Raw genomic sequence first — 57,671 nt, 5'->3', positions numbered from 1 at the left:
GGAGCTGCTCGTAGCCAAGGTCGTCGTCACGAAGGAATTGACATCATGGCAGCACGAGGAACGAAAGTGTATAGTGCAACTGACGGGCTCGTCGCAGACTTACGCAACAACAATCTGGGTGGAAAAGTGGTTTGGATTATGGGGCCATCAGGATCATGGCATTACTATGCACATCTAGATCGTCATAAACGTGGACTCAATGTCGGTGATTATGTTCGCAAAGGCGAGCACATTGGATATGTGGGAAATACAGGCAATGCACGCCATACAGCTCCACATCTACACTATGGTATTTATTTAAATGGCAAAGGGCGTGGCGCAGTCAATCCATTCCCTTATTTACGTTAGGAACACACAATGTCAGAAGCATTGATTGAACAACTGGTTGAATTTGCAGAGTCAGGGAATCAACAAAAAATCATTCTCAATGGAACCAGTTATCAAGGCTGGATCATGGAGATTACCGAAGATGCACTGCTAATCAGTACAGGTTTTGCAGATAAATCAGGTAAAGACTTTTGGCTAAAGTTTGATGATTTGGATAGTGCCGCACTGTATTATTGGGATAATCATAGTGATGAGTGGGTTGAATTCAAACTCTAAAATTCACAGTATTCAGGAGCAACACATATGACGATTCAACGCTGTGGTTGGTGCTCTAACGACCCTTTGTATATAGCTTACCATGATGAAGAATGGGGCAAGGCTGAACATGATGAAGCACGTCTATTTGAAATGCTCTGTCTCGAAGGCCAACAAGCTGGCTTATCATGGATTACTGTTCTAAAAAAACGTGAATGTTATCGTACCCATTTTTTTCAATATCCAGTTGCACACATCGCAGCACTCACCGATGATCAACTGGAAAATAAACTCAATGATTCAGGGTTAATCCGTCATATCGGTAAACTCAAAGCCATTCGAGACAATGCGATCGCATGGCAAAAACTCAAAGATGAAGTTCAAGATGTCTCGGCTTGGTTTTGGAACTTCGTCAATCATCAAGCACCAAACAACGATGTGATGCATTATCGTGAAGCACCTGCTCAAACAGAAATCAGTCAAATACTTTCCAAAACATTAAAAAAACGTGGTTTCAAATTTGTTGGGCCAACCACCTGCTATGCCTTCATGCAAGCGGTAGGTATGGTCAATGACCATGAAAACCATTGTCATTTTAAATAAAACGATCCCCTCAAAGGAGTCCTTTCATGAGCAATAATCAAATTCGCGCTTATGCAGCGATGCAAGCAGGTGAACAGCTGGTTCCTTACCAATTTGATGCAGGTGAATTACAAGCCCATCAGGTGGAAGTCAAAGTTGAATACTGTGGTTTATGTCATTCTGATCTATCAGTCATCAACAATGATTGGCGTTCTTCAACCTACCCTGTCATTGCTGGTCACGAAATCATTGGCACAATCACGGCGCTCGGCACGGAAGCAAAGGGGCTCAAACTGGGTCAACGTGTTGGTATCGGTTGGACAGCTGAAAGTTGCCAAGCATGTGATCCGTGTATTGGAGGCAATCAGGTGCTCTGTACAGGTAAAAACGTGGCAACCATCGTGGGTCATGCGGGGGGCTTTGCAGAAAAAGTACGGGCTGGTTGGCAATGGGTTATTCCTCTACCCGATGATTTAGCGCCTGAAAGTGCGGGTCCACTCCTTTGTGGTGGGATTACCGTGTTTGATCCATTACTTAAACATAAAATCCAAGCCACACATCATGTCGGTGTGATCGGTATTGGTGGCTTAGGTCATATCGCAATTAAACTGCTCAAAGCTTGGGGTTGTGAAATCACCGCGTTTAGTTCTAATCCAGAAAAAACGGAAGAACTTAAAGCGATGGGCGCAGATCATGTCGTGAATAGTCGTGATGCTCAAGCGATTAAAGCACAACGTGGTAAGTTTGATTTATTATTAAGTACGGTGAATGTCACACTGAATTGGCAAGCCTATTTGAGTACCCTTGCACCCCATGGCAGTCTCCATTTCTTAGGTCTTACTTTAGAGCCGGTTCCTGTTTCAGTTGGTGCGCTCATTGATGGTGCCAAATCTGTCACAGGCTCTCCAACAGGTTCTCCTTTGGCATTACGTCAGCTTTTAAAGTTTGCTGCACGTAAAAATATTGCACCACAAATTGAACTATATCCTATGTCACAACTTAATGAAGCCATTGAGCGACTTCATTCTGGTCAAGCTCGTTATCGAATTGTTCTCAAAGCTGACTTTGATTAGGCTGAAGGCGAGTCTAAGCTTTGTTTTACCCAATCCGCCAATTGCTGAATCGCTTGGCGGATTTCTTGTGTAAAAGCATGCCCCGCATTTAAACGGATAAAATGCCGATAGCGCTGATCTTCACCAAATACTTCACCTGGTACAATATTGATACCTTTAGCTTGTGCGAGATAATATAGATCAAGCCCTGTAATCATGTCAGGCAGCTGCATCCATAAAGCATAGCCTCCTTGTGATTGACTTAATGCAATCGGAATCCCCTGAAAAGTTTCTAAAATACACGCACGATACTGTTCCACCTGCTGCATGAGCTTGGGTCTTAATTGATCTAAATGTTCTCTATAACCACGACTATAGATAAAATCAGCCAAACCAAGCTGTAAAGGCGTATTCACACCAACGTTATTTGCCAATAATTGGGGGCGTAAGAATTCAAGTTGTTGCCCCAAACAGAACCAACCGACTCGATAAGCACTGGATAATGACTTTGAAACTGATGCACACCAGACCACATAGCCCTGTTGATCCCAATAACGAATCGGTAATGGGCGTTCCTTCTGGAAACTACACTCCGCATAAATATCATCTTCAATAATGAAACATTGATACTGCTGCGCCAGTTCAGCAATCCGTTGTTTCTGCTGGTTACTGAGACAATATCCTAACGGATTTTGATAGTTTGCCGTCAATAAACACAGTTTGGCACTGCCTTGCTGCATAAAATGCTCTAAGCGTTCTAGATCTACTCCCTGATGGTCCGCAGGGATTTCAATAATTTTACGTTTTAAACTGGCCAGCATTTGTAGCTGACCATTAAAGGTCGGGGTCGGAATCAGAATACTATCGCCCTCTTTACTCATTTGCTGAATCAGTAAAGAAATCGCAGGCAAACAGCCATTAGTAATAAAAATATCCTCTGCCGCAATATAAATCCCATCCTCACGCCAATGATCCGCAAGCGCCTGTCTCAACACGTGATGCCCTTGTTTATTGCAATACAAAAAATCTTCAGGCTGGCAATGCTTTAACGCCCGTTGCAAAGAACGGCGCAACCCGTCAACAGGAATGAGATGAGGTGAAAGTTGTATTGCCCCGAGTGGTGTCAAATGGCTTTGAATGGAGGCTGTTTGAATCTGATTTTGTAGATCCAAATTGGAAACTTGTCGTGGCATCGATTCAAACTGAGGACTGTCAGGCGCAGGACTTTGATACTGTCTAGAGCTGACAAAATAACCTGACTTGGCTTTGACATAAATCAGCCCTTTTGCTTCCAACAACTCATAGCATTGTTGTGCCGTACTCAAACTGATCTCTTGCTGACGTGCAAACTCACGTAAAGAGCTGAGCTTCTGCTGTGGTTGCAGCTCATGGTGATAAATCTTATGTGCCAACTGTTCGGCGAGACGCTGATATTGAAAAGTCATTCTGTACTGCTTTTTTATAAATTTCTGTATCTGTATTGGTTTATACAACACTATTAAGCTATAAAAATCAACTACAGGAGGATAAGGCAATGAAAAATAAACTCTTATTTATAGTATGTAGCGTCCTATTTACTGGCTGCCAATTTACCGACCAGACCGTTTATCAACAGCAACAGGTCTGTAAAAGACTTGCTGAGGGATACTTAACCACTCAAAACCAACAGATGTATGAGTTTTGGAAACTTGAACAAATCTCAACACAGGAACAGCAACATACACTGAAGTTGATCTATAAAAAGCCCAATGAGAATGGACTGATTTTATCAGGCCTGCTTTTGCCAACTGTTGAACTTGAATGTACTTTAGAACAGCAACAGATTATGGTGTCGGTCATTCAGGCAGCAGGTAAACAAGTCCGTGTTTTAGAAGTTCAACTACCCGATGCAACTAACGACATACCGAGAAACCTTGTTCAAGTTGCTCAGTCAAAAATTCGATAAATAGGCGGACTCGTTTGGGTAAATGTTCTTGTTGATAATAAACCGCATGGATGCGTTGATAAGAATGTTCGATTTGATCTTCAAACAAAGCCACCAAACGACCCTCTTCTAAATCTTTCCAGATTTCAAACTCAGATAATCGGGCGATGCCTAAACCACGTAAACATAATTGTCGTACTGTTTCTCCACTCGACGCTTTAATACACGATTGCGCCACAAAGTATTCACCATCGATTTTTATCGGCCATTTATTGATATAAAGTGGACGAGTAAAACTAATCACATCATGCATCGCCAGTTGTTGCGGATGTTGTGGCGTACCACGCTGAGCAAGGTATGCAGGGCTAGCAACGATATATAAACGGCTTTGACACACCAATTTGGCATGCAAACTTGAATCATGCAACTCACCGAAACGAAACGCGACATCGGTTTTATGTTCAAGTAAATCAATCACCTGATCATTACTATTTAACTCAATCTCGATATTTGGGTAGCGTTGATGAAATAACTGCATTAACGGTGCAATCACATGCAAGATAAAGGGTACGGCTGAGTCTACTCGAATGATGCCAGACGTATCCTGATCAGATCGAAGTAAGGCTTCTTCGGCTGCGTTGAGATCATTGAGAATTTTACGCGCGTGATTTAAAAACTGTTGGCCTTCCTGCGTTAATTTTAATTTCCGCGTCGTACGCTCGAGTAAAGTAACATCTAATTTTGATTCTAAACGGCTGAGCGAACGACTGAGTCCGGATGCAGTTTGTCCTAACCGCTCTGCTGCAGCAACAAAAGAACCTGTATCGACAATGGTAATAAAAGCCAGTAGTTCTTCAATACTTGATTTCATAGCGGATCATTATTGATATTGAGTCAACTATATTTTGCAAATTCATCTATTTTTTAGCAACAATAATCGTCGCACAATCACATCATCAACAAAATAGGCTCTATCGAGCACAACAAGATGAGGTGAAGCATGCATATCCCACAGTTTGGTTTAGGTACTTTCCGTCTTAAAGATCAAGTGGTGATTGATTCTGTTAAAACGGCGTTGGAAGTCGGTTATCGTGCAATTGATACAGCACAAATTTATGAGAATGAAGCTGCAGTCGGACAAGCGATTGCCGAAAGTGGTGTTGCACGCCAAGATTTATTTTTAACCACAAAAATTTGGGTTGATCACTTTGCAGAAGATAAATTGATCCCAAGCTTAAAAGACAGCTTACAGAAACTTCGCACTGATGCGGTTGACCTTACCTTGATTCACTGGCCCGCACCACAATTGGGTGTATCCATTCCAGCAGTGATGCAGTTGCTATTAGAAGCAAAACAACAAGGTTTGACCCAGCAAATAGGGATCTCGAACTTTAATATTGCCTTAACCCAGCAAGCGATTGACACCATTGGTGCCGAACACATCGCGACCAATCAAATTGAATTAAGTCCTTATCTACAAAATCTGAAGCTTGCGAATTATCTAACTCAGCAAGATATTGATGTGACTTCTTACATGACGCTTGCCTATGGCAAAGTCCTGAATGATCCAACCTTGCTTGAAATCGCAACACAACATCAAGCAACCACCGCACAAATTGCGTTAGCTTGGGCTTTACAGCAGGGTTATGCCGTGATCCCTTCTTCAACCAAACGTGAAAATTTAATCAGTAACTTAAAAGCACAAGATCTAACGCTGAGTTCTGAAGAAATGCAATTGATTGCTCAGCTTGAACGTAATGGTCGTGAAGTCAATCCTGAACAATGGGCACCTGAATGGGATCAATAATATGAACCGTCACGTTCATTTTACTTTACTCGCGCTAGCGATTGGTGCATTTGCAATAGGTACAACCGAATTCTCCCCTATGGGACTATTGCCTAATATTGCCAACGATCTAGGGGTATCCATCCCCAGTGCAGGTCTACTCATCACAGGTTATGCATTAGGTGTCATGATAGGCGCTCCAATCATGACACTCTGGTTTGGTGGCTATGCGCGCCGCAATGCACTCATTCTGTTGATGGCGATTTTTACCATTGGAAATCTTATAGCAGCCTTTGCACCCAGCTATATGAGTTTAATGGGGGCGCGGTTGATTACCAGCTTGAACCACGGTGCATTTTTTGGAATTGGATCAGTGGTTGCCGCAAGTGTCGTTCCTGCAAATAAACAAGCCAGTGCGGTTGCAAGCATGTTTATGGGGCTGACCATTGCAAATATCGGCGGTGTACCACTTGCCACATGGGTAGGACAAAATATTGGTTGGCGCATGTCATTTCTTGCGATTTCAGCACTCGGTCTGATTACCATGCTGGCACTATGGAAAGCCTTACCTGTCGGTTCCGTGGGGCAAAAGCCCAATATAAAAATGGAACTGAAAGTCCTCACTCGCTTACCTGTGATTTTAGCATTACTCACCACTGTATTCGGGGCTTCAGCAATGTTCACCCTCTACACTTACATTGCCCCGAGCTTGGTCGAATTTACCCATGCGTCACCGAGCTTTATCACGATGATGTTGGTCTTGATTGGAATTGGCTTCTCTCTTGGCAATCATTTCGGAGGAAAGTTTGCAGATGTATCGATGAATAAAACGCTGATCGGATTCTTAGGATTGCTGATTGGCTTAATGGTAATTTTCCCAATCTTGGCTCAAACACAGTTAGGGGCAGCGATAGGTTTGGTACTTTGGGGGGCAGCAGCTTTTGCCATCGTACCACCACTGCAAATGCGTGTGATGTCTGTTGCACGAGAGGCTTCTGGACTCGCTTCTTCAGTCAATATCGGCGCATTTAACTTGGGCAACGCCATCGGTGCAGCAGCAGGAGGTGCAGTCTTAAGTTTGGGTTTAAATTATGCCGCAGTTTCAATGATTGGAGCATTACTGGCTGCGATTGGATTAGTTCTAGTTTTCATCCAAATAAAGTTAACCACTAAACCCAATACGCAATATCAACAGTGTTCTCAAACTTAAATAAACAAAAGCCTGATTCTTACATCAGGCTTTTGCGTATTTATTTTAGTGAATCAGGCAAAGCTGGTTGCTTATATAAAGGATTTTGTACTTCTCTTTTCATCTTCATCAACATCTGATAAGGCTGCTGTTGAACAAACATATTCACAAAACTTAATGGAATTGCGCCTGCTGGATCAGCATAGCCACGGGTTGAAACTCTCACTTTGTTGTCAGCCACTTTCTGAAAAGTCCAATCCCCTTCATAACGACTCAAACGAATAATATCGGGTTGCTCTGGATAGTCATGCTTAATTGCCTGATTTTTGATACTAATACTACCATCCGCATTCTTATTCATTTTTCCTTTAATCACCACATCACGATCTTTTAGCGGAAATGGAAAATCCAAAACCATATATAAGATGAACTCACCTTTTTGATCATCTCGTGATAACAATTGCGCTTTGCCTACATAAGGTACCCATTGCGGGGTGCGTTCGACATCTAGTACCACTGCCACGGCACGCTCTAAGGGCACATTAAAGGTCGTTTCTGCCTTATATTGAATAATCGGATTGTTTTCTGTTTGATAGGTCCAAACCTTAATATCATTACGGTGCAGGCTAAGTTTAGGTGCTGTTGCAGCACTGGCAACTAAACTCGCTGTACTGAGTAACGCAGCAAGAACGATATGTTTTTTTTTCATGTCATGCTCAATTCTTTTAATCATTATCAGAGCTTGTATATCCTCTAGATCGATAATACAAGCTCTTTTATCATGCAAAATTAGGGCTTATACCTCAATTTCGTTAAAACCCAAAACATCCTTCATATCATATTTCTGAGCTTTACGTCCTACTACCCATGCTGCGGCACGTACAGCACCAGAAGCAAAGTTCATACGATTCGTGGCTTTGTGTGTCACTTCAACACGCTCACCTTCACCAATAAACATCACCGTATGCTCGCCTACGATATCACCACCACGAATGGTTTCAAAGCCAATCGTTTGACGGTCACGTGGTCCTGTATAACCTTCACGTCCATAAACTGCAACTTCTTTTAAGTTACGGCCTAAAGTATCTGCGATTGCCTCACCCATCATAAAGGCTGTCCCTGATGGTGCATCTACTTTGTGACGATGGTGCGCTTCAATGATTTCGATATCAACCGTATCACCGAATACCTTTGCAGCCAACTCAAGTAATTTAATTGATACATTTACACCAACTGAATAATTTGCAGCATATACGACTGGGGTATGTGTTGCAGTTTCATCTAAAAATGCCTTTTGCTCATCCGACATGCCTGTGGTCCCAATCACCATCGCCACACCGGCTTCACGACAAAGCTTTAAATGCTGTTCAGTCGCAACAGGTGCGGTAAAGTCAATCACCACATCACAATCCTTCAGCACTTCACTCAAACTTCCCACAACTTTGACACCGATGTTGCCTATACCAGCAAGTTCGCCCGCATCAGCACCAACCAAGCTGCTTTCAGGACGCTCTACTGCTGCGGCAAGTTGATAGCCAGCCTGTTGTACTGCTTGAATCAGAATACGCCCCATGCGTCCGCCTGCACCCAAGATCCCAATGCGTGGAGAAGTTGACATAATATTTCCCAGTCTTTTATTTAAACAATCCTGCTACTATAGCAAAACTCTCACATTCCGCTAAAAAATTCCCATAAAAAAACCTGCCGAAGCAGGTTTTTTGTTGATGCCGATTAATCAAATAGGCGATCAAAGAATGATTTTTTCTTTGGCGACGATGCATGACCATCTCCATCCAAAGATGCTTGTAATTCTTTTAATAACTCACGCTGACGACTGGTTAAATTCACAGGCGTTTCAACGACGATACGACATAGTAAATCCCCAACCATGCTACTACGTACAGGACGAACACCTTTGCCACGTAAGCGGAACAGTTTACCGGTTTGCGTACCTTCAGGAATCTTCAAGCTGACACGCCCTTCAAGCGTTGGAATTTCAATTTCTTTACCTAAAGCAGCATCGGCAATACTAACAGGCACATCCATATAAAGATCTGCACCATCACGCTGGAAGATTTCGTGTTCACGCACGACCACTTCTACATATAAATCACCAGACTGACCATCACGAATCGCCTCACCTTTACCCGTTAAGCGTACGCGATCACCATTATCCACACCCGCTGGAATGGTGACTTCAAGTGTTTGTTGACGATCTGCTACCCCTGAACCATGACAGGTGTTACAAGGGTTCTTAATGATTTTGCCTTGTCCACGACAAGTACTACAGGTTTGCTGAACAGAGAAGAAACCCTGTTGCATGCGGATTTGACCCGTACCATGACAAGTACGACAGGTTTCAACGTCATTTGGATTTTTCGAACCTTTACCATCACAGGTTTCGCATGGTGCAGGTGCCGTAAAGGTAATGGTCTTTTTGACCCCTTTTACTGCTTCTTCTAGCGTCAATTCCATCACATAGCGGAGATCTGAACCACGACGCTGGCGTTGCTGTTGACGGCCACCACCACCGAAAGCACCACCGAAAATATCACCAAACTGGCTAAAAATATCCTCTGCACTAAAACCGCCGCCGAAGCCACCGCCTCCAAAACCACCTTCAAAAGCACTGTGTCCAGCACGGTCATACATACTGCGCTTTTCACTATCCGAAAGCACTTCATAGGCTTCCGATGCTTCCTTGAATTTTTCTTCTGCTTCAGCGTTGTCAGGATTACGGTCTGGATGATACTTCATCGCCAACTTACGATAGGCTTTCTTGATCTCATCATCACTTGCGGTTTTCGAAACGCCTAAAACCTCATAATAATCACGTTTAGCCATGGTTGGCGATGCTCCTCACGGAATTTATTTAAATCTAAAAAACAGAAAATAGGCTCTGCTGGCATTTTATTTATAAAAGCCAACAGAGCCTTAATAAGGACGATCTTATCTATTTACAAGGGTAATTCCGATAAAAAAACAATAAATTTAGAAAACAGCTTTGTTTTTAAAATATTTAGCGATGCCTTTTAGCCATGCATTAAGTAAAAATAACCATGCAATCGCACTAAACACGACCCCAGCAACCGTCAAGGCGGTTACCCAAAGCGCACTATCCCACGCAAAGAAGAACAATGGAATAAACCACAGAGCAGCAAAAAAAGCCATTATGATAAATAACAGCACATTACGCATAATCCAGAGTGCGTGCGCATGAATCCACACCTCAGCATCATCCACAATAGCAACTTTTCGCGCTAATACATAGGCGAAAGCCGCAAATACAATTGTAAATAATGCAAGAAACATGAACACGTAAGAAATCGCCACGTAACGGCGATGCTGCTCAACCTTATCTTGCCCCATGCTCGATATCACCTCATTCATCACATTGTGCTCATTCAGCTATATGATGAGATTCCATTATTTTTTGATATTAAAATATAGGTGCTACTATATTGAAATTTTCAATATTTCGCACCTCTATTCTCAAAAAAATTATGTGCTAGATGCTACTTTCTTAACCTTAAACCATGTTGCATACAGCGCAGGAAGGAAAAATAAGGTTAATAAGGTTGCAACGATCAATCCTCCCATAATTGCAACAGCCATCGGCCCGAAGAAAATACTACGGGAAAGCGGAATCATCGCTAACACTGCAGCAAGTGCGGTCAACACAATCGGACGAAAACGTCGCATGGTTGCATCAATTACTGCATCCCAAGCTGCTTGTCCTGCTCGGATATCTTGTTCAATCTGATCAATCAGAATCAAAGAATTACGCATAATCATACCGGACAGTGCAATTGTTCCTAGCATAGCCACAAAACCAAATGGTTTATTGAACAATAACAAGAATGCCACGACTCCAATTAAACCCAGAGGTGCTGTCAGCAATACAATCGTTGCACGAGACATACTACGAAGTTGGATCATTAACAACGTCATCACTACGACTAAGAATAGTGGCATGCCTGCATTGACGGAGCTCTGACCTCGTGCCGACTCTTCAACCGTTCCGCCCACATCAAGTAAATAACCACTTGGAAGATCCTCACGCAAAGTTTGCATCTGATCCGCCAATTGTTGAACTACGGTGGCTGGTTGAAGTTGTGTGCGGATGTCAGCTCTCACCGTAATGGTAGGTAAACGGTTACGATGCCAAATCAATCCCTCTTCAAAACGTGACTCAATTTGTGCAATTTGTGCCAATGGTACCGTTGTTCCCTTACTGGTCGGTACAGCTAAACTGGCTAAAGAGGCAACTTCAGCACGTTCCGTCTCATCACCACGTAACCGAATTTCAATCAATTCACGTTTCTCACGATACTGATTCATGACAGCCCCAGTCACCGAAGCATTGAGGAAGTTTGCCAAATCGACACTACTCACCCCCATCTGACGCGCACGATCCTGATCAATTTCGATTGCAATAATCTTACTCGGCTCTCCCCAATCCAGATGCACATTAGTGGTGTTTGGATCTTGGCTCATCACTTGTGCAACTTTCTGCGCCCACTGACGTACTGTTGCTAAATCCTCACCCGAAACTCGATATTGCAATGGATAACCCACAGGTGGGCCATTTTCTAACAGAGAAACACGCGTCCGCACTTGTGGCAGCAATTGCTTAATCTGCTGCTCTAAGGAACGACGAATTTCATCTCGATCATCCAAAGATGAAGCCAAAACGACAAATTGCGCAAAGCTCGCCTGCGGGAGTTGTTGATCTAAAGGCAAATAGAAACGAGGTGAGCCTGTTCCCACATAAGCCACATAATTATCAATTCCCTCTTGCTTGGCCAAGAACTGCTCTACTTTTTGTACAGCTTGCTCAGTCGCAGTCAGAGATGCACCTTCTTCAAGTTTTAAATCCACTAAAATTTCAGCGCGGTTAGAGGGTGGAAAAAATTGCTGTGGCACAAACTTAAACATCATCACTGAAAGTACGAATATGCCAACCGTCGTCGCAATGACCGTCTTGCGATAGGTAATACAGATTTCTACAGCCCTACGGAAAGACTGATAAAACTTGGTCTGATAAGGATCATGATGCGTACCATGTGCCTGAACGACTGGTGCTGGCTGCTTACGTAACCGAGCCCACAAACGTAGATACCATGCTGCCTTCTGCTGTTGCTTGCTAAAATCAGGTAATAGTTTTTCACCTAAGTACGGTACAAACAACACTGCTGCAATCCAAGATACTACCAAGGCTATCGTCACCACTTGGAAAATCGAACGGGTATATTCACCTGTTCCCGATTGTGCAGTTGCAATCGGTAAAAAGCCTGCTGCGGTAATCAAAGTCCCCGTTAGCATCGGAAAGGCTGTGGTTTGCCATGCAAAGCCCGCTGCTTTGAGTCTGCTGTAGCCCTGCTCCATCTTAATCGCCATCATTTCAACGGCGATAATGGCATCATCGACCAACAAGCCGAGTGCGAGAATCAGCGCGCCTAGCGAGATCTTATGCAACCCCACATCAAATAGGCTCATGCCGGCAAATGTCATTGCCAACACCAACGGAATTGACAATGCCACCACCAATCCAGTACGGAAACCCAAAGAGAAAAAGCTCACCAATAACACGATGATTACCGCTTCGGCCAATACTTTTAAAAACTCTTGAATACTGCGTTTTACGGCAATCGGTTGATCAGAAACTTTTTGCAGTTTCATCCCGAGGGGTAAACTTTTTTGCAGACGGGTAAACTCAGTTTCAAGGTTTTTCCCCAAAGCAATAATGTCTCCACCTTTACGCATGGAAACAGCAATACCAATCCCATTTTCACCCATAAATCGCATACGTGGCTGAGCAGGCTCACTAAAACCACGATACACCTCTGCGACATCACCGAGTTGGATGGTTTTGTCCCCGACCAACAACGGCATTTTTCTTAGTTCATCCACACTATGTAGATGTCCACTGACGCGAATCTGAATACGATCTGTACCTGTTTCAAAGAAACCCGCACTGGCCATGTCATTTTGCTTTTGTATCGCTTCTTGTATCGCAGTAACCGGCACACCGAGTTGCACTGCCTTGGTATTTGACAGCTCAATCCAAATCTTTTGGTCTTGCAAACCGACTAAGTTAACTTTGCTCACATCTTTGACGCGTTGCAGTTGTAACTGCAAACGATCAGCGTATTCTTTCATTACCGCATAATCAAAATCCTGACCTGTCAGAACGTAGATATTGCCGAAAGTATCACCAAACTCATCATTGAAAAATGGTCCTTGTACGCCATTTGGCAACTCAGCACGAATATCATTGATCTTTTTACGGACGTTGTACCAGACATCAGGAATCTGATTCGCAGGCAAAGAGTCTTTTGCCACAAAGGTAACCAATGACTCCCCAGGACGTGAATACGCCATAATGCGGTCATATTGCCCTGTCGTCATCAGTTCTTTTTCGATTCGATCTGTGACCAGCGTCGAAACTTCTTTTGCAGTTGCTCCAGGCCAGAAGGTTTGCACCACCATCACTTTAAATGTGAATGGAGGATCTTCACTTTGAGAGAGTTTCGAATAAGACATTATGCCAATAATGCCTAGTACCAACATAAAGTAGAGCACAATTCCTTTATTGTTGAGTGCCCATTCTGAAAGGTTAAATTTCATGTTTAACCTCCCGCTTTAAAACGAACTTCGCGATTTTCACGGTCAATTGGATGGATTTTTTGTTGATCTCGTAACAAATGTACCCCCCCAACAACAACCCAATCTGTTGCCTTTAAACCAGAAACAACGGGCACACTATCGCGTGCATAAGCACCTAAAGTCACAGGAACTTTACGTAATGTTTTATCCGTATTGACCACCCATACATAGGCCTGTTGATCCGTCGCAGTAACACTCGATAAAGGCACACTCAATACATCATTTTCATTCGATACAAAGAATACGCGAGCACTTTGACCCAACTGGATACTGGACTGACCTTCGAGTAAGGAAACTTTAACAGTGAAAGTACGGGATTGATCTGCTGCTGGTGATACTTCACGAACCTTTGCAGCAAAACGAGCATCGGGTTGTGACCATAAAGTTACCCATGCAGGTTGTCCAACTTTGATTGCACTTACTGCTTGTTCAGGTACACCAAAAACGACCTCACGCTCGCCATCAATCGCCAACTGATATGCTGCTTGTCCCGCAGCCACCACTTGTCCAACCTCAATTTGACGCTGAGTAATCACCCCTTTCTTATTGGAGATTAGCTGGTTATAACCGGTTTGATTTGCAGAAACTTGGTAGTTAGAGCGTGCTTGCTGCAGATTTGCTTGAGCGGATTCATATTGATTTTTCACGGCATCAAACTGTGAACGGCTCACCGCATTGACAGGTAACAATTGCTGATATCGTTGGTATTCTTCCGTAGCAATTTTGGCTGCCGCCTCAGCACTTTGTAATTGTGCCTTCGCTGCATTCATTTGCAATTGAGCATCTTTTACATCAAGTTTAGCCAAGACTTGCCCAACATTGACTCGATCACCCACCTCAACATACCGCTCCGTCACCTGTCCCCCGACACGAAACGCCAAAGCAGTTTGCTGTCTTGCTTGTACATCACCAGCATAACTTTTTTGATCTGTGTGATTACGACTCGGTTGCGTCACCATGACATAAGGAATTTCCTCGGTTTTAGGAAGCTCTTTTTGGCATGCTGATAAAGTGACACTGCTGAGTACGAGCAACCCCACAATGACATGATTTAGCAAATTCATCTTTTTTCGCTCTTATTCAAATAAATTTTTTAAGGCACAATAAGTCTGTTGACAGTTACCATCATAAATTGTTTAATTTTTAATTAATATACCCATAAGTACATTAATTAAAAATTAAATCTAGGTTTATGATTTTTGGTTAAATTTAAAGAGAAAGATAACGTGCAAAATCAAAGTGGTCGTCCCAAAGATTTAGAGAAAAGAGCCAAAATCTTACAGGCTGCAAAAGCTATTTTCTTAAAAATGGGTTATGACGCTGCCAATATGAATCAAATTGCCAAAGAAGCAGGTGTGACTAAACTGACGGTGTATAACCACTTCCAAGATAAAGCCAATTTGTTTATTTGTGCGATTGAGGAAACCTGTGAAGAATCAATTTGTGCAAAAGAATTTGTACTCACAGCAGAAACCAATTTTGAACAAGCGCTTTATCTAATGTGTCATCGTGCTCTCAGTATTATTTATTTACCTGAAGCGATTAAGTTAGACCGCGTCCTATTTGAATTAGCTGCCGAAAATAGTCCATTAACGAAACAATTTTTTGATGCATCACACACGCGTATGAGCCATGTGTGGTGTGATTTTTTTGAGCAAGCGATTAGGCTGCAATTTATTCAGGCAGATGATCCACTCAAGCAGACATCACTCATCATATCGTTGATGCTAGGGGTACGTCACCACAGCGTTTTACTCGGGCTAGATACGGTTCCTTCAGCCGATGAATTAGATCAGGTGATCCAACAAGCAATCGAGATATTTTTGCTTAAATATCAAACTAAAAGTTAGAGAATTTTCACATTTTTTTACGTTCTGCTCTTGGATTGTTGCTCAATCACGCTATAGTCAAATGAGAACATCAGGAGAAATAGAATGATTCAGCAAATCACTGCTCCATTACGTGAAGATGTCCGCTTATTGGGCAATCTACTCGGTGAGACCCTAAAACAACATGCAGGGCAAGATTTGTTTAATCAAATCGAACAAATTCGCGCATTAGCCAAAGGCGCTCGTGACGGTCAAATCGAAGCAGAAAAGCAATTAGAACAACTTTTCCTTGGTTTAAAAGATGAAGAAATCTTGCCACTGACGCGTGCATTCTCACATTTTTTAAACTTCGCGAATATTGCCGAGCAGTACCATGTGGTACGCAATCGTCGTCAGGCTGAGTTTGACGAGCAAGTCCCCAACCCTAACCCTCTCGCCCCACTATTCGAAAAGTTCAAAACACAACAAATCTCGGCACAACAACTATTCCAACAAATTTGTGACCTGAATATTGAATTGGTATTGACCGCTCATCCAACGGAGATTAGCCGTCGCACCTTGATTCAAAAATATGATGATATTACCGATTGTCTTTCTCGACTGGATCAACAAAAGTTAACACCAAGAGAGCGTCAGCAAGCCATCGCAGTACTCAAGCAGCTTATCAGTTCTGCTTGGCAAACGGATGAGATTCGACAACACCGTCCAACCCCAGTAGATGAGGCCAAATGGGGCTTTGCAACCATCGAGCAATCATTATGGAATGCAGTGCCTAAATTTATCCGCGAACTGAATGAACTCACCCAGCAACATTGTCAAAAGGTGCTACCACTCGACATCGCCCCAATCCGTTTTGCATCTTGGATGGGGGGAGATCGTGATGGTAATCCAAATGTCACGCATCAAGTGACTCAAGAGGTGCTGTGGTTATCACGCTGGCAAGCGGCTGATTTATATCTCCGTGATATCGAAAATTTACGCTGGGAACTCTCCATCCAAAGTTGCTCGCAAGAATTAACAGATGCGTTGGGTTATGCTCATCCTGAGCCTTATCGAGAATATTTGCGTGATACCCGTGAACGTTTAAAAGCCACCCGAACTTGGTTAGGGCAGCGTCTTCAGGGCATTGAAGCGGATGACAGCAATATTATTCGAACCAAGGATGAACTGTTAGCGCCCTTATTGCTTTGCTACCGCTCACTGATGGACCGTAATCTCGCCGAGATTGCCAATGGGCAATTGCTGGATTTTATTTACCGTGTGAACTGCTTTGGTATTGAGCTGCTAAAACTCGATATTCGCCAAGAATCAGGACGTCATCGCCAAGCTGTTTCAGCCATTACTGAATATTTAGGCTTAGGTAATTTTGAGTCATGGACAGAACAGGCACGACAAAACTTCTTGATTCAAGAACTTCAAAGTAAGCGTCCATTACTTCCAAAGTTTTTTAATGAGCCTGAAGGCAGCCTCATTCAGCATCCTGATGTACTGGAAGTGTTTGCCACCATGCGTACCTTAGCTGAACAACCAGCAGAGAGCTTAGGTGCCTATATTATCTCCATGGCAGAATATCCAAGCGATGTATTGGCGGTTTTATTACTACAAAAAGAAGCCGGCATTCAACATCCGCTTCGTGTAGTGCCTTTATTTGAAACTTTAAAAGATCTCGATGGCGCAGCCAAAACCATGGATACCTTGTTCAATATGCATTGGTACAAACAGCATATTCAAGCTAAACATGAAGTCATGATTGGCTATTCGGATTCTGCTAAAGATGCAGGTTTTATGTCTGCCAACTGGGCACAATATCGTGCACAAGAAGAATTGACTGCAATTGCTAAAAAACATGGCGTACAACTGACCTTATTCCATGGTCGAGGCGGCTCGATCAGTCGTGGTGGTGCTCCAACCCAACAAGCTTTATTCTCTCAGCCACCGGGGTCTATCTCAGGGGCGATTCGGGTGACTGAACAAGGTGAAATGATTCGCTTTAAGTTTGGGTTAGAAGGAATTGCCTTGCAAAACTTAGAGATTTATACCGCTGCGACACTTGAAGCGACCTTACTCCCTCCTCCTGTACCAAAGCAAGAGTGGCGCGCTTTAATGAATCAAATGACGGATTTATCGGTTCAAGTCTATCGTCAGACCGTACGTGAAAATCCAAACTTTGTGCGTTATCTGCGGACGGTCACACCAGAGTTAGAGTTGCAAATGTTACCTCTCGGTTCTCGTCCAGCGAAACGTAAAGTCAGTGGTGGAATCGAATCACTTCGTGCAATTCCATGGGTATTCGCATGGACACAGATTCGCTTGATGCTTCCCGCTTGGCTCGGTACAGGCACGGCGATTAATCAAGTTCACGAACAACACAAGAAAACCTTGGATGAGATGCTTGAGCAGTGGCCTTATTTCCAAACGTTGATTGATATGTTGGAAATGGTGTTGTCTAAATCCGATGCTGATATTGCCTTGTATTATGAATCCCATCTCACACAGGATCAGGATCTCAAAGTATTGGGCGTAGAACTGCGCCAACGCTTGCAAAATGCAGTGGATACCTTATTAAGACTCAAAGGTGAATCAAAACTACTGAGCAACAATGAAGTATTGGATCAATCAATGCAGGTACGCAAGCCTTATTTACTCCCCTTGCATTTGCTACAAGCAGAATTGATGAAACGTCGTCGTGTTTATCTGGCTGAACATCAGACCGAACACAGCCCTGTTGATCATGCCTTGATGGTGAGCATCGCTGGGATTGCAGCGGGCTTACGCAACACAGGCTAAGCCCTTATACACAAGGTTGCCATCAACAGAAATCATCGCTGTTGATGGCAGCATTGGCAAAATGTTCCATTTCTATGAAAATTTTTAGAAAAAATTTAAAAAATTATTTTGAAAATAAGATAGTTAACTTTTCAAGCAATCTAAGCAAAATAAAGAATAAATCCGATAAGTTATTTTGAAACACATTTTACCAAAAGGTAAAAATATCAAAATTCAAAGCCCAATCGTCCCCACCTCTCCCAGATCAATAGGTTAAAGCTGGTTTTAATAAAGAGTATGATACGCGCTGATATCACATCATGAGTCTAATTTATGTCCAGTTGGTTTCCAAAATGGCAACCGTATCAGGGAAAGATTGATCATCGCCCTGTTGCGACCAATGAATATTTACCGCCCTTACAAAGTGCGGTGCTAGGGGTTCAACACGCATTTGCAATGTTCGGAGCAACGGTATTGGCACCGTTACTTATGGGCTTTAGCCCAAATCTGGCCATTCTCATGTCAGGGATTTGTACCATCCTGTTTTTCTTCATGACGGGTGGACGTGTTCCCAGCTATTTAGGCTCAAGCTTTGCTTTTATTGGTGTAGTCGCAGCCGCAACAGGACACATTACGGGCTCAGGAGCGAATCCCAATTTATCGGTCGCTTTGGGAGGCATCATTGCATGTGGTGTACTGTATACACTGATTGGTTTTGCGGTGATGCTGACAGGAACACGTTGGATTGAAAAATTAATGCCACCTGTAGTAACAGGTGCTGTGGTGATGATTATCGGTTTAAATCTCGCACCAGTCACCATTAAAAGCGTTGCAGGACAACCCTTTGAAATGTGGATGGCATTGATCACAGTCTTGAGTATGGGGCTGATTGCTGTCTTTACTAAAGGCTTATTACAGCGTTTACTCCTACTCGTCGGTTTGTTGGTTGCTTATGCAATTTATGCGATTGCCACCAATGTTTTGGGACTCGGCAAAGCCATTGATTTCTCACAAATCGCAACAGCACCTTGGTTTGGTATTCCAAGTTTTTCACATCCGACCTTTGAGTTGAATGCAATGTTGATCATTGCCCCAGTTGCCTTAATTTTAGTCGCTGAAAATCTAGGTCATATCAAAGCTGTCGGTGCGATGACTGGAGAAAATCTTACGCCTCATCTAGGTAAAGCCTTCGTTGCTGATGGGGTTGCAACCACCTTATCAGGGAGTGTCGGTGCACCAGGTATGACCACCTACGGCGAAAATATTGGGGTCATGGCTGTAACGCGTGTTTATTCCACCATTATTTTTGTCATCGCTGGCGTATTCGCGATTTTCCTCGGGCTTTCGCCTAAGTTTGGTGCCGTAATCAGTACCATTCCAACTGCCGTATTGACGGGTGCTTCAATCGTGGTATTTGGTTTGATTACCATTGCTGGGGCCAAAATCTGGATCGAAAATAAGGTTGATTTCTCCAATAATAAAAATCTAATTGTTGCCTCTGTGACCGTGATTCTTGGTGCAGGAAACTTTGAATTACTGTTCGGTAGCTTTAATTTAGGCGGAATTGGTACAGCTACTTTCGCAGCCATTTTATTAAACTTATTGTTTAGCATAAAAGATAAAAACTAAACTTCAAGGCAGCGCTAAGCTGCCTTTTTTATTCATATCATTATCCCGCTATCTTGCATTAATCTAAGGTATGATGAGTTTTTAACTTTCAATACATTCGCTCATGCGTTTTGATTTTTTTGATTTGCAACTGGTTCTTCATATTGTCAGCACGGGGAGTTTAACCAAAGGTGCTGAACGTTCCTCAATTTCGCTACAAGCCGCCAGTGAACGGATAAAAAAACTGGAACAATATTTTGAAACCCCTTTATTTATTCGGCATACGACAGGGGTTGAGTTGACTACCGCAGGACACGCTTTCGTTGAGCATGCTCAATGTCTTATGTTACAAAAAAATCAATTAGAGCAAGACATGCAACGTTTTCGGGACATCACACCTCAATCCTTGACATTGTGGTGTAATTCTTCTGCACAGAGTGAATATTTACCTACACTTTTACCACAGTACCTTGTACATCATCCCGAAATCAATCTAGACCTGCATGAAGCGGAAAGCTCAGAAATTGTTGATGCGCTCACCCAAGGCATCGCTAAATTAGGTCTAGTGTCCAGTTTTTTTGACACCCGACACTTACAAACCAAAGACTTTGCCAGTGATCCTTTGGTGTTGATTTGTCCGATCTCACATGCTTTAGCACAACATGATCATATCAATCTACTGGATACATTGAACTATAGCTTTATTGGTTTGATGCCACACCACTCTTTGCAGCAATCGATTGACACCCAAGCTAAATTGTTAGGTTTTGACATCCAATATCGTCTACGACTCCCCAACTTTTCTGCGATTGCTGAGGTGGTTACCAAAGGCGTCGGGATTGCCATCATGCCTGCACGTGCTGCACAGCGCTTACATGCAAATTATCATTTTCATTCTGTACAGTTACTCGGTGCATGGGCAAATCGTAAACTGCTTTTGGCAACACAGGACTTCAAGCAACTTCCATTATGTTATCAACAATTTGCAGATTTTTTATTGCAACATCGCCCTTAGAGATCGCTCAATGTAAAAACATATAGCCGCCCAGTGCCACTAAACCCATAAAAAAATACGACGAAACTTCTGTTCATCTAACTGATAACGTATTTTTTTACCAAACCACATCCCAATCAATGCCGCCAATAACGCTAAAATAGACAATCGATAATCTAAGACTACGCCTGACATCGGGTTATGATGTAAAAAAACCGCCAAGCAAATCGTAGAAATGGTAAAAGTAAGCCCAAGTGCTTGTACCAACTCATCCCGTTTAAGCTGTAAGGACTGCAAATACGGCACCACAGGAATAATAATCACCCCTGTTGCCACTGTCACAGCCCCTCCCAGATACCCAATCACAGGAGATAACCAACGTTCATGCGCAGTCAATTGTGGAAGTTTATTCACACATAAACCATAAAGCCCATAAATCGCCAACATACTGCCTAGAAGTAACTCACTACTTTGACCATGACTTTGATTCAATGTGGGTAGAAAACTCCAAACCGAACCAATCACGATCCCGAGCAACAAAGACCAAAAACGGCGAATAAACGCCCACACTTGCCCTTCAGCAAAAAGTTGCCAGATATTAGTGACCATAGAAGGCACGATGAGCAATGCTGCTGCTTGAAATGGACTCATTGCAATGGTGAGCAACCCCATTGAAACCGCGGGTAGACCTAGACCAATCATGCCTTTAATCATGCCCGCAAAGGCAAAAACCAACACGATAATGGCTAAAAAAGTCACTGCTTAACTCCGATCTGTTATCGGAATCATGTTAAGCAAAAACAGAAACTTACCCTATTCTTTATTTTGGAAGGAGGCCTCAATGAGAGCTTGAGGCCATTTTGTATTTTTCTTCGAGTACATTACTTAAAATACTTTCAATCATCCAAACTCGATACAAACTATTAAACACATAGCTTTGCTCATCAATACGTAGCTCTAAAACAGGAAAATCAGGTTGATGTTTCTGCTGACAAAGCTCATCATTTTGCTTTAATAGCAACTCAACATCCTGTTCGGTCAGTTCAACAATCCCCAAATGCCGCTGCATGCGTTGGAAGTGTGCTTTGAAAGAAAGATCTTTACCTCGCGTCCAAACAGCCTCCAAAATTTGATGAATACAATCCACTTGCTCATCTTTCGGCACACTATAGAATAGCTTCGCCATATCATAGGTGGCTTCTTTGGTTGGACGACAAAATGGCGTAAACATCACCTCTGTTCGTTTTGACACACGCGTCGCCAAGCTCCAGTCAAACCAATCACGCCCTTGATAACTCAATGGATAAATCGTGAGCTGAATATTGTAATAATCCGCGAGCTCTTCTTTGATATACGCCAATAATAACCAACTCATTGGATCTTCAAGCGCGATATACAAATCTAATTCAGCATGCATGGCCTGAATTTCTGTTAAGGATTCGGTATCGTTAATTAAATGCTCACGCCATTCGATATGATTAATCAGAAAAATAGGTGTTCCCGTTAATAATTTTTGTTGTTTTAACCGTCGTGTTAAACGCAATAAATCATCAACCGCGTGGTACTTCCGCTCACTCAATTCGAAATAGCTGGCAGCGACAGGAACATCTTTAAAAATCCGCTCAGGATAATCCTGTGGCTTTTGATGTCGACTCGCCATTGCATATAAGGTACGTAGTTTTCCATATTGCTGTTGCCATAACATATGAAAAACATCTTCCAGCAAGTGCAAAAAATTCTGTTCTCTTAACGGTGTATTTCTTAGAATCGTTTCTGCTTGTTGTAATGCTTCTGGACGAGGAATTTCGGGTGTTTCATCAAAGCCAAAACGATGTTGTTTCGCCAAAATCTTAGCGTCATTTAAACAGTAACGCTGCCAGTCCTGTGGTGACATTCCATTTGGTGGTTCAGCATCTTGTTTGGAAATGATGACCTTTAATGGCTTCAGCTCATCACTCAAGATCTCATTCAGTTGAGCCAATTGCTGTACTGCTAGATAGCTATAGACATCGTCTAAACGTAGGTAAATGCTTAAACCCTGCTCCGTAGGTAGTACCGCCTGACGCGAAGGTTTTTGGTAAAACCAACTCGATCGGATAGGATCAAACCAACGACGTAACAAAGACATGTCGATCGCCTCTAATGGTCTCAAATAGATGATGGGTAGGTTGTACTCAGACTTGCAATCAAACAAGTGAGTAAATAAGGCTATTCAGTATCTTATAAAATGAAAAAAAAGTCCCCCTGAGATGCGATTATAGCATCGCAAGTAAGAGGGACTGAGTTGGCTTACAAAACTCGTACTGCACCTTTGGCTGCACTAGTTGAATGCAACGCGTAAATCTTCAATGACTTAGAAACTTTACGTTTACGTTCTTCGGCAGGATGCCAACCTTTTGCCTCTTGAACGGTACGACGATGCGCCATGGTTGCATCATCAACATCGAGGTGAATGGTACGGTTTGGAATATCGATTTGAATAGTATCGCCATCTTCAACCAAACCAATTGCACCACCTTCAGCCGCTTCTGGTGATACGTGACCAATTGACAAACCTGAAGAACCACCTGAGAAACGGCCATCGGTAATCAAGGCACAATCCTTACCTAAGCCTTTCGACTTCAAGTAACTGGTCGGATACAACATTTCTTGCATACCCGGTCCACCACGTGGGCCTTCGTAGCGAATCACAACAATATCACCTGCCACGATTTTATGATCCAAAATCGCTTCCACAGCGGAATCTTGGCTTTCAAAAACACGTGCTGTGCCTGTGAATTTGAGGATTGATTCATCCACACCTGCAGTTTTTACGATACACCCATCTAACGCAATGTTGCCGTAAAGCACTGCCAAGCCACCATCTTTAGAGAAGGCGTGTTCTGCATTACGAATCACACCTTTTTCACGGTCACCATCAAGTGTTGAATAATAACGGTTTTGCGAGAATGCTACTTGCGTTGGAATGCCACCCGGTGAAGAGCGGTAGAACTCATATACATCCGCATCTTCAGTGCGAATAATATCCCATTTGTCTAAAGCATCTTTGAGGGTTTTTTCATGTACAGTTGGGCATGAGGTATTCAATAAATTGGCACGATCAAGCTCACCTAAGATCGCCATGATGCCACCTGCACGGTGCACATCTTCCATATGCACATCTGATTTTGCAGGGGCAACTTTAGATAATACAGGTACCTGACGAGATAAACGGTCGATATCATCCATGGTGAAATCCACTTCTGCTTCGTGTGCAGCAGCAAGTAAATGTAATACCGTATTGGTTGATCCACCCATTGCAATATCAAGCGTCATCGCATTTTCAAACGCAGCTTTGGTTGCAATCGAACGTGGCAAAATGCTGTCATCATTCTGTTCATAATAACGTTTCGCCAGTTCAACCACTAGGCGACCTGCTTTCAAGAACAATTTTTCACGATTGGCGTGGGTTGCCACGATGGAACCATTACCTGGAAGCGATAAACCTAATGCTTCTGTTAAACAGTTCATTGAGTTCGCGGTAAACATACCTGAGCATGAACCACAGGTTGGACATGCAGAGCGTTCGAACGCTGCGACTTCTTCATCGGTATAGCTTTCGTCTGCCGCAACTACCATCGCATCGACAAGGTCAATCGCCTTCTCATCGCCACGGAATTTAACTTTACCCGCTTCCATTGGGCCGCCAGATACGAACACCACTGGAATGTTCAAACGCATCGCTGCCATCAACATGCCCGGTGTGATCTTGTCACAGTTCGAGATACATACCATTGCATCGGCACAGTGTGCATTGACCATGTATTCCACTGAGTCCGCGATCAAATCACGCGAAGGCAATGAATACAACATGCCGTCATGACCCATCGCAATGCCATCATCAACAGCAATGGTGTTAAATTCTTTTGCAACACCACCCGATGCTTCAATTTCTCGTGCAACCAGTTGCCCTAGATCTTTAAGATGCACGTGCCCTGGAACAAATTGGGTAAATGAGTTGACCACCGCAATAATTGGTTTGCCAAAATCTTCATCTTTCATACCTGTCGCACGCCATAAACCGCGCGCGCCAGCCATATTTCTTCCATGTGTTGATGTTTTCGAACGATAATCAGGCATTTTGTATTCCCAACAAGTTTGTGCTCGAGATGAATGGGACATTCTTCTCTGGCGAAATGATACTGAGCTAAACCCATCATACTACAAGTTATCGCTTAACTGATGACCACAGAACCTATCTTTTTTTGCTCAAAAGCAATTCATTCCACTCAATTAGGGGCTATGGGCTTTTTGGCTTATAATTTGCGGTAAGTTTTCTTTGGATTATCTTCGTGAAAATCATTTTTGCTGGTACGCCTGAATTTGCGGCAACCGCATTAGCGGCATTATTAAAAACATCACACCAGATTATTGCGGTTTATACTCAGCCTGATCGTAAATCAGGACGTGGGCAAAAACTAACACCCTCTCCTGTAAAGCAACTCGCACTTGAACATGGCTTACCTGTTTTTCAACCCCTGCATTTTAAAGCATCGACTGAAGAAGGTTTAGCGGCACAACAAGAGTTGGCAGCGTTAGGCGCGGATGTCATGGTGGTCGCTGCTTACGGTTTAATCTTGCCACAAACCGTATTAGATACACCCAAATACGGTTGCTTAAATATTCACGGCTCTCTGTTACCTCGTTGGCGTGGTGCTGCACCGATTCAACGTGCCATTGCCACTGGTGACGATGAAACAGGGATTACCATCATGCAAATGGCAGCAGGCTTGGACACTGGCGATATGATGTATAAAACCTATTGCCCAATCACTGCAGCAGATACATCTGCAACATTGCATGACAAACTGGCAACGCAAGGTGCTGAAGCGATTTGTACCGTGCTTGAATCAGAACAAAGCCTACAGGACTTCATTGCCAAACGTGAAGTGCAAGATGAAACACACACTGTTTACGCACACAAATTAGTCAAAACAGAAGCACGCATCGACTGGACACAAACCGCACTCCAAATCGACCGCAATATTCGTGCATTCAATCCTTGGCCTGTGGCTTTTATCCAACTGGATGAAAATAATGCCTTACGTGTTTGGGGATCAATGCTCTCTCAACATAGCAAAGCAGATGCACAAATCGGTGAAATCTTGGCGATTGATAAACAAGGTGTACATGTCGCTTGCGGTGAAAACAGTGTAGTGTGCTTAACCAGTTTACAATGGTCAGGGGGTAAAGCACTTAATCCTGTACAAATTGCCCAAACACAAAAATTGAATATTGGACAAATTCTCCCATGAACCCATCAAATCAATCATCTGCAAAAAATTTGAATCTGCGTGCGCAGGTGATCAAAACACTTTTGGCTGTTCAAAATGGGCAATCTTTGTCTTCCGTTTTGAATCAACATATCAATATGGTGTCTGAACGTGACCGAGGTTTATATCACGAGCTTACTTTAGGTTGTTTACGCCAATGGTATTCTTTAAAAGCCATTACCTTACCATTGCTCACAAAACCGTTAGACAATGAAGCCCTAGAAAGTTGTTTATATCTTGGTTTATATCAAATTTTATGTACACGTATTCCTGTACATGCTGCAATTTCAGAAACGGTAAATGCTGCTAAGCAACTCGGTTTCGAGCCAATGAGTGGTTTGGTCAATGCGATTCTGCGCCGTGTTTCACGTGAAACAGCTGAATTTGAAACAGCTTTGAATAATACGCATGGTTTACCAAGTTGGTTATTCAAACGACTCAAAAAAGATTGGCCTGAGCAAGTAGGGCCACTCTGCCAAGCTTTAAAACAAGTCGCGCCACTCACCCTGCGCGTCAATGAACGCCAAGTCAGTCGTGACGAATATCTAGATATTTTGGATGAAGAGCAAATCGATGCTCGTGAATGCGAATTTTCTGATGTCGGTATTGTTCTTAGGCAAACTGGCAATATAACGCTTTTACCAGGTTTCGAAGCAGGCGGATTTTCAGTTCAGGATGAACATGCACAGTTATGTGCCACCCTGTTACCCGATTTAGATGGCAAAGTTGTGGTCGATGCGTGTGCTGCGCCAGGGGGTAAAACCGCACATATTCTAGAACGGTTTAATCCTAAAAAGCTGATTGCGATCGACCAAGACCCTAAACGTATTGTTCGTATTGGTGAGAACCTAGAGCGCTTGGCTTTAAATCTAGATAATGTTGAGATTTTAGTTGCCGATGCCACCACGTGGCAGGCGCAAGAACCTGTCGATTGCATCGTGCTGGATGCGCCATGTTCTGCAACAGGTGTCATTCGTCGTCATCCAGACATTCGCCTACTCAGACAATCTACTGACATTGCACAAACGGTTGCGTTACAACAACAAATTTTGCAACAGATGTGGCAACAGCTTAAAGTCGGCGGCACACTGCTCTACATCACCTGCTCGATTTTAAAAGCCGAAAATGAACAGCAGATGATCAAATTCTTTGCTGAACATCCAAATGCCAAAGAGATTAAAATCGCTGCGGATTGGGGCATTGAGCAAATACATGGTCGTCAGCTTTTACCTTCTGATCAATCAGGTGATGGTTTTTATTATTGTCGTATCCAGAAGATTGCCTAACACAAACAAGAAAGCCATACATTGATGTATGGCTTTCTGAATTATGAACAACGCATGATTTATACGCTATCATCCTTTTGTTCAGGATGACGCATTAGATGTATAATCGAGAGCGCTAATCCGCCCCACAATAATGTGATTGCAACGATCATCATGATTAAAGCTGAACTATTCATCCTAATCTCCTAGCGATTCTTTAAGCTGCTCATAAACAGCGCACCGATTGCACAGAACAAGATACAACCCCACCCAAACCAAAGCTGTAAGCTCATTGCATAATCACCATAACCTTTTTGCAATAAAGCACTTAATGCAAGACCCAGTGTTGAAATCAAAACAACAGGAGTCACGATGGTTAACGTCAGTTCCCAAACTGGGCCCAGTTGCACCGTTGAAACACGATTAACATGCTGCTCCAATTGTTTCATCAATGAGCGCTTGAACCATGACACCATGATGATTGACACTAATGCACCAGAAACAATACCCAAGTTATTGATAAAGTGATCAATAATATCGACAAGCTTAATCGCATTGGCACTTGAGAATAAGAAGATCGAAACAGCACCTGTACCACCACCAATGATCGTAACGGCTTTTGCACGACTCCAACTCAACTTGTCCTGCATCGCAGAAATCGGCACCTGTAAGATACTCACCATCGAGGATACGCCCGCTACAAACAGCGAGGCAAAGAACAAGATACCAAACAACTCAGCCCCTGCACCCAAGCTTGAAATAATCTTTGGAAATGCAATAAATGCTAAGCCAATCCCACCACTCACAACATCCTGAACGCTAGTCCCTGCTGCGTGTGCCATAAAGCCTAAAGCCGCGAAGACACCAATACCCGCTAAGATTTCAAACGATGAGTTGGCAAAACCGATCACTAAGCCTGAGCCAGTTAAATTGGTTTTTGGCTTCAGATAAGAGGCATAGGTCACCATGATCCCAAATCCAATCGACAAGGAAAAGAAGATATGACCATAAGCAGCCAACCAAACTTTATAGTTCTTCATCGCTTCCCAGTTTGGGGTGAAGAAGGCATTCAAACCATCTACCGCACCAGGCAAACGTAAAGCCTGAATGACTAAAATACCAAACAGTACCAATAAGATCGGCATGAAAATACGGTTTGCAAGTTCAACCCCTTTTCGCACACCACCATACAAGATGAATAGTACTAAAGCCCACACCGCGATCAACGGCCAAAACAAATGACTGATAAAGGTCATATCAAAGCCAGAGGATTGTGAAGTGGCTAAAAAGTTACTAAAGAAAAAGCTTTCTGGGTCTGTGCCCCAACTTTGACCAAAAGAGAAATAAATATAACTGCCTGCCCACGTCAATACACTGGCGTAATACAAGGCAATCACGATACATACACAAGCTTGCCACCATCCTAAAGGTTCTGCTGGCTTGCTGAGTTGTTGATACGCTTTTGGTGGCGCACCGTTACTACGGTGTCCCACAGCATAGTCTAAAAATAATAACGGTAAACCTGCCGTTAACAACGCAACCAAATAAGGAATTAAGAACGCACCACCGCCGTTCTCATATGCAACATAAGGGAAGCGCCAAATGTTTCCTAATCCGATCGCCGAACCGATTGCGGCAATAATAAAACCTGATCGTGCCGACCAGTGCTCACGAGTATCTGTCATAAAATAACCTAATCCTAAGGCAACTTTTGATGCTGCTGTTATCTGTTTGTTGTACTGCTAGCAAAAAAAGTACCAATGCAAATCCTATTATTGTTTGAACTAGAAAAAACCTTTTGAGTTTTATTTTCTTATATCCAAACCAGCAAAAATTAGAAAATCTTTCCTTAAAAAATTTCGCTAATTTTTGCCCGTTGATGATTGAACAATACCCTTTTTTATTTATTTTTACTGTAAATTCTGCAAAAAAAATCTGCCGTTCATCGCTAATTCCAACACAATTGATTATTTTTCAACTCAATCGAGGAGGTGCCGTTTAAATTTATCAATTGCTCCAAAAATTAAGCCTGTTGATCCTGATATACAAGCATTTAGTTTTTGATTCGATAATGCCCTGTGATCTTATACTGAAATAAAATATCGGATTCTTCTGTACCACGACCGATGTTATGCAAAATTAACGGTGTTTTCTGCAGAAAGCTTTTTTTATCCGAAACAATACCGATGTGTACCAACCCTTTTCCTAAATCCCACGTGACAATATCTCCAGCACGATATTGTTGGTCAGTGACTCGATAACCTTTTCGCTGGAAATAGGTCGCAATGTTGGGCACTCGCCGATGATCGATATTTTTATCAGGTGCTTTGAGTCCCCATTTATTTGGATACAGGCTGAAATGCTTACGCATGTCCTCATGGATCCCTTGTTGTAAATCGATGCCTTGCTGGCGAAGTGCCCGTACGACCACATCTGTACATACGCCTTTAATCAACGGAACATCTCCCATCGGGTACGCTAAACGTGTGTAAGCAGGATCATAATATTTGGTCACACCGATTTGCTTTCTGGCATCGGTTACCAGCTGTTGTGAAGAAAATGCCGATACAGACATCGTCCATGCAAAACAAACTGCTAATAAAATTGATTTCCCCCATCTCATCATAATGTCTCTTTAATCACCAATAAGCGTTCTTCCTGCATATCACGAATTGCTGCATGAATCCCTTCACGCCCCAAACCAGAATCTTTCACACCACCATACGGCATATTGTCAACGCGAAAGGTTGGAACATCATTGATAATCACCCCACCCACATGCAAATGATCCCATGCATACAGCATATGATTTAGGCTTTGGGTATATACTCCTGCTTGTAACCCAAAACGACTCTGATTAATGGTTGCAATGCCCTGCTCAAAGTTTTTAAATTTTTCTAAAATTGCGACGGGACCAAACGCTTCATCTTTATAAATCTCAAGCTTGGCATCAACATTTTCCAGCAATGTAGGTTCCAGTAAAACACCATGCAGATTTCCACCGATCAGTAACTTTGCACCTTTCTTTTCTGCCTTATCAATCCACTTTTTGAGACGCGTTGCTTCCGCTGATTTGATCATTGGACCCACCAATGTAGTGGATAATGTTGGATCATCCGCTTTGATCTTTTTCAGCTTTGCCAAGAGTTTCTTTTTCACTTCAACATAAATATCAGCATGTATTAAGATACGCTGCACACTAATACAAATCTGCCCCGCATGCCCATATGCAGCACCAATCAAACGGTCAATCAAAGCATCATCGACCACCGTATCCGCATCGATGAGTACCGCAGCATTACCTCCTAACTCTAAAGTTACCTTCTTGCGACCTGCACGTGCTTTCATATCCCAACCGACTTGATCAGAACCTGTAAAGCTCAGCAATTTAAAACGGTCATCAGTCACGAGAATATCTGCTGCTTGTCGTTCACAAGGCAATATAGACCAAGCGCCTTTCGGTAAGTCCGTCTCTGCTAGTACTTCGGCAATTTTCAACGCACTAATCGGCGTTAAACTCGCAGGTTTCAGTACGAATGGACAACCCGCAGCAATAGCAGGGGCAATCTTATGTGCAACCAAATTCAGTGGAAAATTAAACGGACTAATGAGAGATACAGCACCAATCGGTACTTGCTTGACCATACCACGATAGCGTGCTGCTGCAGGCGTAACTGCCAAAGGTAACACACGTCCTTCATCGATTTGAGTGACTGCATCTGCCGCCAACTGAAAGGTATTAATCAAACGCTCGACTTCTGCACTCGCTGCATTGCGTGGTTTGCCGCCTTCAGCAATTAAAATTTCGGTCAATTCATCACGTAATTCATTAAATCGCTTCACACAATGCAGTAAGATTTTTTGCTTTTGATACGGTTTTAATGCGGCCATCTCTACTTCAGCTTTGACTGAGGCTACGATTGCTTTTTCTAGCACTTTGTCATCTGCCACAGCAACACGAGCAAAAACCGTCTGCTGATATTTATTCTGAACCTCTAGCCACTGCCCTGTACTTATCGCTTTACCCGCCACGTACAGTGGATAATCCTTCACATTTTCTAAATCTGTCATTGTTATTGTCTCTTTGCAAAAAATTAAAAATAGACTACTGTATCTTTGCCTTGTTCACTATATGATGCGCCCAATCACAGATGAATTCACAACAATTCATTACGCTTTAGATATGAATTAGGACAATACGATGAAAAAATTAAAAATATCAATCTTGGCTTTAGGGACAAGTCTTTGTGGGCTAGCACAAGCGGATGTGATTGGTGTAAAAGCTGATGCAAGCTATTGGTTTTATGATGGAAAAGCCAACATGGCAGCACAAACTGCCGCAAAAGATCAAGACTTGAAAAATAAAAGTTCAGCTCAACTCTCAATCGCAGTTGAACACCCTATCCCTTTACTACCAAATGCTAAAATTCGCTATGTAAATTTAAAATCACAGACTGAAAAAGAAGTTGCGGGCCAACCGATTTATGATCTTGATATCGATCATACCGATTTTATTTTATATTATGAGATCTTAGACAATATCATCGATGCAGATGTTGGTTTAGGTGCAACCACTTTAAATGGCCATGTCAAAACCTTATCTGCAAGCAAAACTGACATTGATAAAACGGTTCCTGTGATCTATGGATCTGCTGGGGTCAAGCTACCATTTACAGGTCTCAGTGCCAAAGGCGAACTGTTATATAGCAACTTCAATGATACCAAGATCACCGATGCGCTAGCCGAGCTACAATATAACTTTATTGATAATCTGCTGGTCGATGTCGGCTTAAAAGCAGGCTATCGAATCTTAGATATTAAATTGGATGACTACAAGAAAAATGATCTTAAATTTGATTTCAAGGGACCTTATATCGGAATCAACATTCACTTCTAACATCTGAATATCACATAAAAAGCCCTGAATCACTCAGGGCTTTTTTTATTTATAGTTGAATTGGAAATACCAACAGCAACAGTATCACCGTAATACACCCGATAAAGATATTCATCGGTAAGCCCACCTTGATAAAATCACTAAAACGATAATTTCCCGGTCCCAATACCATCAAATTGGTTTGATAACCTAGTGGTGTCGCAAAACTTGCCGAAGCTGCCATCATAATCGCGAATACAAACGGAATCGGATTTAAATTCGCCTGTTCCGTAATCGCTAGTACAATCGGCAAAGTCAGCAAAGCGGCTGCGTTATTGGTGATCACTTCAGTTAATAAGGAGACAAAGAAATACGTCAAAATCAGCAATAAAATCGCCTCGCCAGCACTAAAATGCACAATGAATTGTGCCAGCATCTCAGCAACGCCTGTCTTCTCTAAAGCAGTACCTAAAGCAAATGACGCCGCAATAGTTAAAATAACAGTCAAATCTAAACTTTTCTCAGCTTGTTTCACCGTCAAACAACGGCAAGCGAGCATCGCACCTGCGGCTAATAATGCTGCATTTAGCATACTCAACACACCAAAACCTGCCGCAGTTACAGCCGCAAGTAAAATCCCCCAAGACAATAATGCTTTGTCATGTTGCAATGGCTCATGATCTAACTCATTCACCAATAGAAAATCTTTATTGTATTTTTGACGTGTTACAAAGGCAGGACGAGCTTCCAATAGCAGCGTATCACCCGCCTGTAATTTGATGTTACCCAATCCACCTTTTAAACGCTCACCATTACGTGCCACAGCCAATACAACTGCACCATAACGATTACGGAACTTGGAATCACGAATGGCACTCCCAATCGCATCACAATGAGGAGATACCACAGCTTCAACCAATCGACGCCCTGCATGTGTTTCTTCTAAGGCCGATTTTTCATCAATACTATCTGGCGCCACTAAACCATGAATTTTTAACAACTCAGTAATTGCTTCAGTGTCTCCCGCGAAAACTAGACGATCATTGCCAAATAAAATTTCATCTGAAGAAACTGCCGATAAAACTGTTTGTTGACGTTCAATTTCGACCAGATAGACCCGTTTTAAACTTCTGAGACCAGCTGCTGCAACCGACTGCCCCACCAATGGCCCATTCGGGCTTACAATCACTTCTAAAGTAAACTCTCGCAGATTGGAAAATACATTTTGCTCTTGATGATTTGGCAATAACTTGGGTGCAAACCAATACATGATAAACATACCAATGATCGCAACAGGTAAGCCAATAATCGTGATATCAAATATCCCAAAACCAGCTTCGCCTGTAAGCGCTTGGTACTGACCATTAACTACCAAATTAGTACTGGTTCCAATTAACGTAATTGTCCCCCCTAAGATCGCAGTATAACTTAATGGAATCATTAACTTGGAAGGTGCAATCCCAATTTTCTTCGACCAACTATTTAAAGCGGGAATCATCGTGGCAACAACAGGCGTATTATTTAAAAAGGCACTCAGTGGCGCAATTGGCAAAAAGATTCGCAACAGCGCCATACGTTCTGTTTTAGGTGTTCCCAATAACTTATTCACAAAAAGGTCGATGCCACCTGAGTTGGAAATCCCTGCAGCCACCACAAACATCGCAGCCACAGTAATCAAACCTGAATTACTAAAACCAGCCAATGCCTCTTGCGCAGTTAATATGCCCAACACGCTTAATATCGTCAAAATTGCCAACATCACGATATGTGGGGCAATTCTTGAAAAAATCAGCGTAAGCAGTCCTGCTAGTGTCAATGCTAACGATAACCAACCTTCCCAACCCATGAGGCAGTCTTTCCACAACTATATAATTTTCCGAATTTTATATAGTTAAAGTTGATATACAAATGCGATTTACAGCTAACCTTAGCTAAAATTGTGATAAGAAAGCATATCTATATCGATTTATCTGGTAAAAATCACATAATCCAATCGAGAACTTTATGTAAGCCTAAACCTACATTAATCGGGGAGATTGACGAATATACAACGCCTCTGATTCACCTTAATATACAAATCATACAGAGACAGGAAGTCTCATTGAAAATAACAAGACCCACAGGAAGTGGTTGTTTATAGGAAATAAACGACAATAAACTAAATACGAAGAAGCCCCGTCAGGACGATGGGGCTTCTTTTTATATTTGGCTTTTTAAATACTGAATAGTCGATGTTCCTTATTTCAAACTTTTAGACGACTACGAAATCCCCGCGTCGCATAATAAGATTGCGCACCATTATGATAAGTAAATACTCGACCATAACGGCTATCACAAAATATCGCCCCACCTAGTTCCCGAATATTATCAGGTGTTTTTACCCAACTCGATGTCTTTAAATCAAAACCCTCAATAGTTTGCAGTTGTCTATATTGGTCTTCCGTTAATAACTCAACGCCCATTTCTTCAGCGACATCAAGCGCGTTATTTTTGGGTTTATGTTCTTTACGTGCATCTAAGGCAGCTCGATCATAACACAAACTTCTCCGCCCTTTAGGGGACTCAACAGCACAATCATAAAACACAATAGTCGATGTTTTTGAATCAAAGCAAACAACATCGGGTTCACCACCTGTCATTTCCATTTGATTCAAGGACCATAATTTCTTTGGCTGTTGTTTTAATTGATCTGCTACATCCACCCAATCTAGCCCTTGATGTCGATGCATATTTTGCTCAAATCGTTGTTTTAAACTTATCATCAACGTATTGATTTGCTCGGCATTTAAATCTTCTTTTTTCGTCATTTTAATTCTCTAAATATTTACTCTAATAAATTGGAATTAAAGCCTGATTATTTACTCCAAAAATACTGACACTGCTGACATTTATAACCACTTGTATAAGAAAATAGAGGAAAACCTATTAATAAAAATAGCAAATAAGCTGGCTTTTTACCCTTGATATAAACTTCTATATCATAGCTTCCACACTGAGGACAACAGTCTTTCTCTCCTTCAAACTCTTGCTCTAGTAACTCACTAAAATCTTGCGCAAGAATCGTTTTTGCCTCATCTTCATAAGTTTGAGGCACCAGTAAACGCACACCACCTAAAGCATTCGAATAAAGCCAATTCATGTTAATCGTATGTTCATTTTCAATTTGAGCAGGAATGCCAGCAGCTTCTAATTGTGTTTTTGCGATGTGCGCTTCATATGGAAAAGAGAAACTTTTTACGACGATCCAAGTCATTGCAGAAAGCTCTTAAACTAAATAGGTAGTATATATAAAATTCCGCCCAATAAAAAACACCCCCAGCCATTAGGTTGGGGGTGTTTGAATTTAAAAGCTGGCGATGACTTACTCTCACATGGCAAGTGCCACACTACCATCAGCGCGAAGAGGTTTCACTTCTGAGTTCGGGAAGGGATCAGGTGGTTCACTCTTGCTATTGTCGCCAGCAAACTGTTTTGGCTTTGGGTGGTCTTACTTTTAAACTTATTATTAAGTTCATGCCACTTAGTACCGAAAGAGTTATTAACGGATTAGTAGAACATAAAGCATAGCTTTATGTCTTGCGCTCGGGCAAAGATTATTAATCTTTGCTTATCCTCGCTCATGAGTCTGTATTGTAACTAGTTTTAACACTAAATCAAGTTATGTATTGAATTTATCTTGAATACAACAACTGTTTGGGTGTTGTATAGTCAAGCCTCACGAGCAATTAGTATTGGTCAGCTTCACACGTCACCGTGCTTCCACACCCAACCTATCAACGTCCTAGTCTCGAACGGCTCTTTAGAGGAATAAATTCCTAGGGAAATCTTATCTTGAGGTAGGCTTCCCGCTTAGATGCTTTCAGCGGTTATCCCTTCCGAACATAGCTACCCGGCGATGCGACTGGCGTCACAACCGGTACACCAGAGGTTCGTCCACTCTGGTCCTCTCGTACTAGGAGCAGATCCTCTCAAATTTCCAGCGCCCACGGTAGATAGGGACCGAACTGTCTCACGACGTTCTAAACCCAGCTCGCGTACCTCTTTAAATGGCGAACAGCCATACCCTTGGGACCTGCTTCAGCCCCAGGATGAGATGAGCCGACATCGAGGTGCCAAACACCGCCGTCGATATGAACTCTTGGGCGGTATCAGCCTGTTATCCCCAGAGTACCTTTTATCCGTTGAGCGATGGCCCTTCCATACAGAACCACCGGATCACTAAGACCTACTTTCGTACCTGCTCGACTTGTGGGTCTCGCAGTTAAGCGCGCTTTTGCCTTTATACTCTACGCGTGATTTCCGACCACGCTGAGCGCACCTTCGTACTCCTCCGTTACTCTTTAGGAGGAGACCGCCCCAGTCAAACTACCCACCAGACATGGTCCTCGTCCCGGATTACGGGACAGAGTTAGAACCTCAACATTACCAGGGTGGTATTTCAAGGACGGCTCCATTGGAACTAGCGTTCCAACTTCAAAGCCTCCCACCTATCCTACACAAGTAAGGTCAAAGTTCAATGTCAAGCTGCAGTAAAGGTTCACGGGGTCTTTCCGTCTAGCCGCGGGTACACTGCATCTTCACAGCGATTTCGATTTCACTGAGCCTCTGCTGGAGACAGCGCCGCCATCATTATGCCATTCGTGCAGGTCGGAACTTACCCGACAAGGAATTTCGCTACCTTAGGACCGTTATAGTTACGGCCGCCGTTTACTGGGGCTTCGATCAAGAGCTTCGCTTACGCTAACCCCATCAATTAACCTTCCAGCACCGGGCAGGCATCACACCCTATACGTCCACTTTCGTGTTTGCAGAGTGCTATGTTTTTAATAAACAGTTGCAGCGGCCTGGTTTCTGTGGCTGCCAATAGCTCAGGGAGCAAGTCCCATCACCGTCAGCAGCGTACCTTCTCCCGAAGTTACGGTACCATTTTGCCTAGTTCCTTCAGCAGAGTTCTCTCAAGCGCTTTGGTCTACTCGACCTGACCACCTGTGTCGGTTTCGGGTACGATTCCTGTGTAACTGAAGCTTAGAGACTTTTCCTGGAAGCATGGTATCAGCCACTTCACTGTACAAGTACAGCTTGCTATCAGTTCTCAGCATAGAGTACCCCGGATTTGCCTAAGATACATGCCTACAACCTTCCACCTGGACAACCAACGCCAGGCTGACTTAACCTTCTCCGTCCTCTCATCGCATTACACAGAAGTATTGGAATATTAACCAATTTCCCATCGACTACGCCTCTCGGCCTCGCCTTAGGGGTCGACTCACCCAGCCCCGATTAACGTTGGACTGGAACCCTTGGTCTTTCAGCGAACGGGTTTTTCACCCGTTTTGTCGTTACTCACGTCAGCATTCGCACTTCTGATACCTCCAGCATACTTCTCAATACACCTTCATCGGCTTACAGAACGCTCCCCTACCACTTGACTAAAAGTCAAATCCGCAGCTTCGGCACATAGTTTTAGCCCCGTTACATCTTCCGCGCAGGCCGACTCGACTAGTGAGCTATTACGCTTTCTTTAAAGGGTGGCTGCTTCTAAGCCAACCTCCTAGCTGTCTATGCCTTCCCACATCGTTTCCCACTTAACTATGATTTTGGGGCCTTAGCTGGCGGTCTGGATTGTTTTCCTCTTGACTACGGACGTTAGCACCCGCAGTCTGTCTCCCGGATAGTACTCATCGGTATTCGGAGTTTGCATCGGTTTGGTAAGTCGGGATGACCCCCTAGCCGAAACAGTGCTCTACCCCCAATGGTATTCGTCCGAGGCGCTACCTAAATAGCTTTCGGGGAGAACCAGCTATCACCAGGCTTGATTAGCCTTTCACCCCTATCCACAAGTCATCCCCTGGCTTTTCAACGACAGTGGGTTCGGTCCTCCAGTTAGTGTTACCCAACCTTCAACCTGCTCATGGATAGATCGCCTGGTTTCGGGTCTATACCCAGCAACTATACGCCCTATTAAGACTCGATTTCTCTACGGCTCCCCTATGCGGTTAACCTCGCTACTGAATATAAGTCGCTGACCCATTATACAAAAGGTACGCAGTCACACCACGAAGGTGCTCCCACTGCTTGTATGCATGCGGTTTCAGGATCTATTTCACTCCCCTCACAGGGGTTCTTTTCGCCTTTCCCTCACGGTACTGGTTCACTATCGGTCAGTCAGGAGTATTTAGCCTTGGAGGATGGTCCCCCCATATTCAGACAAGGTTTCACGTGCCTCGCCCTACTCGTCATCATTGTGTGTGCCCTTTCGTGTACGGGAATATCACCCTCTACGTTCGCACTTCCCAGAGCGTTCCACTAGAACACACACAACTTAATGGGCTGATCCCCGTTCGCTCGCCGCTACTAAGGGAATCTCAATTGATTTCTTTTCCTAAGGGTACTGAGATGTTTCACTTCCCCTCGTTCGCTTCAATAACCTATGTATTCAGTTATTGATACCCGCCTTTTAGCGGGTGGGTTCCCCCATTCAGATATCTCCGGATCAAAGGATATTTGCCGCCTCCCCGGAGCTTTTCGCAGGCTATCACGTCTTTCATCGCCTCTGACTGCCAAGGCATCCACCACATGCACTTAATTACTTGACTATACAACCCCAAACAGTCGTTAACACATACAAGTGAGTGTTATCGTTGCAAACTTAATTGCTACTGGTTTGTTGTCTGTGAACTTAATCACCATACAGCTTCAATCTAAATTCATATACCAAAACGCTTGATTCAGTGTTTTTGCTAGTTCTCAATTTCATTCTTTCGAATGAATTGAGTGAACAATTTATTTCAGACTCAATTCTACTAATCTGTTAATGATTAACTACAGCCTCGTCAGCTTGCAGTAAACTGTGATAAATCACAGAAGTTAATAAGCGTTTAACTTACTAAGTTCTGTAATCTTTAGCTCGTACTTCGTAAAGTACGTGGTGGAGACTAGGAGAGTCGAACTCCTGACCTCCTGCGTGCAAAGCAGGCGCTCTACCAACTAAGCTAAGTCCCCAGCTTACAATCATCATGAACGATATATCTTTTTATCTAGCAGCTTGTGATTATTCATCACTTCGTCAGTAGTGGTGGGTCTGACAAGACTTGAACTTGTGACCCCACGCTTATCAAGCGTGTGCTCTAACCAACTGAGCTACAGACCCTCAGATACATCTTCGAAGAACAACTTGTTGTGGATTCTTACCAGTCACCAATCTTTCGTTAAGGAGGTGATCCAGCCGCAGGTTCCCCTACGGCTACCTTGTTACGACTTCACCCCAGTCATCGGCCACACCGTGGTAACCGCCCTCTTTGCAGTTAGGCTAGCTACTTCTGGTGCAACAAACTCCCATGGTGTGACGGGCGGTGTGTACAAGGCCCGGGAACGTATTCACCGCGGCATTCTGATCCGCGATTACTAGCGATTCCGACTTCATGGAGTCGAGTTGCAGACTCCAATCCGGACTACGATCGGCTTTTTGAGATTAGCATCCTATCGCTAGGTAGCAACCCTTTGTACCGACCATTGTAGCACGTGTGTAGCCCTGGCCGTAAGGGCCATGATGACTTGACGTCGTCCCCGCCTTCCTCCAGTTTGTCACTGGCAGTATCCTTAAAGTTCCCATCCGAAATGCTGGCAAGTAAGGAAAAGGGTTGCGCTCGTTGCGGGACTTAACCCAACATCTCACGACACGAGCTGACGACAGCCATGCAGCACCTGTATCTAGATTCCCGAAGGCACCAATCCATCTCTGGAAAGTTTCTAGTATGTCAAGGCCAGGTAAGGTTCTTCGCGTTGCATCGAATTAAACCACATGCTCCACCGCTTGTGCGGGCCCCCGTCAATTCATTTGAGTTTTAGTCTTGCGACCGTACTCCCCAGGCGGTCTACTTATCGCGTTAGCTGCGCCACTAAAGCCTCAAAGGCCCCAACGGCTAGTAGACATCGTTTACGGCATGGACTACCAGGGTATCTAATCCTGTTTGCTCCCCATGCTTTCGTACCTCAGCGTCAGTATTAGGCCAGATGGCTGCCTTCGCCATCGGTATTCCTCCAGATCTCTACGCATTTCACCGCTACACCTGGAATTCTACCATCCTCTCCCATACTCTAGCCATCCAGTATCGAATGCAATTCCCAAGTTAAGCTCGGGGATTTCACATTTGACTTAAATGGCCGCCTACGCACGCTTTACGCCCAGTAAATCCGATTAACGCTCGCACCCTCTGTATTACCGCGGCTGCTGGCACAGAGTTAGCCGGTGCTTATTCTGCGAGTAACGTCCACTTATCCAAGATATTAGCTTGGTAAGCCTCCTCCTCGCTTAAAGTGCTTTACAACCATAAGGCCTTCTTCACACACGCGGCATGGCTGGATCAGGGTTCCCCCCATTGTCCAATATTCCCCACTGCTGCCTCCCGTAGGAGTCTGGGCCGTGTCTCAGTCCCAGTGTGGCGGATCATCCTCTCAGACCCGCTACAGATCGTCGCCTTGGTAGGCCTTTACCCCACCAACTAGCTAATCCGACTTAGGCTCATCTATTAGCGCAAGGTCCGAAGATCCCCTGCTTTCTCCCGTAGGACGTATGCGGTATTAGCATTCCTTTCGGAATGTTGTCCCCCACTAATAGGCAGATTCCTAAGCATTACTCACCCGTCCGCCGCTAGGTCCAGTACCGAAGCACCTTCCCCCGCTCGACTTGCATGTGTTAAGCCTGCCGCCAGCGTTCAATCTGAGCCATGATCAAACTCTTCAGTTAAAATCATTTGCACCTTAGTTAAGACAAGGTGCCAATTCTGGCTCATCAATTACTGACTTAATATTCGCTCAAATAAACTTCGAGAAATTTAAACCAATTAATCAATGAAAATATATTCGATCGATCAACCAGTAAAAATCCACACAAGTTGTTCTTCTATTCTCTTAATGATCTTCTCGATGATTCGTCATCATCAAGCTAGGTCGGCTATATTACTCTAAATTTCTTTAAAGTCAACTGGTAATTTAGATATTTTATCAACTTATCAACCACACCAAGAATCTAACCACTTTAAGCCAAATCCTTGTTTATCAACAAGTTTTTATCCGCATCACCGCCGATGGATGTGCATTCTACAGCATTCACATAACAACACAACCCCTTTTCTTCTTATTTCCTTTTGCATGCTTCTTTTTTCTACAAAACTGATGTTTTCGTTGTTTTTATCATCTATTTATGCATAAAAAGCAGGCTCTAGGCCTGCTTTTTATTATTTCTATTTCGATTTAGTCGGTGAAAGTCACACGTGCAATCGCTTTTTTGCCTGACTGAATGATTAAAGTCACGTTCTCTTTTACAGAGAAACTCATATCTACAACATTCCAATCGACTTTAACTGCACCACGTCCTACGGCATCTTTCGCTGATGCTGCATTCGGATTTAAGCCCGCTACACGTAAAATAGTTGCAATAAATAATTCGCCACCAAATTCAGCACGAGAAATGGTGACTTCAGGTGTATCTTCGGGCACTTCACCTTCAGTGATTCGATTCCCTGCACTCTTATGCGCATTTTCTGCCGCTTCAGCATCATGGAAACGTTCAACCAACTCAAGCGCCAAGATACGTTTGATTTCTTGTGGGTTACGACCCGCAGCCATCTCATCAAGCAAAACTTTGATTTCATCAAGTGACTTAAAGCTAAGTAAATCAAAGTAGCGCTCAATCAGGCTATCTGGCATCGACAAGATTTTTTGGTACATAGCACCTGGTGTATCAAATACACCAATATAGTTGCCCAAAGATTTAGACATCTTGTTAACACCATCTAAACCTTCAAGAATCGGCACAGTAATGCACACTTGTGATTCCTGACCATAACGCCCTTGTAAGGTACGACCCATCAACAAGTTAAAGGTCTGGTCTGTTCCGCCTAACTCGACGTCTGCTTCAAGCGCAATCGAGTCATAACCTTGTACCAATGGATAGAGGAACTCGTGAATCGCAATCGGCTGATGATTGCTATATCGCTTAGTGAAATCATCACGCTCTAACATACGTGAAACTGTTTGTTGACTCGCCAATTGAATCAAATCAGCCGCAGATTTTTGATTAAACCATTCTGAGTTAAAGCGAACTTTTGTTTTATTTGGATCTAAGATTTTAAAAACTTGTTCTTGATATGTTTTCGCATTGGCAAGTACTTGTTCTTTTGATAATGGTGGACGTGTTGCACTTTTGCCCGTTGGGTCACCAATCATCGCGGTATAGTCACCAATTAAGAAAGTAACTTCATGACCAAGATCTTGGAAAGTCTTTAACTTATTGATCAGAACCGTATGCCCTAAGTGTAGATCAGGGGCCGTTGGATCAAAACCTGCTTTCACACGCAGTGGACGATTCTCTTTTAATTTCTTCAGCAAATCTTCTTCAGAAATAATCTCATGCGTGCCTCGTTGAATGAGAGCAAGCTGTTCTTCGGCGGGCAAGAAATTTGACATCACAAAACCTAAACACATCAGTTATTCAATTTGTGCGATATACTAACATTTTTTCAGCGTCTTGCAGGGGAAGTTATATATGAGCGCAATCTATATTGGTGTAATGACAGGCACAAGCATGGATGGTGTTGATATTGTTGCAACTTCATTTGACCCTTTAACGCTACACGCAACTTTAACTGTCCCTTTTGAACCTGAATTACGTGATGAATTGATGGCGTTAACTCTGCCAGATGATAATGAAATTGATCGCATGGGCAAAGCCGATGTTGCTTTGGCACAAATGATTGGACATGGAATCAATCAATTGATTGAACAAAATAATTTGGATAGAACACAAATTAAAGCAATCGGTTCACATGGACAAACTATTCGCCATCGCCCCGAATATGGTTTTACTCTGCAAATTGGTGATCCAAACATCATCACAGAAATCACTCAACTGCCTGTCGTTTCTGATTTTCGTCGTCGTGATATGGCGGCAGGTGGACAAGGTGCACCTTTAGTTCCAGCCTTTCACCAAGCATTGTTTCAACATGAAAGCATTCATCGTGTCATCTTAAATTTGGGCGGAATCTCCAATGTGAGTATGCTACCTGCTAATAATTCAAATGCAGTTTATGGTTTTGATACGGGTCCAGCCAATATTCTTATGGATGCCTGGTGCCAACGCCATACTGGAAATCCATACGATGAAAATGGTGACTGGGCAGCATATGGACAACCAATTCGTTCGCTTTTAGATCGTTTACAAACACATGAATTTTTTGCTAAAGAACCACCTAAAAGCACAGGACGTGAAGACTTCAATCTAGAGTGGTTAGATGATCAAATCAGCGATTGGCGTAATGATCTAGATTACAATGAACTGGAAGACACTCCGGAGAATGTCCAAGCAACACTCATGAAGCTCACCACACGTGCAATTAAGAAAGCCATTTATCGAAGTAAGGATTTAATGCCGACAGGTGAAGTTTATGTCTGTGGTGGTGGGGCTTATAACTCACATTTACTTGAACAACTGCGCTGGCGCTTGCGTAAACATAACTGGTCGGTACAAACCACAGATGCGCTGGGTTTAGCGCCAACCTGGGTGGAAGCAACAGCTTTTGCTTGGCTGGCAATGCGCTTTATTCAACAACTGAATGGTAATTTACCTACCGTTACAGGTGCATCTGGTGATCGTATTTTGGGAACGATTACGGCGGTCTAAGCATAAAAAAAGCCTCTCAGACTTTCTCATCGAGAGGCTTTTTGCAGAATCTATCTTAAATTGAAAAAGATGATCCGCAACCACAAGTGGTCGTTGCATTCGGGTTTTGCACCACAAAACGTGAGCCTTCAAGTCCCTCTAGGTAATCGACAACTGACCCAACCAAATACTGGTAGCTTAATGAGTCAACTAGCATTTTGACATCACCATTGCTAAATTCTGCATCATCTTCATTAATTGTTTCTGCAAAATTAAACCCATAAGAAAATCCAGAGCAACCTCCACCCGTGACATAAACACGTAGCATCAGGTCATTATTACCTTCACTTTCGCGCAGTTGGCGAACTTTTTTTGCAGCATTATCTGACAATTCGAGAGCTTGGGCGTTCATGGATGTTCCTCAGACTTCAATACGTCTTTCATAAATAAAAGACCCGATATTCAGTATAGCATACCTAATATCGGGTCGGTCTTTGAACTTTTAAAGTGTCGTTACAGACTTTTTCAAAAGATTATTTGTAATTTTCATCCTGTAAAGCACACTCGAAATTCTTGGCATCTTCACGGCAGCGGAATTGCCATAATAGCTTCATCATACGCTTATCGTAGATACCACGTTTAGTTAAATCAATACGTGCCTCACGCATTAACTTCTGATATCCAGGTTTATCAGAAGCTGGGATTTCCATCCAATACTTTTGTGGAATATCAGCTTTCATTTTTCCTAAAATATCAAAAGCCCGTGGTAATTGAGAACTCACCCATTGTCTGGATTTTTGACCAAAACCATCTGGAAATTTATCTGAACGAATAATAATATTTCCAGTAACTTGTAAAATTGGATAATTTACAATTGCGCCTTTTGTACCCAAACCTTTATGTAACTCAAGAGGTTTAAATGCAGCGGCTGGCGCACCAATAATATCAACTTGCCCATTATTAAATTTTGCACCAAAGTTAGTCACATCAGAGCTTACAGCTTGTGCCCCAACCTGTGCTGCCATAATTTTTTGAGCCTCATCATAATCAAGGACGGCTATTTTCTTGCCTGCTGCTTTAGCAACCGTATTAATATTACGATCATTGACCATCAAGTAAGCATCACCGACAGGAATAACGCCTACCACTTCGTATTGACCATTGACCATTGCTTTAGCAAAGGTTGGACTTGCTAAACCTTGCATCACTTTGACTGCGAATTTTAAATCTGTAATGGCACCAATCGCATCAAGTGATCCAGTAAACTGGTTAAACTGACGACCACGCATTCCTGTGATACTCACTGCATCACATTTTCCTGCTTTGAAATCTTCTGCTAGTACAGCTTCATTTTGTCCCACACGTAACTCAATATCAGCACCCCATGATTTAGCAGCAATCTGATAATCCTTCATCAATGCATATACATCACCATTTCGTCCCACCAAATCAAATACACATAGTGTTTGCTTTGCTTGTGCAGCGATAGAAACGGTTGTAATGCTTGACGCAAGTAGAATTGTTTTAAACCATTGCATGTTATTTTTTCCTTTGCATCTAGTTTGAGTGTTGTTGCATAGCCTTAAGCTTATGAAGAACAAATGAAGTCCCTCAGATAAAGGTTTTCAAATGAATATATGTTTAAATTCGGTCTTGTTTTCATCATCCTGATCAAACATATTTTTAAATCTTCACGATTTCATCTGATTTTTATGCTTCTATCATCACGGTGTTTCGACACAAAGACAATGACCTTAATGACATAATCAGAAAAACAAAAAGCCTAGATTAATCTAGGCTTTATATATGCTACTTTGCAATTATGGATTATTCACCAGGTAATGCACATTCAAAGTTTGCTTTATCTACTGAGCAACGTGCTTTCTTCAACACTGACATCATGCTTGCGTCATAAATACCACGCTTGGTTAAATCCATACGGCCATCACGTAATAATTTTTGATATTTAAGTTTGTCTTCAGCACTTAAATCCATTCTGTATTTCGCAGGAATTTCAGCTTCCAAACGTTTGATCATTGCAAAGCTCTTTGGTAATTGTTTTACATGCCAATCACGAGATTTTTGACCAAAACCAGCAGGGAATTTTTCTGGGCGAATCACTAAATCAGCAGTTACATGCAATACTGGGAAGTTAAACATCGCACCATTTGTACCGAGACCTTTACTCAATTCCAATGGTTTGTATGCATAAGCTGGTGCACCCACCATATCAACCTGACCATTGTTAAACTTCGCAGCAAAGTTAGAAATATCTGAAAGTACCGCTTGCGCACCTACGCGTTGTACCATGATTTTTTGTGCATCATCATAGCCAAGCACAGCAAACTTTTTACCAGCTGCTTTCTCAATTGAATTGATGCTCTTATCACGGACGAAAATATATGCTGAACCAAGTGGCGCAATTCCCGCGATTTCATATTTATTACCACCTAGATTAGTGGTCATTTTAGCTGCATTACGCGCATCTAATACAAACGTAATCGCACGTTGCGCAATTTCATTACTTGTTACACCACCCAACGAGTCAATCGAACCCGCAAATTTATTGTATGGGCGAGCACGCATAGAGGTCATTGCAACAGCATCACATTTTCCTGCTTTGAAGTTATTATCTGCAACAGCTTCATCAGTCAATGCAACTAAATTTACATCAGCGCCCCAACCCTTAGCAGCTAATGCCCAATCCTGCATCATTTTGTATGACTCACCAGATCTACCCAATAAGTCAAATACACATACGTCTACTTTGTTTGCTTGAGCTGACGCAGAAAAGCCAACGATTGATGCGGTGATCGCAGCGAATGCAATTTTTTTCATTTTTTCTTCCTTCTACAAACTTATGTCTGTCTCCTTGTTCAAGGCAAATATTAATCATGTTTTATGGAAAAAAATAGAGTTAGTACTCTATTTTTTGTGTCAATATTGCTACTTTTTGTCATTTTTTAACCAGCTTATGGCTTATTCACCGCTTAAAGAACATTCAAAATTAGTTCGTTCTACAGTACAACGAGCGCGTTTCAGCACATTCATCATGGTCGCATCATATACGCCTTCTTTGGTTAAGTTCATACGACCTTCACGTAACATTTTTTGGTAACGAACTTTGTCTTCGTTCGAAAGATTAATACGAGATGCATCCATCCCCGCTTCTAAACGTTGTACCATTGCGAAGTTACTTGGCAATTTTTTAACGAACCACTGACGTGATTGAGTTGCAAAAGCTGTTGGGAATTTTTCTGGGCGAATAATTAAATCCCCGGTAATATTTACAACAGGGAAATTAAATAAAGCACCATTTGCTAACCCCTTATTAATTTCTAAAGGCTTATAAGCATAAGCAGGTGCTGCAATCACATCGACTTGCCCACGATTAAATTTTTGCACAAAATCAGAAATATTAGAGGGCACGGCGACGAGATCAATACTTTCTACAATCGCTTTTTGTGCTTGGTCATAATGCAAATAGGCAAATTTTTTACCTTTGGCCTTTTCAATCGTATTGATATTCTTATCCCTTACAAAAATATATGCCAGCCCAACCTGTATAATGCCCGCAACTTCAAATTTCTCACCATTGAAAGTGGCTATAAGTCGATGTTGATTGCGTTTATCAAGCACAAAGGAAATTGCTTTTTGGGCAATGGCATTACTGGTGACAGCTCCAACAGCATCAATCGAACCCGCAAATTTATTATATTTACGAGCACGCATAGAAGTCATGTACACGCCATCACAACGTCCTTGATCAAAATCACGCTCGGCTTTTTCTTCATCTTGATAAGGGATTAGTTCAATATTTGCTTGCCATGTTTGTGCAGACAGACGCCACTCTTCAAGAAGTTTATAAGACTCACCTGCTTTTCCTAATAAATCGAATACACAAACTTTTTGTTTTGCTTGTACTTGTGAACTCATCGCAAATAAAGTCGCAGCACCTAATAGCCAAAGTCCTTTTTTCATATTGTCTTCCCTTATGTACTATTCTGCATGTTTTTCCATCAACACGAAATCAATATAGTCAAATTTTGATCAAAATAACAGTATTTTTATATACATATATCGGATTATTATCAGTTTTAATCATATTCATCACACTTTTTAAAAGCTGTTTTTCGATTGCCATAGAAAAATTTGCATTCACAGGTATAGCCCTTAAAATGCAGCTATCTATTCGCTATGCTGCATACCCATGATCCAGTTTGACCAAGTTTCATTACGCCGTGGTGGCCGAATTCTATTTCAAAAAGCCTCTATGCAACTTCATCCAGGTTGGAAAATCGGTTTAACAGGCGTAAACGGCGCAGGTAAATCAACTTTATTTGCTGCCTTCTTAGGTGATTTGATTGCCGATGAAGGTAACTTAACACGCCCTGCAGTTTGGACAGTTGCCCACATGGCACAAGAAATAAAAGCGCTAGAAATGCCAGCGCTTGACTTTGTTCTTTCAGGCGATGAGGAATACTGGAATATCAAAGAAAAATTGGCTCAGCCCGATCAATTGAGTAATGATGATCTAGCCAAACTACATGGCCGTTTTGATGAAATTCATGGCTATGTCGCTCCTGCTAAAGCGGCTCAATTAATGGCTGGTTTAGGCTTTTTAGATCATCAATTAAACTTAAATGTCGCCAGCTTCTCTGGTGGTTGGCGTATGCGCTTAAACCTAGCACGTACTTTAATGAGTCGTTCAGACCTCTTGCTACTAGATGAACCAACCAACCATTTGGACTTAGATGCTATTTTGTGGTTAGAAGACTGGCTGAAAGCTTATGAAGGAACGCTGGTTCTTATTTCTCATGACCGTGATTTTCTTGATGCAATCACCGATCATATACTTCATATCGAAAACCAAGAGCTGACCCTGTACACAGGTAATTATTCAACCTTCGAAACCACCCGCAGTGAACGTTTAGCGCAACAACAACAAGCTTTTGAGAAACAGCAAGAAACGCGAGCACATCTACAAAAATTTATTGATCGTTTTAAAGCGAAGGCAACCAAGGCACGTCAAGCACAAAGCCGTATCAAACAACTTGAACGAATGCAGCAGCTCGCTCCAGCCCATGTAGACACCCCCTTTACATTTAGCTTCCGAGAACCGACCAAAATGAGTTCTCCGCTATTAAGTTTAGATGCAGCTAGTATTGGCTATAGCGACAAAATCATTGCCGAGAAAATTCGCTTACAAATCACACCAAACTCACGCATTGGTCTATTAGGGATGAACGGTGCAGGAAAATCTACCCTCATCAAAACCTTAGTGGGTGATTTAGCATTGTTGTCTGGTGAACGCAAAGCTTCAGAGTTACTCAATATCGGCTACTTTGCACAGCATCAGATGGATGCTTTAGATGCCAATGCCAGCCCGATGCTACAACTTGCACGTATTGCAGATAAACAAATTAGTGAAGCATCATTACGAGCCTTCCTCGGTGGTTTTGGCTTTAGTGGCGAACGGATGGATACACCATGTGAAAGCTTCTCTGGTGGTGAACGTGCGCGCTTGGCATTAGCGCTCATTGTTTGGCAGCGTCCAAATGTTCTAATTCTGGATGAACCCACCAACCATCTAGATTTAGATATGCGTCACGCGCTCAGTATGGCATTACAAGATTTCGAAGGTGCAGTGGTGCTGGTGTCACATGAACGTCAACTCATTGCTAGTGTTTGTGATGAATTGCTGTTAGTACATGCAGGGCGTTGTACTGAGTTTGATGGTGACCTACAAGATTATGCCAAATGGTTACGAGAAGCACGTCAGCAACAAATCAATGCACAAAATGCGTTACAGCAACAAACGACCAATCAGCAAGCAAGCAGCGTGAAAGTTGATAAAGAAGCACAACGTAAAGAAGCTGCACGACGTCGTGAAGTTACTCGACCTATTCGTAAAAATATTGAAAAAATTGAAGCTCAAATCGAAAAGGTTCAGCCTCGTTTAGTCGATATTGAACATGCATTGGCCGATAGTGCATTGTATGAGACCAATCGCAAAGATGATTTAATCAAGCTCATGAATGAACAAAGTGAATTGAAAAGTAAACTTGAGCAATATGAAGAACAGTTACTCACCTTAATGATGGAACTGGAAGAATTGGAAGCTTCATTTACGCAATAAATTAGGAGTAAAGATCCATATATTTGGCGTGTAGAAATATATGGATCTTTTCGTATATGCAGATATTAAAGAACTTTAATGCTGCTCTCAAGATCAACTCAACATCCTCGTAACATAAATCTGTATTGAATAATGTTATTCTTTTATCTCACTTTTTAATCTCGATTAAAATTTGAATTTTCTCAAAAAATTGAGCTTTGGCTTCAGGCTAGATATACTCAAGCCCCATTATTGTAATGTTATCACCTGCGAATGAATCTTGAGGGTTAGATTCATTTTATATTTTTTGTACTGCAATTTGCTGAGTACGTTATTTGGGACACTACAAACTGAATGAACTCTTTAGACTTTCTTTTTAATTTCGAACATTTCCTACCAATCCTAGTTCAAGAATATGGTTTATGGATTTACGCTATTCTCTTCCTGATTATTTTTTCTGAAACAGCTTTTGTTTTCATGTTCTTCCTACCTGGTGATAGCTTATTACTTGCTGTTGGTGCCTTATGCTCAGTGGTTGAAATTATGCACCTTGGCTATATGATTATCCTACTCTTTTTCGCAGCGGCATTGGGCTACATGGTGAATTTCCATATTGGACGCCATTTTGGTGATCGGATTTTCAATACAGAATCTCGCTTTATCAAACAAGAATACCTACAAAAAACCAATGTATTTTTCTTAAAACACGGTGGAAAAACCATCCTACTTGCTCGTTTTATTCCTTTTGCACGCTCGTTTGCACCATTAGCAGCGGGTTCAAGCAATATGAACTATACTCACTTTGTTCTTTATAACATCCTAGGTGCGTTACTGTGGATTAGTGTTTTAGTCACTGCTGGTTATTTATTTGGTCACGCGATTATTCAAGTCAGTGATTTCGTAGATAGTTAATTTCTCAATGTTCCACGTGAAACCTCAGCTCTTAACTTTCTAAAAAAAGACGATGCACAAAGGCATCGTCTTTTTTTTCACAGCAAATATTTATGCGTCAATATCTGCGTTGAGTGCATTTTCTTCAATAAATGCGCGACGAGGTTCAACATCATCCCCCATGAGACATGAGAACATACGATCTGCTTCAATCGCATCATCAATCGTCACTTGCAACATATTACGATTCTCAGGATCCATTGTGGTTTCCCACAGCTGCTCAGCGTTCATCTCACCCAAACCTTTATAACGCTGAATCATCATACCACGACGTGAATCTTGTAAAATATGCTGCCAAACTTGGTGGAAACTATTTACCTGAATGCGACGCTCACCCTTTTGCAGATAAGCCCCTTCCTCAAGTAATTTAAACCAGCTCTTAGCATTCTTAAGAAGACGTGCATATTCCGCAGAATTCAATAATCCAGCATCTAGTAAATATGCATGCGGTAAGTTATGTACATATACCGTGACTCGTGGCCAATAATGTGCTGATTTCTCACCTTGTGCATTTTCACGCTCAAACGCTTCTAGAGTAACTTCAGGGCGTAGGCTTGGTTGCAATGCTTCGATTGCTGAACGCAATTGCTCTGCCCAAGTCTCAACATACTCACGCTCATGGTTATGATCGATTTTAAATGCATCAAGCTCTAATAAAGCATCCAATAAACTTGCTGGATAACGTTGTGTTAACCGCTGTAAGCTCTTCTGTGAAACTTGATAATCCGCAATCACACTCGCTAACGCCTCACCACTGATCGCTGGCGCATCTGCACTCACATGTAACGCCAACTCATCGATTGCATTAGAAATCAAGAAAGTTTCAAGTGCATCATTATCTTGAAGATATTGCTCTTGTTTCCCTTTCTTCAATTTATACAATGGCGGTTGAGCAATATAAATATAACCACGCTCAACCAACTCAGGCATTTGACGGAAGAAGAAGGTCAATAACAAAGTACGAATGTGTGAACCATCCACGTCCGCATCGGTCATGATAATGATTTTGTGATAACGTAATTTGTCTGGATTATATTCTTCACGTCCAATACCACAGCCTAACGCCGTAATTAATGTGCCCACTTCTTGACTTGAAATCATCTTATCAAAACGTGCACGTTCAACATTTAGAATTTTACCTTTCAGCGGTAAAATTGCCTGCATTTTACGGTTACGACCTTGTTTAGCACTCCCGCCTGCAGAGTCACCCTCGACTAGATATAGTTCAGATAAAGCAGGATCTTTTTCCTGACAATCTGCCAATTTACCAGGTAAACCTGCGATATCCAAAGCACTCTTACGACGGGTCATTTCACGCGCTTTACGTGCAGCATCACGGGCGCGTGCAGCATCAATAATTTTACCAGCGATTGATTTGGCTGCCTGTGGATTTTCCAACAAATATGCAGAAAACTCTTTGTTCATCGCCTGCTCAACTGCAGGTTTTACTTCACTAGACACCAATTTTTCTTTAGTTTGTGAAGAGAATTTTGGATCAGGAACTTTAACTGAAATAATTGCAGTCAGGCCTTCACGAGCATCATCACCAGACACCGCTACTTTTTCTTTTTTAAGTAGGTTTTCATTTTCCATGTAGCTATTTAAGCCACGGGTTAATGCCGCACGGAATCCAGCTAAATGCGTACCACCATCTTTTTGTGGAATGTTGTTGGTAAAGCAACGTACATTTTCTTGATAACTATCGTTCCATTGCAATGCAACTTCCACACTAATGCCATTATCCGCATCCGTGGTGAAATGAAAAATTTCATTGAGGTGCGTTTTACCTTCGTTTATATATTTAACAAACTCAGATAAGCCGCCTTCATAGTCATAAACATTTTCAAGATTGACTCGCTCATCACGCAATACGATACGTACACCTGCATTTAGGAAAGAAAGTTCACGTAATCGTCGCGCTAGAATATCAACACTAAAAATCGTTTGACTAAACGTTTCAGCACTTGGCCAAAAACGCACAGTCGTTCCAGTACGCTCAGTATCACCAACCACACGCAATGGATATTGTGGATCACCATGATGATATTCTTGTTGATGTTCTTTACCAGCACGGTAAATCGTCAATTGTAGTTTACTAGATAAAGCATTTACAACTGAAACACCAACACCATGCAAACCGCCTGACACTTTATAGCTATTGTCATCGAACTTACCACCTGCGTGCAAAATGGTCAGAATCACCTCTGCAGCAGATACCCCTTCTTCAGGGTGAATATCGGTTGGAATTCCACGTCCATTATCCGATACGCTCACCGATTCATCTTCATGAATCGTAACTAAAATCTCATCACAGTGTCCTGCCAATGCTTCATCGATGGCATTATCTACCACCTCAAACACCATGTGATGTAAGCCTGTCCCATCATCAGTATCACCGATGTACATGCCAGGACGTTTACGAACCGCGTCTAACCCACGTAATACCTTAATACTAGAGGAATCATAAGCCTTTTCATTAATTTGTTCTGTTTGAGAGACTGATTGAGACTCTGAACTCATGGTTACTCCCTAGTAATATCTAATCTATCCAAAGATGAGGAAATAAATTTATGGCGCAGCAAGACTGACTTGACCGTGTACAACATGGAACAATTGAAAAGAAATCGACAAATCATGTAAGTGTTTTAATACCGACGTATGGTCTAAGGTCGTCATAAAAACCTGACTTCCTAACTGACTCAATCGCTCAATTAAACGTTGTTGTGCAGCTAAATCTAACTCTGCTGTCAGATCATCTAATAATACCACAGTTTCCTTATTACTCGCATGTAGCATTGCAATTTGTGACAGTTTTAATGCCATGATTAACAACTTTTTTTGTCCTCGTGACAACACATCATCAGCATTCCCATTTGGTGTTTTTAGGCGTAAATCTGCACGATGTGGTCCATACTCTGTGTAACGTCGATCCAAGTCTTTTTGATGTTGCTGTATCAAATCCTGTAATAAACCTTGCTCGGTATGAAAACCTGCGTGATATTCTAATTCAATTTCAAGATTTGGCAGCAATTGCTGCAAATCCTCTTGAAAAAACTGATTCCATTGCTCCACGATACCAACACGTTGAGAGTGCAAAATTTCGCCATAATCACTCAACATTTTGTTCCATGGTTCTAAATCAACCAAGGTTAAATTTCGCCGTGTTTTTAGCAAACTATTTCGTTGTTTTAATGCGCGGGAATAAAACTGCCAAGCAAAATAAAACTCAGGTTCCACGTGAAACATCAACCAATCTAACAGCTGTCGGCGAGGTTTTGCTCCATGATCGATAATATCAGTACTTTGTGGATCAATATGTTGTAGCGGCAACAGTTTTGCCAACTGCCCTTGCGTGGCAATAGTATCACCATTCACTTTGATCAGTTGTTCACCAGAGGCCATTTTTTGCATCCCAATCCGCTCACCCACAGACTGTGCAAACACAATCGCATCATGAGCATCATGCTGGATATAGTGTTTAGGGATATGTGTTCTAAATGATCGCCCTGTCGCCAATAAATGGATTGACTCCAAAATCGATGTTTTTCCCGAACCATTTGCGCCATAAAAAATATTAAACGGCTGCAACTCAGTGAGTGCAACCGCTTTCAAATTTCGTACACGTTCGATTTTTAAACGCGTGATTTGCATGTTTTAAACTCAAATATTCACTGCAGATTAAACACGCATTGGCATCACTACATAAGTTTGATCAGGATGAGCAGGATCTTGTACTAATACAGATTGATTCGCTTCTGTCATGCTCATTTTTACATCATCGCCATCAAGAACACTTAATACCTCGAGAATATATTGAGCATTGAATGACATTTCCAATGGTGCATCTTGGTATTGAATCGCTAAATCTTCGACTGCTTCGTCTTGTTCTGGGTTATTGGCACGTAATTGCAATGAATCTTGATTGAAATTCAAGAAAACACCACGCAGTTTTTCATTACTCAAAATCGCTACACGTTGTAAAGATTGTTTAAATACATCGTGAGCAATGAGAACATGCTTATCGCCACCTTTTGGAATCACACGACGATAGTCTGGGAACTTACCATCAATCAGTTTCGTGGTAAAACGTACCGTAATATCGCTCTGCTCTTTATCTCGGCTCGGCGTGTTGATGGTCACATTCAACAATTCACGTCCAATTAACAAGGTCAGCTGCTCATCTTCGATACTCAGCAAACGTTGCAGCTCACCAACGGCTTTACGTGGCACAATTGCTTGCATCGGAGCAGATGCCGTAGAAGAAGCTAATACTTCACACAATGCCAAACGATGCCCATCGGTAGTTACTGTACGCAATTGATTTTGATCAATTTCCAACAAAGTACCTGTGAGATAAAAACGTACATCTTGAACAGCCATAGCAAACGCTGTTTTTTCAAATAAGCGTTTTAACTCGCGTTGAGTCACTTGAACTTGAGTACCTTGACTATTTTCAGTGGTGAGCAAAGGATAATCTTCAGCAGGCAATGTACCTAAGACAAAACGACTATTGCCGGATTTCAGAATACAACGTTGATCTTCCGTAATTTGTAAGTCAATCAAAGCTGCTGTTGGTAGAGATTTACAAATTTCAACTAACTTACGTGCAGGAACAGTGGTTTCACCGGCTTCTAAACATGCTCCTTCAGCTAAATTGGTGCTTGCTACCAATTCAACTTCCAAATCAGAACCTGTAATAGTTAAAGCATGCTGAGTTGTTTGAATTTTGACATTCGAAAGAATATTCAATGTATGACGGCGTTCGACAGCCCCCACCACATGAGATAAAACATTGACTAAACTTTCTTTAGCGATTTTCAAACGCACGGTTTATTCCTCTTACAACGGAAGCTGATTATGAATGTTAGCAGTGTACTATGCTGCACTTAAAAATAGTTTGCAACTATGAAAATAGAGTCAGTCGAGATAATACTCAAAACTAGCTTTGTAACAAACGAAGTAGATTTTTATAATCTTCATTAAAAATTGGATCTTCTTCTCGCAAACTGACAACTTTTTCACAGGCATGCATTACAGTACTGTGGTCACGACCACCAAAAGCCATGCCGATTTCAGGAAAACTATCCCCTGTCAATTCACGTGCCAACCCCATTGCCAACTGACGAGGTCGAGCATAAATACGTGTGCGTTTAGGTCCAATCAATTCTTTTAATGGAATACGGAAATATTCACTTACTACACGCTGAATATTTTCCACACTAATGGTTCGCGCACGAATCGCCAAGACATCTTTCAACGATTCTCGTACCACATCTAAATCGATTGCTGTCCCTTTAAAACGTGAGATCGCCACGACTTTATTTAATGCACCTTCAAGCTCTCGCACATTGGCAACCACTTGTTGAGCAATAAATAAAGCACAATTTCGAGGCAAATCAACACCACTATTTTCAGCCTTTTTCAACAAAATTTCGATACGCGTTTCAATATCGGGTGGTTCAACTCCCACTGATAATCCCCAAGAAAAACGGGAAACCAGACGAGGGTCTAATTCAGTCAGCTCTTTTGGATAACGGTCGGAAGTCAAAATGATTTGTTTTGATTCATCGAGTAAAGCATTGAATGTGTAGAAGAACTCAACCAAGCTCGCTTCTTTACCTGCTAACAAATGGATATCATCAACCAATAATAAATCTAAAGAACGACAATTCTTTTTAAACTCTTCAACTTTTCCTTTTTGCAATGAACTGACAAAGTCCTGCACAAAACTTTCAGAAGTCATATACATCACACGAGCATTGGGTTTAGCTTGCAGTAAAGCATTACCTACAGCTTGCATAAGATGCGTTTTACCAAGACCTGTCGGTCCATATAAAAATAATGGATTATGTTGTGAAGCCCCCAATTGCGTTAAAACCTTACGGCAGGTTTCTGCAGCCATTTGGTTAGAGCGACCTTCAACAAATAATGAAAAAGTAAATAATGGATTTAATTGTCTTTTCTTAGGAATCTTATTGGCATTTTGACTTGGCTGTACCAAATCAGCCTCTTTCTTCATTTTTGTCGGAATTGGAGTAGTTGTATTCAATGCCGCTGTTGTTGTTGCAGGTTGTTCATGAGTAGACAGGATACTACCAGGTCGAGAATCTACCAAAATCTCAACTTGACGCACTCGTCCTTCTGATAACTGTTCAGCCAAAATAGAAATTAATTCAAGATGGTTATCTTGAATATAACGTGTCCAATAGGGGTTAGGTGCGTATAAACGCATCACATCATCAACTTCTTCAGCAACCAAAGGACGAATCCACATCGCAAAGACGTTATCAGAGAGCTCTTGTCGCAAGCGAGTTAAGCAGTCTGTCCAGAGCATGTGCATCCCCTATTTATCCATTTTAAATTTAAAAAAACAAAAACACCGCCCTTCAAACCTGAAGGGGTCGCCATTCTAACCAAGTTATCCACATCTGTCAGGAAAATTTCAGACTCTTTTGCTGAAAAAGAAAACGTTCGTGCATTAAATTTAAATTCAAAGCATCTGTGAATAA

At 42.3% G+C, this 57,671-nt stretch carries 43 protein-coding genes, 2 tRNA genes, 3 rRNA genes and 1 pseudogene (1 of these 49 running past the window's edge); 17 read left to right on the top strand and 32 right to left on the bottom strand.

Going from position 1 to position 57,671, the window contains the following annotated elements:
- The 4 genes in view from F2A31_RS00250 to ahr are tightly spaced (at most 27 nt apart) and all read left to right on the top strand, a layout consistent with a single transcriptional unit that may run on beyond the window.
- Positions 1-348 carry the 3' portion of a M23 family metallopeptidase gene (locus F2A31_RS00250; RefSeq protein ID WP_150024625.1) on the top strand. Its footprint begins 189 nt before the window's first position, so the window shows 348 of its 537 coding nt (coding positions 190-537); the start codon falls outside the window, past its left edge; the stop codon is at positions 346-348.
- Between the two features lie 9 nt (positions 349-357).
- Positions 358-603, top strand: a complete 246-nt coding sequence (locus F2A31_RS00245) for a hypothetical protein (RefSeq protein ID WP_150024623.1) — start codon at positions 358-360, stop codon at positions 601-603.
- A 27-nt stretch (positions 604-630) separates the two neighbouring features.
- Positions 631-1,185: a DNA-3-methyladenine glycosylase I gene (locus F2A31_RS00240; RefSeq protein WP_008942087.1), complete on the top strand. Its 555-nt coding sequence runs from the start codon at positions 631-633 to the stop codon at positions 1,183-1,185.
- 26 nt (positions 1,186-1,211) lie between these two features.
- Positions 1,212-2,237 (top strand): NADPH-dependent aldehyde reductase Ahr, encoded by a 1,026-nt coding sequence (gene ahr / locus F2A31_RS00235; protein WP_150024621.1) that lies wholly within the window; start codon positions 1,212-1,214, stop codon positions 2,235-2,237.
- On the opposite strand, the gene F2A31_RS00230 is transcribed toward ahr, so the two are convergent.
- Positions 2,234-3,661: an aminotransferase-like domain-containing protein gene (locus F2A31_RS00230; RefSeq protein WP_150024619.1), complete on the bottom strand. Its 1,428-nt coding sequence runs from the start codon at positions 3,659-3,661 to the stop codon at positions 2,234-2,236. The two genes, ahr and F2A31_RS00230, sit on opposite strands and share 4 nt — an antisense overlap.
- An 89-nt stretch (positions 3,662-3,750) precedes the next feature.
- Here F2A31_RS00230 and F2A31_RS00225 point away from each other — a divergent pair, with 89 nt between their 5' ends.
- A complete protein-coding gene (locus tag F2A31_RS00225) occupies positions 3,751-4,161 on the top strand; it encodes a hypothetical protein (protein ID WP_150024617.1) in 411 nt (136 codons plus the stop codon).
- Here the strand turns inward: F2A31_RS00225 and F2A31_RS00220 are convergent.
- On the bottom strand, positions 4,109-5,011 hold the full coding sequence (locus F2A31_RS00220) for a LysR family transcriptional regulator (RefSeq protein WP_150024615.1): 903 nt from the start codon (positions 5,009-5,011) through the stop codon (positions 4,109-4,111). The two genes, F2A31_RS00225 and F2A31_RS00220, sit on opposite strands and share 53 nt — an antisense overlap.
- Positions 5,012-5,140: 129 nt before the next feature.
- Here F2A31_RS00220 and dkgB point away from each other — a divergent pair, with 129 nt between their 5' ends.
- Both dkgB and F2A31_RS00210 read left to right on the top strand, forming a co-directional pair.
- Complete coding sequence (dkgB, locus tag F2A31_RS00215) at positions 5,141-5,947, top strand: 2,5-didehydrogluconate reductase DkgB (protein ID WP_150024613.1); 807 nt, start codon at positions 5,141-5,143, stop codon at positions 5,945-5,947.
- 1 nt (position 5,948) lies between these two features.
- Positions 5,949-7,136, top strand: coding sequence for an MFS transporter (locus F2A31_RS00210; RefSeq protein WP_150024611.1), 1,188 nt, complete (start codon positions 5,949-5,951; stop codon positions 7,134-7,136).
- 40 nt (positions 7,137-7,176) lie between these two features.
- On the opposite strand, the gene F2A31_RS00205 is transcribed toward F2A31_RS00210, so the two are convergent.
- From F2A31_RS00205 to F2A31_RS00180, 6 genes are all read right to left on the bottom strand, one after another.
- Positions 7,177-7,824 carry an START domain-containing protein gene (locus tag F2A31_RS00205; RefSeq protein ID WP_150024609.1) on the bottom strand — a complete coding sequence of 216 codons (648 nt, stop codon included), beginning with the start codon at positions 7,822-7,824 and terminating at the stop codon, positions 7,177-7,179.
- An 87-nt stretch (positions 7,825-7,911) separates the two neighbouring features.
- Positions 7,912-8,733: a 4-hydroxy-tetrahydrodipicolinate reductase gene (gene dapB / locus F2A31_RS00200; RefSeq protein ID WP_017396296.1), complete on the bottom strand. Its 822-nt coding sequence runs from the start codon at positions 8,731-8,733 to the stop codon at positions 7,912-7,914.
- A 113-nt stretch (positions 8,734-8,846) separates the two neighbouring features.
- Entirely contained in the window at positions 8,847-9,959 is a 1,113-nt protein-coding gene (dnaJ, locus tag F2A31_RS00195) for a molecular chaperone DnaJ (RefSeq protein WP_150024607.1), read from the bottom strand.
- 147 nt (positions 9,960-10,106) lie between these two features.
- Positions 10,107-10,484 carry a hypothetical protein gene (locus F2A31_RS00190; RefSeq protein WP_150027588.1) on the bottom strand — a complete coding sequence of 126 codons (378 nt, stop codon included), beginning with the start codon at positions 10,482-10,484 and terminating at the stop codon, positions 10,107-10,109.
- Between the two features lie 132 nt (positions 10,485-10,616).
- Positions 10,617-13,745 (bottom strand): efflux RND transporter permease subunit, encoded by a 3,129-nt coding sequence (locus F2A31_RS00185; protein ID WP_150024605.1) that lies wholly within the window; start codon positions 13,743-13,745, stop codon positions 10,617-10,619.
- Between the two features lie 2 nt (positions 13,746-13,747).
- Positions 13,748-14,848: an efflux RND transporter periplasmic adaptor subunit gene (locus tag F2A31_RS00180; protein ID WP_150024604.1), complete on the bottom strand. Its 1,101-nt coding sequence runs from the start codon at positions 14,846-14,848 to the stop codon at positions 13,748-13,750.
- A gap of 162 nt (positions 14,849-15,010) precedes the next feature.
- Here F2A31_RS00180 and F2A31_RS00175 point away from each other — a divergent pair, with 162 nt between their 5' ends.
- From F2A31_RS00175 to F2A31_RS00160, 4 genes are all read left to right on the top strand, one after another.
- Positions 15,011-15,634, top strand: coding sequence for a TetR/AcrR family transcriptional regulator (locus tag F2A31_RS00175; protein ID WP_017394733.1), 624 nt, complete (start codon positions 15,011-15,013; stop codon positions 15,632-15,634).
- Between the two features lie 84 nt (positions 15,635-15,718).
- Entirely contained in the window at positions 15,719-18,400 is a 2,682-nt protein-coding gene (gene ppc, locus F2A31_RS00170) for a phosphoenolpyruvate carboxylase (protein WP_100833015.1), read from the top strand.
- A 312-nt stretch (positions 18,401-18,712) separates the two neighbouring features.
- Entirely contained in the window at positions 18,713-20,008 is a 1,296-nt protein-coding gene (locus F2A31_RS00165; protein WP_150024602.1) for a solute carrier family 23 protein, read from the top strand.
- Between the two features lie 103 nt (positions 20,009-20,111).
- Positions 20,112-21,002 carry a LysR family transcriptional regulator gene (locus F2A31_RS00160; RefSeq protein ID WP_150024600.1) on the top strand — a complete coding sequence of 297 codons (891 nt, stop codon included), beginning with the start codon at positions 20,112-20,114 and terminating at the stop codon, positions 21,000-21,002.
- Positions 21,003-21,009: 7 nt separating this feature from the next.
- Here the strand turns inward: F2A31_RS00160 and F2A31_RS00155 are convergent.
- The 3 genes and pseudogenes from F2A31_RS00155 to ilvD all read right to left on the bottom strand — a co-directional run bounded on the left by F2A31_RS00155 (position 21,010) and on the right by ilvD (position 25,100).
- Positions 21,010-21,740 (bottom strand): annotated as a pseudogene (locus F2A31_RS00155) (sulfite exporter TauE/SafE family protein).
- Positions 21,741-21,819: 79 nt separating this feature from the next.
- Complete coding sequence (locus F2A31_RS00150) at positions 21,820-23,109, bottom strand: hypothetical protein (protein WP_150024598.1); 1,290 nt, start codon at positions 23,107-23,109, stop codon at positions 21,820-21,822.
- 161 nt (positions 23,110-23,270) lie between these two features.
- Positions 23,271-25,100 carry a dihydroxy-acid dehydratase gene (ilvD, locus tag F2A31_RS00145; protein WP_150024596.1) on the bottom strand — a complete coding sequence of 610 codons (1,830 nt, stop codon included), beginning with the start codon at positions 25,098-25,100 and terminating at the stop codon, positions 23,271-23,273.
- Between the two features lie 212 nt (positions 25,101-25,312).
- Between ilvD and fmt the strand changes: the two genes are divergently transcribed.
- Positions 25,313-26,275 (top strand): methionyl-tRNA formyltransferase, encoded by a 963-nt coding sequence (gene fmt / locus F2A31_RS00140; RefSeq protein WP_150024594.1) that lies wholly within the window; start codon positions 25,313-25,315, stop codon positions 26,273-26,275.
- Positions 26,272-27,579 carry a 16S rRNA (cytosine(967)-C(5))-methyltransferase RsmB gene (gene rsmB, locus F2A31_RS00135; protein WP_150024592.1) on the top strand — a complete coding sequence of 436 codons (1,308 nt, stop codon included), beginning with the start codon at positions 26,272-26,274 and terminating at the stop codon, positions 27,577-27,579. The genes fmt and rsmB overlap by 4 nt, the downstream gene beginning before the upstream one ends.
- 59 nt (positions 27,580-27,638) lie before the next feature.
- Here the strand turns inward: rsmB and F2A31_RS00130 are convergent, their stop codons facing one another.
- The 4 genes from F2A31_RS00130 to F2A31_RS00110 all read right to left on the bottom strand — a co-directional run bounded on the left by F2A31_RS00130 (position 27,639) and on the right by F2A31_RS00110 (position 31,629).
- Positions 27,639-27,755: a methionine/alanine import family NSS transporter small subunit gene (locus F2A31_RS00130; RefSeq protein WP_005087409.1), complete on the bottom strand. Its 117-nt coding sequence runs from the start codon at positions 27,753-27,755 to the stop codon at positions 27,639-27,641.
- 9 nt (positions 27,756-27,764) lie between these two features.
- Positions 27,765-29,243, bottom strand: a complete 1,479-nt coding sequence (locus F2A31_RS00125) for a sodium-dependent transporter (protein ID WP_150024590.1) — start codon at positions 29,241-29,243, stop codon at positions 27,765-27,767.
- A 368-nt stretch (positions 29,244-29,611) separates the two neighbouring features.
- On the bottom strand, positions 29,612-30,184 hold the full coding sequence (locus F2A31_RS00115; RefSeq protein WP_150024588.1) for a DUF1287 domain-containing protein: 573 nt from the start codon (positions 30,182-30,184) through the stop codon (positions 29,612-29,614).
- Positions 30,181-31,629, bottom strand: a complete 1,449-nt coding sequence (locus F2A31_RS00110) for an aldehyde dehydrogenase family protein (protein WP_150024586.1) — start codon at positions 31,627-31,629, stop codon at positions 30,181-30,183. Before F2A31_RS00110 ends, F2A31_RS00115 begins: the two co-directional genes overlap by 4 nt.
- A gap of 130 nt (positions 31,630-31,759) precedes the next feature.
- Between F2A31_RS00110 and F2A31_RS00105 the strand changes: the two genes are divergently transcribed.
- Complete coding sequence (locus F2A31_RS00105) at positions 31,760-32,455, top strand: TIGR04219 family outer membrane beta-barrel protein (protein WP_150024584.1); 696 nt, start codon at positions 31,760-31,762, stop codon at positions 32,453-32,455.
- Between the two features lie 49 nt (positions 32,456-32,504).
- Here the strand turns inward: F2A31_RS00105 and F2A31_RS00100 are convergent, their stop codons facing one another.
- The 9 genes from F2A31_RS00100 to tyrS all read right to left on the bottom strand — a co-directional run bounded on the left by F2A31_RS00100 (position 32,505) and on the right by tyrS (position 42,919).
- Positions 32,505-34,280 carry an SLC13 family permease gene (locus tag F2A31_RS00100; protein WP_005087418.1) on the bottom strand — a complete coding sequence of 592 codons (1,776 nt, stop codon included), beginning with the start codon at positions 34,278-34,280 and terminating at the stop codon, positions 32,505-32,507.
- A gap of 397 nt (positions 34,281-34,677) precedes the next feature.
- Positions 34,678-35,241 (bottom strand): DUF4256 domain-containing protein, encoded by a 564-nt coding sequence (locus F2A31_RS00095; protein WP_150024582.1) that lies wholly within the window; start codon positions 35,239-35,241, stop codon positions 34,678-34,680.
- 47 nt (positions 35,242-35,288) lie between these two features.
- Positions 35,289-35,687 carry a putative signal transducing protein gene (locus tag F2A31_RS00090; RefSeq protein WP_150024580.1) on the bottom strand — a complete coding sequence of 133 codons (399 nt, stop codon included), beginning with the start codon at positions 35,685-35,687 and terminating at the stop codon, positions 35,289-35,291.
- A 95-nt stretch (positions 35,688-35,782) separates the two neighbouring features.
- Positions 35,783-35,897 (bottom strand): 5S ribosomal RNA (rrf, locus tag F2A31_RS00085).
- 241 nt (positions 35,898-36,138) lie between these two features.
- Positions 36,139-39,030 (bottom strand): 23S ribosomal RNA (locus F2A31_RS00080).
- Between the two features lie 330 nt (positions 39,031-39,360).
- Positions 39,361-39,436 (bottom strand) — tRNA-Ala (locus tag F2A31_RS00075).
- Between the two features lie 71 nt (positions 39,437-39,507).
- A tRNA-Ile gene (locus tag F2A31_RS00070) sits at positions 39,508-39,584 on the bottom strand.
- 59 nt (positions 39,585-39,643) lie between these two features.
- A 16S ribosomal RNA gene (locus F2A31_RS00065) occupies positions 39,644-41,180 on the bottom strand.
- Together the 16S, 23S and 5S rRNA genes with 2 tRNA genes alongside form the textbook arrangement of a ribosomal RNA operon.
- A gap of 506 nt (positions 41,181-41,686) precedes the next feature.
- Positions 41,687-42,919 (bottom strand): tyrosine--tRNA ligase, encoded by a 1,233-nt coding sequence (gene tyrS, locus F2A31_RS00060; protein WP_150024578.1) that lies wholly within the window; start codon positions 42,917-42,919, stop codon positions 41,687-41,689.
- A gap of 61 nt (positions 42,920-42,980) precedes the next feature.
- Between tyrS and F2A31_RS00055 the strand changes: the two genes are divergently transcribed.
- The gene (locus tag F2A31_RS00055) at positions 42,981-44,114 is read left to right on the top strand and encodes an anhydro-N-acetylmuramic acid kinase (RefSeq protein WP_150024576.1); all 1,134 of its coding nucleotides are present in this window, start codon (positions 42,981-42,983) and stop codon (positions 44,112-44,114) included.
- A 55-nt stretch (positions 44,115-44,169) separates the two neighbouring features.
- Here the strand turns inward: F2A31_RS00055 and erpA are convergent, their stop codons facing one another.
- The 4 genes from erpA to F2A31_RS00035 form a co-directional block, all read right to left on the bottom strand.
- Positions 44,170-44,505, bottom strand: a complete 336-nt coding sequence (gene erpA / locus F2A31_RS00050; RefSeq protein ID WP_150024574.1) for an iron-sulfur cluster insertion protein ErpA — start codon at positions 44,503-44,505, stop codon at positions 44,170-44,172.
- Between the two features lie 121 nt (positions 44,506-44,626).
- Complete coding sequence (locus F2A31_RS00045; protein WP_150024572.1) at positions 44,627-45,631, bottom strand: putative solute-binding protein; 1,005 nt, start codon at positions 45,629-45,631, stop codon at positions 44,627-44,629.
- 289 nt (positions 45,632-45,920) lie between these two features.
- Positions 45,921-46,931: a putative solute-binding protein gene (locus F2A31_RS00040; protein ID WP_150024570.1), complete on the bottom strand. Its 1,011-nt coding sequence runs from the start codon at positions 46,929-46,931 to the stop codon at positions 45,921-45,923.
- A 141-nt stretch (positions 46,932-47,072) separates the two neighbouring features.
- On the bottom strand, positions 47,073-48,074 hold the full coding sequence (locus F2A31_RS00035; protein WP_150024568.1) for a putative solute-binding protein: 1,002 nt from the start codon (positions 48,072-48,074) through the stop codon (positions 47,073-47,075).
- A 229-nt stretch (positions 48,075-48,303) separates the two neighbouring features.
- On the opposite strand from F2A31_RS00035, the gene F2A31_RS00030 reads away from it, so the two are divergent.
- Both F2A31_RS00030 and F2A31_RS00025 read left to right on the top strand, forming a co-directional pair.
- The gene (locus F2A31_RS00030; RefSeq protein ID WP_150024566.1) at positions 48,304-50,232 is read left to right on the top strand and encodes an ATP-binding cassette domain-containing protein; all 1,929 of its coding nucleotides are present in this window, start codon (positions 48,304-48,306) and stop codon (positions 50,230-50,232) included.
- A 333-nt stretch (positions 50,233-50,565) separates the two neighbouring features.
- Positions 50,566-51,123 (top strand): VTT domain-containing protein, encoded by a 558-nt coding sequence (locus F2A31_RS00025; protein ID WP_150024564.1) that lies wholly within the window; start codon positions 50,566-50,568, stop codon positions 51,121-51,123.
- A gap of 90 nt (positions 51,124-51,213) precedes the next feature.
- On the opposite strand, the gene gyrB is transcribed toward F2A31_RS00025, so the two are convergent.
- The 4 genes from gyrB to dnaA all read right to left on the bottom strand — a co-directional run bounded on the left by gyrB (position 51,214) and on the right by dnaA (position 57,496).
- Positions 51,214-53,682 carry a DNA topoisomerase (ATP-hydrolyzing) subunit B gene (gene gyrB / locus F2A31_RS00020; RefSeq protein ID WP_150024562.1) on the bottom strand — a complete coding sequence of 823 codons (2,469 nt, stop codon included), beginning with the start codon at positions 53,680-53,682 and terminating at the stop codon, positions 51,214-51,216.
- A 48-nt stretch (positions 53,683-53,730) separates the two neighbouring features.
- Positions 53,731-54,813, bottom strand: a complete 1,083-nt coding sequence (gene recF, locus F2A31_RS00015) for a DNA replication/repair protein RecF (RefSeq protein ID WP_150024560.1) — start codon at positions 54,811-54,813, stop codon at positions 53,731-53,733.
- 27 nt (positions 54,814-54,840) lie between these two features.
- The gene (dnaN, locus tag F2A31_RS00010) at positions 54,841-55,989 is read right to left on the bottom strand and encodes a DNA polymerase III subunit beta (RefSeq protein WP_150024558.1); all 1,149 of its coding nucleotides are present in this window, start codon (positions 55,987-55,989) and stop codon (positions 54,841-54,843) included.
- Between the two features lie 112 nt (positions 55,990-56,101).
- Complete coding sequence (gene dnaA / locus F2A31_RS00005; RefSeq protein ID WP_150024556.1) at positions 56,102-57,496, bottom strand: chromosomal replication initiator protein DnaA; 1,395 nt, start codon at positions 57,494-57,496, stop codon at positions 56,102-56,104.
- Positions 57,497-57,671 lie beyond the last annotated feature (175 nt).

Source organism: Acinetobacter suaedae (assembly GCF_008630915.1).
Classification (GTDB): domain Bacteria; phylum Pseudomonadota; class Gammaproteobacteria; order Pseudomonadales; family Moraxellaceae; genus Acinetobacter; species Acinetobacter suaedae.
The sequence above is the reverse complement of the archived record's forward strand: the minus strand, read 5'-3'. Positions and strand labels throughout refer to the sequence as shown.

Bases quoted from the DNA above. Each gene is read 5' to 3' on its own strand.
- F2A31_RS00165 (WP_150024602.1), top strand. From the start codon at position 18,713: ATGTCCAGTTGGTTTCCAAAATGGCAACCGTATCAGGGAAAGATTGAT.
- tyrS (WP_150024578.1), bottom strand. From the start codon at position 42,919: ATGTGTTTAGGTTTTGTGATGTCAAATTTCTTGCCCGCCGAAGAACAG.
- F2A31_RS00105 (WP_150024584.1), top strand. From the start codon at position 31,760: ATGAAAAAATTAAAAATATCAATCTTGGCTTTAGGGACAAGTCTTTGT.
- F2A31_RS00100 (WP_005087418.1), bottom strand. From the start codon at position 34,280: ATGGGTTGGGAAGGTTGGTTATCGTTAGCATTGACACTAGCAGGACTG.
- F2A31_RS00160 (WP_150024600.1), top strand. From the start codon at position 20,112: ATGCGTTTTGATTTTTTTGATTTGCAACTGGTTCTTCATATTGTCAGC.
- F2A31_RS00090 (WP_150024580.1), bottom strand. From the start codon at position 35,687: ATGACTTGGATCGTCGTAAAAAGTTTCTCTTTTCCATATGAAGCGCAC.
- F2A31_RS00035 (WP_150024568.1), bottom strand. From the start codon at position 48,074: ATGAAAAAAGGACTTTGGCTATTAGGTGCTGCGACTTTATTTGCGATG.
- dnaJ (WP_150024607.1), bottom strand. From the start codon at position 9,959: ATGGCTAAACGTGATTATTATGAGGTTTTAGGCGTTTCGAAAACCGCA.
- F2A31_RS00095 (WP_150024582.1), bottom strand. From the start codon at position 35,241: ATGACGAAAAAAGAAGATTTAAATGCCGAGCAAATCAATACGTTGATG.
- F2A31_RS00240 (WP_008942087.1), top strand. From the start codon at position 631: ATGACGATTCAACGCTGTGGTTGGTGCTCTAACGACCCTTTGTATATA.
- F2A31_RS00115 (WP_150024588.1), bottom strand. From the start codon at position 30,184: ATGATGAGATGGGGGAAATCAATTTTATTAGCAGTTTGTTTTGCATGG.
- F2A31_RS00150 (WP_150024598.1), bottom strand. From the start codon at position 23,109: ATGTCTTTGTTACGTCGTTGGTTTGATCCTATCCGATCGAGTTGGTTT.
- F2A31_RS00130 (WP_005087409.1), bottom strand. From the start codon at position 27,755: ATGAATAGTTCAGCTTTAATCATGATGATCGTTGCAATCACATTATTG.
- F2A31_RS00190 (WP_150027588.1), bottom strand. From the start codon at position 10,484: ATGGGGCAAGATAAGGTTGAGCAGCATCGCCGTTACGTGGCGATTTCT.
- dapB (WP_017396296.1), bottom strand. From the start codon at position 8,733: ATGTCAACTTCTCCACGCATTGGGATCTTGGGTGCAGGCGGACGCATG.
- F2A31_RS00055 (WP_150024576.1), top strand. From the start codon at position 42,981: ATGAGCGCAATCTATATTGGTGTAATGACAGGCACAAGCATGGATGGT.
- F2A31_RS00040 (WP_150024570.1), bottom strand. From the start codon at position 46,931: ATGAAAAAAATTGCATTCGCTGCGATCACCGCATCAATCGTTGGCTTT.
- F2A31_RS00030 (WP_150024566.1), top strand. From the start codon at position 48,304: ATGATCCAGTTTGACCAAGTTTCATTACGCCGTGGTGGCCGAATTCTA.
- recF (WP_150024560.1), bottom strand. From the start codon at position 54,813: ATGCAAATCACGCGTTTAAAAATCGAACGTGTACGAAATTTGAAAGCG.
- F2A31_RS00125 (WP_150024590.1), bottom strand. From the start codon at position 29,243: ATGACAGATACTCGTGAGCACTGGTCGGCACGATCAGGTTTTATTATT.
- F2A31_RS00225 (WP_150024617.1), top strand. From the start codon at position 3,751: ATGAAAAATAAACTCTTATTTATAGTATGTAGCGTCCTATTTACTGGC.
- F2A31_RS00185 (WP_150024605.1), bottom strand. From the start codon at position 13,745: ATGAAATTTAACCTTTCAGAATGGGCACTCAACAATAAAGGAATTGTG.
- F2A31_RS00110 (WP_150024586.1), bottom strand. From the start codon at position 31,629: ATGACAGATTTAGAAAATGTGAAGGATTATCCACTGTACGTGGCGGGT.
- ilvD (WP_150024596.1), bottom strand. From the start codon at position 25,100: ATGCCTGATTATCGTTCGAAAACATCAACACATGGAAGAAATATGGCT.
- F2A31_RS00230 (WP_150024619.1), bottom strand. From the start codon at position 3,661: ATGACTTTTCAATATCAGCGTCTCGCCGAACAGTTGGCACATAAGATT.
- F2A31_RS00025 (WP_150024564.1), top strand. From the start codon at position 50,566: ATGAACTCTTTAGACTTTCTTTTTAATTTCGAACATTTCCTACCAATC.
- F2A31_RS00180 (WP_150024604.1), bottom strand. From the start codon at position 14,848: ATGAATTTGCTAAATCATGTCATTGTGGGGTTGCTCGTACTCAGCAGT.
- F2A31_RS00245 (WP_150024623.1), top strand. From the start codon at position 358: ATGTCAGAAGCATTGATTGAACAACTGGTTGAATTTGCAGAGTCAGGG.
- ppc (WP_100833015.1), top strand. From the start codon at position 15,719: ATGATTCAGCAAATCACTGCTCCATTACGTGAAGATGTCCGCTTATTG.
- F2A31_RS00220 (WP_150024615.1), bottom strand. From the start codon at position 5,011: ATGAAATCAAGTATTGAAGAACTACTGGCTTTTATTACCATTGTCGAT.
- gyrB (WP_150024562.1), bottom strand. From the start codon at position 53,682: ATGAGTTCAGAGTCTCAATCAGTCTCTCAAACAGAACAAATTAATGAA.
- F2A31_RS00210 (WP_150024611.1), top strand. From the start codon at position 5,949: ATGAACCGTCACGTTCATTTTACTTTACTCGCGCTAGCGATTGGTGCA.
- F2A31_RS00205 (WP_150024609.1), bottom strand. From the start codon at position 7,824: ATGAAAAAAAAACATATCGTTCTTGCTGCGTTACTCAGTACAGCGAGT.
- F2A31_RS00045 (WP_150024572.1), bottom strand. From the start codon at position 45,631: ATGCAATGGTTTAAAACAATTCTACTTGCGTCAAGCATTACAACCGTT.
- dkgB (WP_150024613.1), top strand. From the start codon at position 5,141: ATGCATATCCCACAGTTTGGTTTAGGTACTTTCCGTCTTAAAGATCAA.
- dnaA (WP_150024556.1), bottom strand. From the start codon at position 57,496: ATGCTCTGGACAGACTGCTTAACTCGCTTGCGACAAGAGCTCTCTGAT.
- ahr (WP_150024621.1), top strand. From the start codon at position 1,212: ATGAGCAATAATCAAATTCGCGCTTATGCAGCGATGCAAGCAGGTGAA.
- erpA (WP_150024574.1), bottom strand. From the start codon at position 44,505: ATGAACGCCCAAGCTCTCGAATTGTCAGATAATGCTGCAAAAAAAGTT.
- rsmB (WP_150024592.1), top strand. From the start codon at position 26,272: ATGAACCCATCAAATCAATCATCTGCAAAAAATTTGAATCTGCGTGCG.